This is a genomic window from Rhodococcus koreensis (assembly GCF_017068375.1).
In the GTDB taxonomy this organism is placed as follows: Bacteria; Actinomycetota; Actinomycetes; order Mycobacteriales; family Mycobacteriaceae; genus Rhodococcus_F; species Rhodococcus_F koreensis.
In genome coordinates this window covers 4,619,278-4,675,249 of sequence record NZ_CP070609.1, presented here as the reverse complement: position 1 = coordinate 4,675,249, position 55,972 = coordinate 4,619,278, and the positions used below count along the sequence as shown (strand labels likewise).

Sequence of the window (55,972 nt, the reverse complement as noted above, 5' to 3'; positions counted from 1 at the left end):
TTGCGTCCCGCCGCCAGCAGGCCCGGTTGACCCGCGAATGGAACGAACTCGACAGACCTCCGGGGTGGCACGTCAGCTGACGGGCCGGCACTACCGGCTGGGCGCCCCTGCCGGCGGTTGTCCGCCGCCCCCACCCGGACCGGCCGGCGCGGACTGCGTGTTCGCCGACTTCTCGGCGACGCCGATCGTGATCGAGATGGTCATGCCGGTGGCGGGCTCGCCGGTCACGGTGGCCAGTTCGGCGTCCCAGCCGTCGCCGAACACGTTGTCCGAGTCGAGGGAGACCTTCGACAGGTTGGAGACGCTGTTCGCGTAGCCGGTGTCGTACGCGAAGACCGTGGCGCACGCGTCCTCCGGCACCGCGATCTGCGACGTCAGACGGGTGTCCTCCCCGGCCACCGCCGATTCGAGCGTGTCGAACACCTCGAAGTGGATGTGCGGCCAGCGCCCGGAATAGCAGGCCGGGAAGATCGACGTGAACGACACCTTGCCCGCCGAATCCGCCACCTGGACGCCGCGCAGGTAGTTCTGCTCGGTGATGCCCTTGCCGTAGAGCGAGTACTCGCCGTCCCGGTCGCAGTGCCACAGGTAGACGGCCATTCCGGCGCCCGCCGCACAGTCCTTCGTCAGGTCCTGCAGGTCGAGTTCGATGGTCGTCGCGACACCCTCCGCCGTCCCGGAGTACGCACCGAAGCTGCTGCGGATGTCCTGGCGCACGATCCCCGACTCGACCAGGACGTTCGGGCCGTTGGATCCGTCACCGGGATACGGTCCGGCCGTTTCCTGCGGCGCCGCCGCCACGCACGTGCCGTCGCTCGCCGTGTCCGCCGTGGTCGCTGCAGCGTCGGTCGTCGAGGACGAGCTCGCCGCCTGCTCGCCGCCTGCCGTCGAGCAGGCGGCGAGCGCGGTCGCTCCCGCGGCGCCGAACACGAACAGGGCGCTGCGACGCGACAACATCGACTTCAGGTCATGGCTGAGACCGCGATCGTGCTCGTGCACTTCTTCGGCGTGGTGGTGACGCGGGCTGTTGGTCATGGGGACCTCCAAGGGCTGTTTCGGGGTTGGGTCCCATACAAACGGCCCCGGTGCGGGCACCCTGGAGATTCGCTGTGAAGTCACTGTGAGCAGGTCACAACGGAGTCACTGTGAGCAGTCACAACGATGTCACTGTGAGCAGGTCACAGTGCTTCGGCGCCGGCCGTGCCGGAGAGCGTCTGTTTGTCGGTCTCGCGGACGAGGGGGATGCCGAGCGCAGCGAGCAGCATCCGGCAATCGTCGGCGTCGATCGAGTGGTGGGCAACGGTTCGCTGAGCGTTCCGGACGGAATCCTCGTCGAGCTCCCGCTCGCTCTCGAATATGGAAGCATCCCTGTCGGACATGGCTCCACCTTTCCTCGGCATCACCTGAATAGCCCGGAGCGAGCGCACCGAAACCGTCGTGGGGACGGCGCAATCAGGAGGTGACCGTCGAGGGAAGGATCAGCGACTGTAGGTGGCGAACAGCCTGCGGATGCTCTCGTCCCAGTACTGCTGGCGGCGGCGTTCGACGGCGCGGGCGCACATCGCCCACACCATGCCGAGGAGCAGCGCACTGGCCGCGAGGGTGAGGAGCACGGCCGCGACAGCGCTGCTGACGACGTCGGAGGTGGTGACCCTCGGGCCTGCCCAGTTGCCGTCCGCGTCGACGGCGATGGTCTTCTCGGTGCCCGCAGGCGTCCCCGAGGGGACCTCGATGCTCTGAGTGCGCGACTCGGCGGTCCAGGACCACGTCGCCTCGACCATCGGAGTGGTCCGGACCGAGCCGCGGGGCGACATGGTGATGGGGGCGTCGGTGCTGGTGACGGCCTTGACGAGGGTGGTGGTGGCCCGCTGCTGCGCGGCCCGCGCACTCTCCTGGTTCCATTGCCAGGTGCCCATCACGGCGGCGAGCACGATCGCGATACCGGCGAGTGCAGCGATGACGGATCTCAGGGTGGCCGCGTAGCGATCGACCGGTCGTGCGAACGGGTTGGACGGTCGACCCGACACCGAGTACACCACGGTTGCCTTCGAGCGCCCCAACACGATTCACCTCATTGTTTCGTTCACGTAAATTGCCTGCTTCACCAGTGTCGCCACTGATAAGGCAACAAGGAAACCGAAATGGGCAAACTTGACGAGTCTCACACTCCGAGGTCAGAGGCGTGCAGTCCGGAGTGGGCCCCGCTCAGCGCTGTGCGGGGCCGAGCGGCACTCAGGGTTCGAGGTGCGGATCGGACTGTTCGCTGGAGACCGTCCGGCTGCTCAGATGCCCGCCGCCCCACTTCGAGTCGGTCCCGGCGTGGAGTGCGAGCAGGTCGTGGCCGAAGTCGTTGTCGAAGTCCCGCAGCACGGTGTGCAGGTGATTTCCACCGCCGACGGCGTTGACCGCTTCGATGAGGTACCGGTCTGTGTGGACGCGGAAGTAGTGCGGTGCGCCGCGCTTCTGCGCACCGGCCCACGCGAAGAACACCCGGTCGATACCCCCATCTCGCAGGGCCTGCCGGTGGCGTTCGCCGGCCTCCTCCGGCAGTCGCTCGAGGTAGCAGTCCACGAGCCCCAGCAGCGCTTGCTGTTGGTCACCGGACAATTTCGCGCCGCTGATGCCCGACGGCCGGTCGCGGACGAACTTCAGGGCGACCCGGTCCGCGTCGGTGATGGTGTAGCCGGGCATGCCGAGGTCGTAATGGTCCGGGTACTCGTAGGCCCCGATCCGCGGCACCTGCCGGGTCACGAAGTCGGCCGGCGCGACGTCGTGGATGACGGCGTGGCCGCGCTGCTCGTCGTCCAGCGAAGCCAGCAGGTCGAAGGCCAGGCCCTCGTCGTCGGCCAGCGGTTTCAGCACACCGTCGTACTCGGTGGGCTGCGCGCCCAGCGCGACCGGGGTGGCGGAGATCCACCGCTCGTCGACGATCGTCAGGTTGAGGCACACGTGGTGACCGAGGAAGCGCATCGTCCAGGTGTCCTCGAAACCCGGCCGGCCGAAGAACGTCAGGAAGTACGAATCCGACGTGCGCCATGTCTGCAGTGCCGGTCCGAGGAAATCCTGCTCGTAGTCCCGGAGCACGTGCTCGAGTTGCGGAATCGACAGCACCTTCGTGAAGGTGCGCAGCGGCACGGCCAACCGGATCAGATCCCACACCAGCACCTTCTGGTGACGGTCCAGCTGGTGGAGCGGGATGCCGGTGCGGTCCGGCTTGGGGATGATGTCCCAGTTCAGCCGTCGCGGGTCGTCGAAGTCGTCGATGATCGCGGTCGCCCGTTGCCGGGGGTCGAACGTATCGATCAAACCCATGGCGGTCACGAGCAGCTTGGTCGCCGTCTGGGGCGCCTCATGGAGAGCAGACACGTGAATCTTCCTTCTCGAGAGTGGAGGTGGAGCAGCGTTCGGCGAGGGGAGGTTTCGTCACCATCCCGCGGCGATGTCGATCGCCTTCTCGGCGTTCGCGAGGTCGCCGCCCCGCCACGCCACGTGCTGGTCGGGTCGGACGAGGACGAAGGGGCCGCCGAGGACGGCGCCCAGAGTTCCCCCGGTGTCGGACAGCCGTAGCACCGCCAGCGGGACGCCCAGTTCCGCGGCCTTCGCCGTCAGCGCGTCGAGTTCTGCGGTGTGCCGCGAGGATCCCGCGGCGTCCAGCACGACGAGGGTGTACTCCGGGCCGAGAACGTCGTAGAGCGAACGACCGTCGCCCAACCACGCGTGCGGCAGTAGCGCTCCGGGGCACGCGGTGGGCACGTACTCCACGGGATCTTCCGCCGGCGGCGTCGACCCGTCGGGAATGATGACCGGTGAGTCGGTGTAGGCGTAGCCGAGAACGAGTCCGAGCGAGTGGAATTCGCTCTTCTTCACGGCCAGCGCCTCTGCGGTGCGACGGCGTGCCTCCTCCGCTACGGGGCCTTCCTGACCGATCTCGACGGTGGAGAAGTGGTGTGCCAAAGCCTTTTCCTGCGCTCCGGCTTCGGCGATGGTGCGGGCGGCGACGGGCCGGCGTTCGGCTTCGTAACTGTCGAGCAGCTGCGGCCCGGCCCAGCCGCGCAGCGTCGCCGCGATCTTCCAGGCGATGTTGACGGCGTCACCGATGCACGTGTTATACCCGTGCCCGCCCCACGGCGGATTGAGATGCGCGGCGTCGCCGACGAGAAACACCCTGCCCTTGCGGTAACTGTCAGACAGCAACATTCGTGCCACCCACGGGTCGGTGGCGATGATCTCGACCGGGACCGGCTCACCGATCAGGCTGTGCACGAGCGCGGTGGCGTCGACCTCCTCGTCCCGGACGTCGACGCCCTGCACGATCGCCCACCAGGTGTCCGACAGGTCGAGCCGGCCCACGATGCCCGCCGCCCCGGGCGCCATCACCCAGTGGTGGACGGCACCGTCGAACGGCACCCATTCCGCCAGGCCCGGCGCACGGAACAGGATGCTGAGATTGGGGCGCTCACCGGACGTGCCCTCGAACCGGGCGCCGATGGACTCGCGCACGACGCTCGCGCCGCCGTCGCACCCGAGGACGTAGTCCGCCACGACCGTTCGGGTCGGTCCCGGCCCTTCGACCGTCGCACGGACGGTGCCGTCGGCAAGTTCCTCGAGCGACGTGACGCGGGCGCCGAGTTGCAGGGTGGCGAGTTCGCTGCGCTGCACCGCTGCCCGCAGCACAGTTTCCACGACGGGTTGCGGTGCCTGCTGGCCGCGCTCGGGCGCCAGCGTCGGAGTGGCAACATCGAGCTGGAAACCGTTCTCGAACCGGGTGATCTCGTGGCCCAGGAGCGTCGAGCAGAACACGATGTCCTGCGCCCACTCGACGGGGAGCGGCGACGCGGCACGCACCTCGTCGGCCAGTCCCCACCGCCGCAGGTGCGTCATGGTGCGAGCGTTGGTGGTCTTGGCGCGCGGGCGTTCGGCGTCGACGTCGACCCTCGGTTCGACGACCAGGCTTGCCACCCCGTGGTGGGCCAGTTCGAGCGCGGCCGCGAGTCCGGACGGTCCGCCGCCGGCGATCAGTACCGGGGTCCGCGCTACCTCGGACGCGTTGTCGGTCATGCGCCCTTCCTTCCGCTGGCATCGACGATCGGGGTCCGCAGGACGCCGATCTTGTCGATCTCCACCTCGACGATATCGCCGGGCCCGAGCAGCCACGGTGGGTTCCGCACGTAACCGACGCCCTCCGGGGTGCCGGTGGCGATGATGTCGCCGGGGTGCAGGGTGAACGTCTCGCTGATGAGGGCGATGATCTCGCCGACCGAAAAGATCAGGTCCCGGGTGTTGCCGTCCTGCACGACTGTTCCGTTGACGCGGGTCTGCACCCGCAGACCGTCGGACAGATCCCCGACCTCACCGACGGGAACCAGCGGGCCCAGGGGGCCGGACCGGTCCCCGTTCTTGCCAAGCGTCCATTGCGCCGTCAGCTTCTGCGCCGTGCGGGCGGTGAGGTCGTTGAAGCAGGCGTAGCCGAGCACCCCGGCCTGGCCGGTGGCCGCGTCGACGCTTTCGAGCCGGGTGCCGATGAACGCGGCCACCTCACCTTCCCAGTCGAGGCCCGCCTCGTTGGCCGGCACCGGCGTCGGGGCGCCATCGACGCTGAGCGACGGGGTCCACCGCCCGAACAGCGTCGGGTGGGTCGGCGGGGTGAAGCCGCCCTCGGCGGCGTGGGCCTTGTAGTTGAGGCCGACACAGATGACGCGGGCGGAGTCGGGCACCGGCGGCACCATGCTGACGAGCGTGACGTCGATCTCCGGCGCCTCGAGATGCTCCGCCCGTGCCACCCAGCCGGCCGCGTCGCTCCAGAATTCCTCGAGTGCGGCGAGCGGTCGAACGAAGCCGTCTCGGAGGACACCCACGGTTACGGCGTCCTGATCCTTCTTGCGGTAACCGACAATCTTCATCTATTTCATCCTTTTCGTCCGCCACCCTTCGGTGGCGAGTTCTAGCGGGAAATTTCGGTGCTGCGCGGGGTGGCCGCTTCGACGCGGTTGTCCGCATCGGCGGAGGTCGCGCGGGGGCGTCTCGGGAGGGTGGCCATCACAACACCGCCGATCAGCGCGGGCACGGCGAATGCCAGTGAGCTGACGATGACGGCACCGCCACCGGCGACGAAGAACGCGCCGTACGTGGGGCCCGCGATCGCGCCTGCCCGTCCGATCCCGAGCGCCCACCCGAGCCCGGTTGCCCTGAACCGGGCCGGGTAGAACGTCGCGATGTGATCGTTGAGCATGTTCTGGGTGCCGAGGCCGCCGAATCCGGCCAGCGCCACCAGCAGCATCAGGACGGCGGTCGGCGGGTGCGTGCCCAGCAGCGCGAGAGAGACTGCGGCCGTGGAAAACCCGGTCAGGACCAGCGGCTTGGGACCGAACCGTTCGGCCAGCACGGAGGCGAGCAGCGTTCCGACGATGGCGCCGGCGCTGTAGACGAGCAGGAACGTCACCGCCGAACCGATCGGGTAACCGGCATTACGCATGATCTGCGGCAGCCAGGTGGTCACCCCGAACATGGTGAGCATGCTGCAGATCGCGACGAACCAGATGCCGACCGTGGCCCGCCCCATCCCGTCACCGAAGAGTTTGGCGACCGGCGACTTCGACGCCCGGCCCTCGGAGGATCGTTCGACGGCGAACGCCCGCGACTCCGGCAGAAACGCGAACGCCAACGGCAGCAACGTGATCAGCGGAACCGCACCGAGTGCGTAGACCGGGCGGAAGCCGAACTCTTCGAGCAGCAGCAGGGACGCGGTCGATGCGAGGACGCCGCCGAATGCCGGCCCGGTGAGCACCATGCCGAGGATCCGGGACCGGTAGGCCGGGGACGCGAACTCCGCCGCCATCGCGATGGCGGTGGGCATCAACCCGCCGATCCCCAGGCCGGCCACCAACCGGGTTGCGGCGAAGATCTCGAAGGTCGGGGCGATCGCGGTGACCAGGGTTGCCGTCGAGAAGAGCGTCAGGCACGCGAGGAACAGGCGGCGACGGCCGAGGATGTCGGTGAGCGTCCCGGCCGTCAGCGAACCGATGAGGACTCCGACCAGGGCGGCGCTGCCCACGGTGCCTGCCGCGCCGGCGGTGATGAACCACGGGGCGTGCCCGATCAGGGCGGGCAGGGTGGCGCCGTAGACGAACAGGTCGTATCCGTCGCTGAGGAGGGCAGCCCAGCAGAGGACGGGCACGAGCACTCTGCCGCGGCCGCCGGGAGAGGACGTGGAGAAATTCATGCGGAACACTCCTGGTCAGTGGGGGAGGATCAACTCGTCCATAAACGGTTATAACCGTTATGTGTGATGGTAGCCACAGACCACTGCCCCCTGTCAAGCACTGCATTCGGGAAAGGGCGGCGAAAAGTGATCGCTCAGTGAGCGTGCGCCTGCGCGGCCGCGCGGGCACTCGCCGCGTCGCCGGACTCGATGGCATCGACCAGTGCGCGGTGCACGTCGATCCGTCGCGCGAAGTACTCGCTGTTGGTGGCGCTTCGTTCGCGGCTCGCGCGCGTCGCGTGCTGCTCCACGTAGGTTTCGAGGCTCAGATAGGTTTCGCGCAACACCCGGTTGGGGCCGATCGCCACGATCCGGCGGTGCAGATCCCACACGGTGCGGATGAACGCCTCGGGGTCGCCGGCCGAGTCCTCGAGGACGGTCATCAGTCTCCGCAGGTCGGCGACGTCGGCCGCGGTCCGGTGCCGGGCGGCCAGTTCCGTCACGAGGGGTTCCAACTCTTCTCGGACGGCGATGGCGTCGGCGACTCCCGCCGCGTCGCCCTCGACGGTCAGCAGGGTGCGGCCGAGCCGGACCACCGACGACGGTTCGGCGACGAACAGGCCACCGCCGGGCCCGGGCCGGACGGTGATGACTCCCCGATCCTGCAGGAGCCGGACGGCCTCTATGACCGTTCCGCGGGCCATCCCCGACTCCTCCTGGAGTTCCTTGCGGGTGCCCACCCGATCACCGGGCGCGAGTTCGCCCGCGGCGATCCGATCCTGGATATGGGCGACCAGGGACTCTGCCCGGGTGACGGTGCTCTGGATCGCCATGGCTCGAGTGTAGAGCTCAGCCGCTCCGGCGGCGTGCGCGCCGGGCGGGACTCACCGCCCGGCGCCTCGGGCGGGCGGCGGGCCGACGACCTCGAGGTCCAGCTCCGCACGCGCCCGTGCGAACCCGTCGGCCGGGAACTGCATGTCGCCGCCCTCGGTGTGCACGTGCGCGTCCGTCGGGACGTTCATGTACTCGAAGAACTTCTCGAACACGCCGGTGGTCAGCAGGCCGAGCATCTGCGTGTCGTGGCTGTCGAACGCGAAACTGTGGATCGTTCCGGCAGGCGCATGGAGGAAGTCGCCCTTGGTCAGCGTGATCTCCCGACCGTTGGCGTGCAGGAGAATTCGACCCTCGATGCAGAAGAAGTTCTCGGTGTGCTCGCGGTGGAAGTGACGGGGAATGTACGCACTCTTGCCGCCCATGGTGTGCATCGCGAAATACGTTCCGCCGGTGTTCCGGGGCCGTGCGAGATACGTGTTCAACTGGTCGAGGCTCGCCCAGCGGTCGCCTTCGCCTGCCTGCAGCACGTAGGGCGACTCCCCTGCCGGGAGCACCGCGCCCGTCACCGCGGGCAGGTCCTTCTTCTCGAGATCGTGGAACCGGATGCCGAACCGATCCGCGAATTCGGATTGCCGCGCGTCCGACATCGGCGCCGCGGCGGAGTCGAAGACGTGCGACTGGGTTGCGTGGCCGGTCGCCTGCGACCACCGGTGCCCGTCGCCGACGGTGAGCCAGCTCAGGAACCGGGTCCGGTGCGCGAGCATGCGGTACGCGTACGGCGTCCCGGCCGGGACGGTGACCGAGTCGCCCGGCACGAGCAGGTGCGATTCGCCCGGCAACCACACCTGCAGCCGTCCGTCGGTGACGTACAGGAAGCGATGCTCGCGGTCGTGGGAGAGGAACGGGGTCTCGGTTCCCTTGCCGCCATACACATATGCGGCGCCGAATTGTCCGCCGGTGTCCTCAGGGCGGGCGATGACGGTGATCAGTTGCCCGCCGAGTTCGTGGCGCTCACCTTCACCGGCGGCCATGGCGTAGGGCACGCAGCGGCCGGGAAGGGTGTCGAGTTGCGGGGCGACAGCGTGGACCTCGTCGAGGACGGGAATGTCGAAAGTAGTCATGGTGTGCGTGTTCCTGGTTTCAGTGTGTGCGAGAAGAAGGCTTCGATCGCGGCGAATGAGGCGGAGGAGTACCTCTCGGTCAGTGCGCGACCGAAGTCGCTCACCGCGCGGGTCGAGGCCGGCGCCTGCGGATCTCGTTCGAGACGGCCTTGGTCGAGGGTCTGGTCGGGGCCGAGTTCGAGGACGTGCCCCGGGTTGAAGAACCCATGCCCGAATCCCTCGATCAGGTAGAGAATGGCGTCGTTGCCGTGAGCGACGAGCGCGTCGTACAACGCGACGCTCTGCGTGAACGGCACCAGGTTGTCGGCGACACCGTGCATGACCAGAAACGGCGGCGCTCCGGGCGCCACGTGCAGCGCGGGGCTCGCGGATCGCGCCGCGTCCAGTCGGTCCCGGATCGCGCCACCGAGCAACGACGCCTCCGGGGAATGGCCCTCCCCCGGTGTCCGTTTCGCGGAGAGGTCGACGAGGCCGGGCAGGTCGGCGGGCCCGTAACCGTCGACGACGGCCTGCACCGAGCTGTCGACGGTCGTGGGTTCTTCCCCGGGCAATCGTGTTGTGGCCGAGTGCACTCCGGTCAGCGCGGCGAGGTGCCCACCGGCCGACGATCCCCACACACCGATCCGGTCGGGGTCGATGCCGTGGTCCGCGGCGTTGGCGCGCAGCCAGCGCACCGCCCGCCGGACATCGAAGAGCTGGCCGGGGTGGCAGGTCCCGGGCGCGAGGCGGTAGTCGATGCTGACCATGACGTAGCCGTGTCCTGCGAAGTGTTGCACCAGATCTGGGCATGCAGTGCGGTCTTGAAGCCGCCAACCACCTCCGTGCACCCACACGATCGCAGGCAATGGATGCGCTGCCTCGGCGGGGCGTACGAGATCGAGTAGCAGATCGGGGGCGTACTCGACGGTGGATCGGCGGACGACGGTCGAAGCCGTGTCCAAGGGATTGAACTCCTTCGGATGCAGGACCCGGGCCTGGGTCGCCGCTCGCGCGGTTGTAAGGCCCTTCCATAGGTCACTGTCTGTCGGGCACAGTAGCAGCTTCGACAACCTGAACGGAAGACCCGGATTCTTCCTCCGTCGCGCCGGTCAGCGCGGCGGTCAGCCGCGCGGCATGTCCGCGGACACCCTCGACGATGTCGACGACGCCGTCGCTGAGCACCCACTGCAACTGCAGGCCGTCGCTCACCGCAATGCATTCACGCGCGAGCGCCGGGAAGTCCAGCGATGCCGGCAGCCCGTCTCGGTGCACCCCCTGACGCAGGCGCGCCGCGAGGGCATCGACGGCGCCGTCGTAGCGCTGCGCGAGGACGGCGTGGGCGGGACTGCTCGGATCCGCCGCCTCCGCGCTCACCAGCACGAACAGTTCGATGAGACCCGGCTGTCCGACGAGTCGCCGCGCCGCGTCGACCATCGCATCCAGGGTCGCCAGACCCGACACCTCGGCGGGGAGGGTGTCCCACCACTCGGCCGAGGTGTCGAGGCGGTACTGCGCCACGGCCAGAAGGAGGTGCTTCTTCGACGGAAAGTGGTGCAGCAGACCACTGTCGCTGATTCCCGCGTCGGTGGCGATGCTGGCCATGGTGGTCGCGTGGTACCCCTCCGCCGAGAATCGCCCCGCGGCCGCCTCCACGATTCGCGTGCGCCGCTCGATTCCCACCGAGTAGCTGCCACGCGCCCGTTTTCCCATGTCGCCACGATACGACAGCACGATTCTCGGATTGAAAACCGGATACACCCGGTTTTCGTGTACGGTGCTGTGCATCACACTGCGACGTCCGCTGCGCCCCACCTCGCCGCGCGGATCTTCACTTCACGGAAGGCGGAACGCCGATGGCTACCGTTCGCTCCACACACCCGTCCCCCGCACAGCTCGGCCACCCCTCCGCGGTCACCGCGCCGCGCCCCCGCTACGTCGTCCCCGCCCTGGTCGTCGGCGCATTCGGGGTCTACTTCGGCAGTCTGACCCCGACCATCATCACGCTGTCGATCCGCATCTTCGGCGTGGACGCCGAAGGCAAGACACTCGGACTGTCGACGGTGGTGCTGATCGGCGCCCTCGTCGCGCTCGCCTCGATACCGCTGTTCGGCTCCCTGTCCGATCGCACGACCAGCCGGCTCGGCAGGCGCACCCCGTGGCTGATCGGCGGCGCTCTCGTCGCGTTGGCCGGCCTCACCGTGATCGCGCTGGCGACGAACGTCGCGGCGATCGCCGCGGGCTGGGCACTCGCGCAGCTGGGCTACTCCGCGGCGCTGGCCGGGTTCGTCGCGCTCATCCCCGACTTCGTCCCCGACCATCTGCGCGCCCGGTTGTCGGGGATGATCGGCTTCGTCACGGCGTTCGCCGTTCTCGCAGGCGTCACCCTCGGGAGCCGCCTCGCCGACCACCCGGTGCCGATGATGATCATCCCCGGCATTACCGCCGTCGTGTGCCTGACCGTCGTCGCCGTGGTCATTCGAGGCGCCGACTCGGGTGTGGACCCGGCCACGTTGCAGCCCTACAGCTTTCGCGAGTTCGCGGCAAGCTACTGGATCAACCCGATCCGGCACGCGGACTTCGCGCTCAACTGGATCAGCCGGTTTCTGTTCGGGCTCGCGATGGTCGGGCTCACCACCTACGCGACCTACTTCCTGGTCGACGCGGCCGGACTGAGTATCACGGACGCGGCCGCCGAATATGCCCACGCCACCGCCGTCACCACCCCCATCTCGATCGGGTCGTTCCTGCTCGCCGGATTCCTCTCCGACAAACTGGGCCGGCGCAAGGCCTTCGTCGCGGTCGCATCGTTCCTCACCGGCGGCGCGCTGGTGTACCTGGCCGTGAACCCGCACATCAGCGGGTTCCTGCTGGCGTTCGTCGCCTTCACGATCGGTCAGGCGTGCTACCTCACGGTCGACATCGCGATCGCCGCCGCGGTCATCCCCGACGTCCGGCAGACGGCCAAGGCGATGAGCGTGTACCAGGTGGCGGCCACACTCCCCTATGCCGTCGTCCCGCTCATCGGCGCCGTGCTCCTTCCACTCACCGGCGACAACTATGCGCTTCTGTTCTGCGTCCTGGCGGCCTGCGCCGCCGTCGCCGGCGCAGCCGTTCTCTTCGTGCGGTCGATCCGATGACGACACCGACACACCTGCGCCTCGAACATCTCCGGCCCGGCGAACCCTGCGGCACCACCCACCCGCGACTGTCCTGGTGGCTGCCCACCGGAAGCGCCGGTCAGCAGGCATACCAGGTCCGGGTCGCGGGCGTCTCCGACCGCACGTCGAGCACCCTGTTCACCACCGAGATCATCGAGGGACGCGACCACGTCCTCGTGCGACCCTGGACGGCAACGCATCCGGCGCCGACCGCGGGCGAGGCACGCACCTGGCAGGTGCGGTGCTGGACGGATCTCGGACCGAGCGATTGGTCCGAGCCCGCTCCGTGGGTCACCGGCCTTCTGCACGGCGGCGACCTCACGGCCGACTGGATCGAACCGTACGAGCCCGACGTTCCGCCGCTCGGTCACCGTCCCGCATACCGGCTGCGCGCCTCCTGGCGACCGCAGGCGGAGATCACACACGCCTCGTTGTTCGCGACCGCTCACGGCACCTACGAGTTCTTCGTCAACGATGTCCGGGTCGGTGATCACGAGCTGACCCCGGGCTTCACCTCCTACCGAGCGCACCTGCAGGTGCAGCATTTCGACATCACCGACCTGCTGCGCCAAGGACACAACGACCTGGGAATCCTGCTGAGCGACGGGTGGTTCCGTGGCCGGCACGGGTTCGAGCGCCACGGTGACGGTTTCGGGGATCGGCTTGCCGCGCTCGCGGAACTGCACGTCCGTTATGCCGACGGAACGTCGGAACGCTTCGGCACCGGCGACGGCTGGACCAGCGCACCGAGTGAGATCGACGCCGCCGACCTGATGGACGGCCAGCGGGTGGATCTGCGCCGGGTGCCCGCCGACGAGGTACACCACCCGGCGGTGGTCGCTCGCGGTGGACTCTACGACGATCGTGCCCGGTTGACGACCGGCGTGGCACCCCCGGTGCGCCGGATCGAAACACTGGCGGCGGTGGCCGTCACCGAGCCCCGACCCGGAACGTACGTCGTGGATTTCGGGCAGAACATCAACGGATGGGTGGCTGCGGCCGACCTCGGCCCGGCAGGCACGCACGTGACCCTCACCCACGGTGAGTCCCTCGCTGCCGACGGGAGGGTCGACACGGATCACCTGCGCGCTTTCGAGTTCGCGACCGGCAAGAGTTTGCCTGCCGGTCAGGTCGACCACGTCGTGTCATCGGGGCGCCGCGGCGAGGCATTCGAGCCGCGCCACACCACTCACGGGTTCCGGTACGTCCAGATCGACGGGACCGAGACGAAACCGGGGCCCGACTCGATCACCGCCGCCGTCGTGCACACCGACCTGGAACAGGTGGGGCGTTTCGGGTGCGACAACGCTCGTCTCGAGAAACTCCACGCCGCCGCGGTGTGGAGTTTCCGCGGCAACGCCTGCGACGTCCCGACCGATTGTCCCCAGCGCGAGCGGTCGGGCTTCACCGGCGACTGGCAGGTCTACGTCGAAACAGCGGCCTTCACAAATGATGTCGCGGGATTCAGCGACAAATGGCTGCGTGATCTCGCCGCCGACCAGTGGCCGGACGGCACGGTACCCAACATCGTGCCCAACCCGGCAGGCAACCAGCCGTCGGGTAACCATTTCGCCGACATCGCCAACGGCTCGGCCGGTTGGGGCGACGCCGCCGTCATCGTCCCGTGGCAGCTGTGGCGCCTGTACGGCGACGTCGAAGTCCTGGAACGCCAATACGATTCCATGACGCGGTGGGTCGAGCTGGCCGCCGGCACGGCGCGCGACCGCCGCCATCCCGACCGCGCGCGTGCGCGTCCCACACCGGACGACCACGAAAAATATTTGTGGGACACAGGTTTTCACTGGGGAGAGTGGCTCGAACCTGACGAGATTCCCGCGCCCGATCCCGCTCGCGATCACAGTGTGGTCGCCACCGCGTACCTCGCACGGTCGGCGGGACTGCTCGCGCAGATCGCCGGCGTGCTGGGTCGCAACCGGGACGAGTGCCGCTATGCCGCGATCGCCGCGGGGGCCGTCCACGCCTGGCAGCGCGAATTCATCGCGCCGGACGGCACTCTGACCCACCCGACCCAGGCGAACTATGTCCGCGCCCTGGAGTTCGACCTCGTTCCGGCCGAGGCCCGCCACCGGTTCGCCGACGAACTCGCACAGTTGCTCGCCGACAACGACGATCACCTCGGCACCGGTTTCCTGGCCACCGGGATGTTGCTGCCCGCGCTCGCACGCAACGGGCACCTCGACACCGCCTACCGGGTACTGCTGTCCACCGGCAATCCGTCCTGGATGGAGATGATCGACCGCGGCGCCACCACTATCTGGGAGCGATGGGACGGAGTCGACGAGAACGGCCGCGCCACCGCCTCACTGAATCACTACGCCAAGGGCGCGGTCATCTCGTTTCTCGTCGCCGGCCTGCGCCCGGCCGAGACCACCGGCCCCGACACCGTCGGTTATCGCCGATTCGTCGTCGATCCGCGCCCCGGCGGGGACATCAATGCCGCCCACGCCGAGCACTGCAGCCCGTACGGCAACATCGCGGTGCGCTGGACGATCACCGACGACCTGTTCACCGTGAACCTGACCGTGCCGGCAGGCAGCGAATGCGAACTTCGACTAGGAAATACCACGGAACTCCTCCGGTCCGGGACCTACACCCGCACCTGCCCCGCCGCTCGCGTCATCCGGCGATCTTCGCGTGCATTTCCCACACGATGATCTCGGCGCCGGTGTCGGTGGTCATCTGCTGCCCACCGCCACCGCCGATCCGGACGGCGTCGCCCTCGGCGAGGAGGCCGACACCCTCCAACGAGGCTTCGCCGCGCGCGACGAAGACGTGGAGGAACGGGGAGTCGGGCAGGGTGATGGGCGCCTGGCCGGGCTGCAGTCGTGCGACATGCATTGCGGCGTACTTGTTCTTGATGCGGATCGCCGAGTGGTCGGCGTGGCCCGGCATGCCGGACGCGACGGGAACCAGCCCGCCGGCGAGCAACTCGTGGTCGATTTCGAGTTGCTCGTAGCCGGGGGTGATCCCGGCTTCGTCGGGGACGACCCACATCTGGATGAAGTGGACCGGATCGCGGTGCTCGTCGGCGTCTCCCTGCAGTCGCCACGAGTCGTTCTTCTCCGAGTGCAGGATTCCGGTTCCCGCGCTCATGCGCTGGGCGAGTCCGGGGTAGATGACGCCGGAGTGGCCCATCGAATCCTGGTGCACCAGTGAACCCTGGAGAACCCAGGTGACGATCTCCATGTCCTGGTGCGGGTGGGTGTCGAAACCCTGGCCGGGGACGACGATGTCGTCGTTGTTGACCATGAGCACACCGTGGTGGGTGTTGGCCGGGTCGTAGTGGTTGCTGAACGAGAAGGAATGCTTGGAATCGAGCCAGCCCACGTTCGTCTTGAAGCGGTCGTCGGCGCGGCGGACGTCGAGGCGGGGTGAGGTGATGGCGGCAGTCATGAGTGAATCCTTTCCAGCGTTCTCAGAGCAGGGTTTTCACAGAACGTGTGAGCCGTACATTTCGCCGAGCGGATCGGCGATGAGTTCGAGGCGGGCACCGTCGGGATCGCGGAAGTACAGCGACACCTCGCTGTGTTCGACGAGTTCGACGCCGGCGTCGACCAGTTTCGTGCGCAGGTGATTCCAGCGGCCGGGTTCGACGCTGATCGCGATGTGGTGGAGTCCGCCGAGCACTTCCTGATACGGGCCGACGTCGAGGCCCGGGAAGTCGAAGAAGGCGAGCAGGTTGCCGTTGCCGATGTCGAAGAAGAAGTGCGAAGACCCGGGGTAGTCGCGATTCTCGATCAGTTCGGTCAGCGGGAACTCGAGGAGATCCTGATAGAACCGGACGGTGCGCTCGACGTCGCTGCTGATCAGCGCGGTGTGGTGGAGTCCGCGGGCCGAGGATGCGGGCCGCGACGAGACGGGCTTCATATGCTCGGCGCGGATCCTGTCGCGTTGCGCGGCGAACCGCTGGGAGCGCTCCTGCTCGTCTGTGGTGCTCATTGCCCGAACCTCTCTCCGCGAAACGCCGATGATTGCGCTTTCAACTATCACCACCGTACACCAAGTAGTTGCGCTGTCAACTACTTGGGATATGCTGGTCCCGTGGAATCGACCAGATGGCTCAGCGCCGAAGAACAGAACACGTGGCGCGCCTACCTGGACGCCACCCGACTACTCCTGCAGGCGCTCGATCGGCAGCTCACCCGCGACTCCGGAATCTCGTTCACGGACTTCGAACTTCTCGTCGTGCTGTCGGAGGCGCCGCAGCGGCAACTGCGGATGCGGGAACTCGCCGACGCGGTCACCACGACGCGCAGTGGCGTGACCCGGGCGATCAGCCGGCTGGTCGAGGCAGGCTGGGTGCGGCGGCTGGAGTGCAAGGACGACAAGCGGGGAATGCTGGCCGAGCTGACCGACGCCGGCGCCGAGAAGCTCGCCGCCGCCAGCCCCGGACACGTGGCGGAGGTGCGCCGCGACATGTTCGACCTGCTCTGCCCCCGGGACGTCGCCATCCTCGGGCACGACTTCGGCGAAATGCGCGCCCACCTGCAGGAGAACCCCTGAGCCACCCACCGAAAGGCCGGTCATGAGCAGCACGTCCACGGAGAACGACTACGTCCACATCGACAAACAGAGTCCGGCCGTCTATCAGGCGCAGATCGGCGTCGCCAAGGCCATCCGTCACGCGACCACCGAGGCCGGGATGGACCGGCGGTTCGTCGAGTTGATCAACGTCCGCGTCTCCCAGATCAACCGCTGCGCGTACTGCCTGGACGTGCACGTCGCCGCGGCGATCGCGGCGGGCGAATCCCAGCAGCGTCTCGCAGTTCTGCCTGCCTGGCGGGAGACGACACTGTTCTCCGAACGCGAGGTCGCGGCCCTCACCCTGGCCGAGTCGATCACCACGCTCCCGGACGCGCACCGCCAGGACGCCGACTACGCCTTCGCGCGGCGGTTCCTGTCCGAGCAGGAGATCTCCACGGTGAGCTGGATCGCCGTCACGATGAACGCGTTCAACCGGATCTCCATCGTCAGCCGCCATCAGGTCCGGCCGAAGCAGTAACCGCAGCTCACCCACCCTCCGCAGATTTTAGTTGACATCGCAACGACTTCCCCCTACCTTAGTAGTTGCAGATTCAATTACCTCGATTCGAGTGCCGTTCACCGTCAAGGAGTTTTCATGACCACCGCCACCGCCACCCTCCCCAACCTCACCGCCGGAACCTGGACCATCGACACCGTCCACTCCACCGTCGGCTTCTCCGTCCGCCACCTCATGGTCAGCAAGGTCCGCGGCACGTTCAACGACTTCGCAGGCGCGATCACCGTCGCCGAGGACGGCACCACTGCCGTCACCGCCGAAATCCAGGTCGCGTCCATCGACACCAAGAACACCGACCGCGACGCCCACATCAAGTCCGCCGACTTCTTCGACGCCGAGCAGTACCCCACCGCCACCTTCACCTCCACCGCCGTCCGCGCCAAGGGCGACGACTACGTGGTCGAGGGTGACTTCACCCTCCACGGCATCACCCGGCAGGTCGAGCTCGGCCTCGAGTTCAACGGCGTCAACCCCGGCATGGGCAACGGGCCGGTCGCCGGCTTCGAAGCCACCACCGTCCTCAACCGCAAGGACTTCGGCATCACCATCGACATGCCCCTCGAAGGCGGCGGCGCCGTCGTCGGCGACAAGATCACCATCACCCTCGAGATCGAGGCCGGCCTTCAGGCCTGACCCACCCGCACCACCGGAACCACCCGCGCCCCGTCGTCCACCCGGACGACGGGGCGCGTCGTTGTGAACACGACGCAACACTTTCGATCGACGTGATCCAGGTCATTGTGATCTTGGGCAGGCTCGAGTGACCCTGACCCCTTCGATGTCGGAGCCCGTTCGATGTCGGCGACTGCGAAACGAAGGTGACCACATGGGTAGCGACTCCGAACTCTCGTTCGCTCTCGACCTCACGCTGGACGAAGCGCGTCGGCGCACCGCTGTCCTCGAAGCGATCGGCGAGGACTGGGATCCCGTCGCCGTGCTGGCGGAGGAAGAGCGGGCCTACGACATGCTGTATTCCGGGCTCGACCCCGAGCAGCAGCGCATCTACGACGAACTGGTGCAGGCAGGTGTGCTCCCGGATCGGACGGTGGGCCGTGTTGCCGATTGATCCCACCGCGGACTTCTCCCGTCGTGCCTGGTTGCCCTGCCCGGGCTGCGACCACGGCTCGTCCTGCGGCGACTGCGGGTCCGGCCGCAACTGCCACCGGCACTGGCAGTACCTGCTGAGCAATCAGGGAACCACCGTGCACCTGCAGTGCCCCGACTGCACGCACGTGTGGAGCATCGACACCCGCCACGGGCGGCCGGGGCGTCGCCGGAAGGCCGCGTAGGCGGGGTCCGACCGCTGGTTCAGCCGCGGCTCCGCGGCCGGTCGGCGAGTAGCTGGGTGAGCCGGTGTGCCTCGCGGAGGAGGAATTCTCCCAGTTCGCGACGTCGTTCCTCACGGAACCGGCTCTCCACCCCGGTGATGCTCAGCGCCCAGGCCGGTGATCCCTGGGTGTCGAAGACGGCGGCGCCCATCCCCCAACTGCCCTCGACGAGCAGTCCGGGGTTGACGGTGTAGCCGTTGAGGCGGGTCTCCGCGATGCGCTCGGCGATCTTCTCCCGGCTGTGCTGCGGCCCCCATTCGCCGGTGACGTCCGCGCGCGTCAGGTACTCGTCGATCTCGCGGTCCGGCAGGTGCGACAGGATGACCATCCCCGCCGTCGCCACCCCGAGCGGAAATCGGATTCCGATGTGCAGCACGTGCGAGCGCAGCGGGAAGCTGCCCTCCTCGCTCGCAATGCAGACCGTTTCGTCGCCGCGGCGAGCGGACAGGAACACGCTTTCGCCGGTCTCGCGGGCGAGATCGCGGAGGATGTCGCGGGACCGGTCCGTGATGTCGTACCTGCTGGCGGCGAGCGAGCCGAGCAGGTACAGCTCGGGTCCGAGCGACCATTTGCCCGACTTCAGGTCGCGGTCGACCAGCCCCTCCTCGGCCAGCGAGACGAGGAGGCGATGCACGGTGGGGCGGGCGAGGCCCGTCTCCCGCGCCAGGGCGGACGTCGAGGATCCCGACGATTCGAGCGCCGCGACGGCCCGCAGGATCGATCCCACCCGGTGAATGACCTGTGGTCGCTGCGCCTCGTTCATGACCGGAGTATACGTCCACTCAGTGAACGCTCTTGTCCACGACGTCCAGACCGCGAGCAACATGTTCGATCTCCTTGAAATGCATGAAGCGACCCCTTTTAGTGGAGCAAAGCCCGTTGCAGGAGTCGTCCACTGGATGGACGAAATGTCGCGGGAAGGCGGTATCGCCGGGTTCGGCGGCCAGAAGAAAGGATGCACATGGGATCGAGAGTGTTCGACACCCCGGAAGAAGCTGTCGCGGACGTGTCCGACGGCGCGACGATCGCCGTCGGCGGATTCGGCCTGTGCGGAATCCCCGACTCGCTGATCCGCGCGCTCGCCGACTCGGGTGTCGGGAACCTCGAGGTCTTCTCCAACAACTGCGGTGTGGACGACCACGGGCTCGGGATCCTGCTGGGCGCCCGCCAGATTCGCCGTGTCACCGCGTCCTACGTCGGCGAGAACAAGGAATTCGCCCGCCAGTACCTCTCCGGTGAGCTCGAGGTGGAACTCACCCCGCAGGGCACGCTGGCCGAACGCCTCCGGGCCGGCGGTGCGGGCATCCCCGCGTTCTTCACCCCCGCCGGTGTCGGCAGCCCGGTCGCCGACGGCGGCCTGCCGTGGCGCTACGCCGCCGACGGTTCCGTCGCGCTCGCGTCGCCCGCCAAGGAAACCCGGCAGTTCGGCGACAAGCGCTACGTCCTCGAACTCGGCATCACCGCCGACTTCGCCCTGGTCCACGCGCTGCGCGGCGACACCGCCGGCAACCTGGTCTTCGACAAGACGGCCCTGAACTTCAACCCCCTCGCGGCCATGGCCGGGAAGGTGACCATCGCGCAGGTCGAGGAACTCGTCCCCGCAGGCACCATCGATCCCGCCCAGGTGCACCTGCCCGGAGTCTTCGTTCAGCGCATCGTCGAGACCGGCCCCCAGAACAAGCGGATCGAGAAGCGGACAGTCAGCAGCACGGAAGGAGCCACTCGATGACCGGCACCAACGGATGGACACGTGACCAGATGGCCGCCCGCGCGGCCGCGGAGATGGTCGACGGCGAATACGTCAACCTCGGCATCGGACTGCCGACGCTCATCCCCGGATACCTCGGCACCGACGTCACCGTCACGTTGCATTCGGAGAACGGGATCCTCGGCACCGGCCCCTACCCCACCGACGAAAACGTCGACCCCGACCTGATCAACGCGGGCAAGGAGACGGTCACCGTCAACGCCGGAGCCGCGTTCTTCGATTCGGCGCTGTCGTTCGGCATGATCCGCGGCGGTCACATCGACACCGCCGTCCTCGGCGGCATGCAGGTTTCCCGCACCGGCGACCTCGCCAACTGGATGGTCCCCGGCAAGATGGTCAAGGGCATGGGAGGCGCGATGGACCTCGTGCACGGGGCGAGCCGCGTCATCGTCCTCATGGAACACACCGACCGGGACGGCAACCCCAAGATCATCGACACCTGCACCCTGCCGCTGACCGGCCAGGGCGTCGTCAACCGCATCATCACCAACCTCGCCGTCATCGACGTGGTCGGCGACGGCACTCTCGCCCTGCGTGAAGTCGCCCCCGGTGTCACCGTCGACGACGTCGTCGCCGCCACCGGAACCCCCCTCGAGATCCGCGAATCCGCGCTCGTCTGACCGACATTCGACACGACACAAGGACACTCCCATGACTTCACGTATCAGGTCCGTCATCGTCGCCGGGGCCCGGACCCCCGTCGGCCGGCTGACGGGTTCGCTCGCCACACTCTCCGGATCCGATCTCGGCGGCATCGCCATCAAGGGCGCCCTCGACAAGGCCGGCGTGGCACCGGAACTGGTGGAGTACGTGATCATGGGGCAGGTCCTCACTGCCGGCGCCGGTCAGATCCCGGCCCGGCAGGCCGCGGTCGCCGCGGGCATCCCGATGTCGGTGCCCGCCGTTACCGTCAACAAGGTGTGCCTGTCGGGTCTCGACGCCATCGCGCTCGCCGACCAGCTGATCCGCGCCGGCGAGTTCGACGTCGTCGTCGCCGGTGGGCAGGAGTCGATGTCCCAGGCGCCGCACCTGCTCCCGGGCTCACGGGGCGGGTTCAAGTACGGCGACACCACCCTCGTCGACCACCTCGCCTACGACGGCCTGTACGACATTTTCACCGACCAGGCGATGGGCGCACTCACCGAGACCCGGAACGCGACCACCGACAAGATCGGTCGCGAGGAGCAGGACGCCTTCGCCGCCGCCTCGCATCAGCGTGCCGCGGCCGCGTGGAAGAACGGCCTCTTCGACGACGAGGTCGTTCCCGTCACCATCCCGCAGCGCAGGGGTGAGCCGCTCGTCGTCACCGAGGACGAGGGCATCCGCGCCGACACCACCGCCGAGTCGCTGTCGAAGCTGCGTCCCGCGTTCAGCAAGGACGGCACCGTCACCGCCGGGTCCGCGTCGCAGATCTCCGACGGCGCCGCGGCCGTCGTGGTGATGAGCAAGGCCAAGGCCGAGGAACTGGGACTGGAATGGATCGCCGAGATCGGCGCCCACGGCGTCGTCGCCGGTCCGGATTCGACGCTCCAGCAGCAGCCCGCCAACGCCATCGACAAGGCCTGCTCCCGAGAGGGACTCGACGCGTCCGCCCTCGATCTCGTCGAGATCAATGAGGCGTTCGCCGCCGTCGGCATCGAGTCGACCCGGCAACTCGGAATCGACCCGTCGAAGATCAATGTCAACGGCGGCGCCATCGCCATCGGGCATCCGCTCGGCATGTCGGGTGCGCGGGTCGTGCTGCACCTCGCGCTCGAACTGAAGCGACGCGGCGGTGGAACCGGCGCTGCCGCGCTGTGCGGTGGCGGCGGACAGGGCGACGCCCTGATCCTCCACGTGCCGGGAGAATGACCCCTACTCTCGCCCAGTAGGTTTCGTATCAGCCGGCTATGAACGGCCCGCGGCGAGAGCGGCGACGGCCGGCGCGAACATGGTCGACTTGATCGCACCGAGCGTGCCGGCGTCCTTCCCCGCGAGCGGGGAGATCAGGTCGACAGCGGCACCCAGGACCGCGCCTTCGGGCGCGGTCCCGTCGACCAGCCCGCTGGTGTGCGCCTCGGTGCCGCCGTACCGGTGGCCGGTGGTCATTGCGGTGATCGCGGGCTGCGGCGTCAGCTTGGCCTGGATCAGCGCCGCCATGCCCGGGGTGAACGGGATGTGGATGTCGACCTCGGGGAAGCAGTAGAACCCGCGGTCCGACCGCATCACCCGGTAGTCGTGGGCGATTCCCAGCATGGCGCCCGCGCCGAACGCGTGCCCGTTGACCGCGGCCACCGTCGGCAGCGGGAGCGTCAGAATGCGGCTGAACAGGGCCTGCACGCGCCCGACGTACCAGTCCGCGCGATCGCCGTTCGCCAGCAGCCACTCCAGGTCGAGGCCGTTGGAATAGAACTTTCCGGTGGCCGTGGTGACCAGGGCCTGCGCGCCGTGCTCGTGCGCGTCGTCGAGGAGACCGTCGACGGTGTCGAGCCACTCGGGGGAGAAACGGTTCTCGTCGTCGCCGAGGTCGAGGACGGCGATCTTGTCCCGGTAGGTCAGGGTGGCGGTCATCAGGAACCTTTCGTGGTGCTGTCGTGACGTTTCCCCGGGGGCGGGGGGTCGAGGGTGAGGACGGCGCGGACCGCCACCTCCAGGCGCCGGCGCATGGCGTCGTCCGGTTTCCGCCGGGCACGGAGCAGCAGTCCGGTGGGGAGTCCGACGACGCACGCTTCGATCACCTCGACCGCGCGACCGTCCCTGCGCCCCCACAACGCCAGCGCCAACCGGACGAACAGGTCGACGAGGACGGAGTCGAGGCGCGCCAACTCGTCCGCGACGGCCTCGGGGACGTCGGATCCGAGCAGTTCGTCGCGGCGCACGGTGAGCAGGAGTCGCGACGACTGCGGGAACTTCTCGGCGAAGCCGGCCGGGGTGTCGGCGGCCGCGACGACGGCGTCCACGGGACCCCGCTCCAGCGCGTGCTCGACCGATTGCTGTTGCAGGTCGAGGAATCGGTGCGCCGCCCGCAACCATGCGCGTCCGACGAGCCCTCCGCGGGAGCCGAATGCGTGATAGATGGCGCCGTTGGACATCTCCGTGGCGGCGGCGACCGCCCGCAGCGTCACCGCGCTCGGCCCGCCCTCGACGGCCAGCCGTTCGGCGGTGTCGAGCGCGGCGTCGAGGTCGTGGACGCGTGGCCTGGGCATACGTCAAACAATAACAGATCAAGCGTTCTATTACTCGTCGGTAGATACTGGCCCTGCCGCGCAGTGGGAGCCGGTCGATGATCGGCCAGCCGTTGTGCTCCGAGTCACAATGGGTTAGCTTTGTCCGGACATAAACACATTACGTGTTCTGCACATGGAATACGTCGAGGAGATGTTCATGGCCAGCGATCTCACCCGAACTACCGCCCAGCACCTGCCCGCCGACGCGCCTGGACGGCACTCGCACAGGCTCGGCGTCATCGCCGTCGTCGCCACCTTCGGCGGCCTGCTCTTCGGATATGACACCGGAGTCATCAACGGCGCACTCGAACCGCTCAAGGAAGACCTCCAGCTCACCTCGTTCACCGAGGGCCTGGTGGTGAGCATCCTGATCTTCGGCGCCGCGATCGGCGCCCTCATCGGCGGCCGGATGTCCGACCGGTACGGACGCCGGCACAACATCCTGGTACTCGCGATCATCTTCATGATCGGCACGCTCGGCTGCGTGCTGTCCCCCACGTGGGAGATACTCGCACTGTTCCGCTTCATCCTCGGCCTCGCCGTCGGCGGCGCATCCGCGACCGTGCCCGTCTACCTCGCCGAGATCTCCCCCGCCGAACGGCGCGGCAGCGTGGTCTCCCGCAACGAAGTCATGATCGTGTGCGGGCAGTTCGCCGCATTCGTGATCAACGCCGTCATCTTCAACATCTGGGGTGAGCACGAGAGCGTCTGGCGCTTCATGCTCCTGATCGCCGTCGCTCCGGCCATCGTCCTGTTCGCCGGAATGCTGAGGATGCCGGAGAGCCCGCGCTGGCTGATGTCGCAGGATCGGCACGACGAAGCGCTCGCCGTGCTCCTCCAGGTCCGGTCCCCGGAGCGGGCGCGTGCCGAACTGGAGGAGGTCCAGGCGCTCGCGGAGGAAGAGAAGCTCGCGCAGACCGGCGGTCCCGCGGACCTGTCGGTGAAGTGGATCCGCCGCCTCATCTTCATCGGCGTCGGCCTCGGCGTGTTCCAGCAGGCCACCGGCATCAACTCGGTGATGTACTACGGCACCCAGCTGCTCGGCGACGCCGGATTCTCCTCCAACGCAGCCATTGTCGCGAACACCCTCAACGGACTGTTCAGCGTGCTCGGCGTCCTCACCGGCATCGCCCTGATCAACCGGATCGACCGTCGCAAGATGCTCATCGGCGGGTTCGTGCTCACCACCACGTTCCACCTCCTCGTCGGCCTGTCGGCCTTCCTGCTGCCCGACGGCACCGCGAAGGCCTATTTCATCCTCGTGTTCGTGGTTCTGTTCGTCTTCTCGATGCAGGGCACGATCGGTCCCCTGGTGTGGCTGATGCTGTCGGAGATCTTCCCACTGAAGATCCGCAGCTTCGCCATCGGCATCTGCATCTTCATGCTGTGGATCGCGAACGCGATTGTCGCGCTCGTCTTCCCGCCCCTCGTGGCAGCACTGGGAATCGCGGCCACCTTCTTCATCTTCGCGGGCCTCGGCGTGCTGGCTCTCGTGTTCATCACCACCCAGGTCCCGGAAACCCGCGGCCGCTCCCTCGAGGAACTCGAAGAGCAGTTCCGGCGCGAGTATTCGTGACCGTCTCCGCACCGAGTCCCGTGAAAGGTTGACCTCATGACAGTGCTCGTAGCAGTGACCGATACCTCCGAAGGATCGCACGCCCTCCTCGCCGGCAAGAAGGAAGCCGCGATGCTGGACACCGATCTGCTGGTGGTGAACCTCTCCCTCACCGAACCCGAAGAGGTGCACACCCTCGCGGACGACGGGGTGACCGTCCTCGACCGGATCGGCCGCGGCGACCGCGATCCCGCAACCGCGGTGCTGGATCTGATCGACGACCGGCCCGACATCGAACGCCTCGTGATCGGGGTCAAGCGCCGCAGCGCGGTCGGCAAGGCCCTCCTCGGCAGCGTGAGCCAGCGCCTCATCCTGCAATCACCGATCCCGGTTCTCGCGGTCAAAAGCCCTCAGTAGAAGCCGGTTTCACGTTCCAGCGCGGCGCCCGGCAGTAGGGAGGTCACCCCTTCCCGCCGCCGGGCGCCGCTGTCGAACGGCGAACACTGAGCGTCGGCGTGTGCAGGTGGATGCGCCGCGACTGCGTCGGTCGCTCCAGCCGCTGCAGCAGGAATTTCGCGGCCTGCGCACCGACCGCGAAATTGCCGTTGTTGACCGACGTCAGCGACAGGTGCCGGATCCGCGCGAGATACGTGTCGTCGTACCCGACGAGCGAGAGGTCGTCGGGGACTCTCAGGCCGCGGTCGTCGGCCGCTGACAGCGCCCCGACGCACGTGACGTCGTTGAACGCGAGGATCGCCGTCGGCCGGGGTTCGGCATCGAGTACACGACCGGCCGCGACGTATCCGCTCTCCTCGGTCATGCCTGCGAACTGCACGGACGCGAGGTCGCCGCACCCGGCCTCGGTCATCGCCTCGGTGAATCCGTCGCGGCGCAGAGTGCCCACCACTCCGGGACCCTGCAGGTAGGCGATCCGCCGATGGCCGAGGTCCAGCAGATGCCGGGTGGCCAGCCGGGCACCGGCGATGTCGTCGTCCGCCGCGATGTCGACGTTCGGCAGACTCGGTTCGTGGGTTCCGGCGAGGACGACGGGGACGAGGGCCGCGGCCCGTTCGATCGCGGGGCCGGCGTCGGTGGTGCCCACCACCACCAACCCGTCGATCCGCTGCGACAGCAGGGTCTCGACGGTGTCCCGCCCGACGCGCTGATCCAGATGACTGTCGGCCAGCACCGGCGCGATCCCGACGGCGTCGAGCGTCGTCGTCATCCCTTCGAGCAGTTCGACGAACCAGGGGTTGCGGAGGTCGTTCAACATCACCCCGACTGTGCCGCTGCGCGATTCGGACAGTCCGCGGGCGATGGTGTTCGTCCGGTAGTCGAGTTCCTTCATGGCCTGCGTGACCATCTCGCGGCGGGCGGCGCTGACGTTCGCCTCGCCGCGGAGCACCCGGGACACCAGCGATTTCGACACCCCCGCCCGCGCGGCCACGTCGCGGATCGTCGGTGGGCGAAACGACGACGCTCCCGGCGCCACGTCCGCCGCCTCACCCTCGGCCGTGCCGCGATCTGATTCGTTCACGAGGGACAGCATATGGAGCCGGGGCCGTGTTACGCTCATCACAACTGGGACCGGTCCACGTTTGTCCCTTTCCGGAAGGAGCCGAGTTGAGCAAGCACGGAAGTTTGCGACTGTCCGCGGGCATGGTCGGCGGCGGACAGGGCGCCGACATCGGCAAGACCCACCGCTACGCGATGCGCCTGGACGACCGATACGACCTGCAAGCGGGAGTCTTCGGACGCGACAGCGCGTCGTCGGCGCAGATCGCGGAGAGCCTCGGCGTGACGGCCGAGCGCACCTACCGCGACCACCGGGAGATGGCCGAACGGGAATCCACCCGCGAGGACGGCGTCGACGTGGTGGCCGTGACCACCCCGAACGACAGCCACTTCGACATCGCGCGCACGTTCCTGGAGGCCGGCATCTCGGTGGTGTGCGAGAAGCCCCTCACCCGCGACTCGGAGTCGGCAGCGGAACTCGTCGCGATTGCCGAGTCGTCCGGCGCCATTCTGGCTGTCCCACACTGCTATTCGGCCTACGCCATGGTCCGGCACGCGGCCCGGATGGTGCGCGACGGCGACCTCGGACGCATCCGGTTCGTGGCGGTGGAACACGCGTCCGGCTGGGCGGCGACGCCCCTCGAACTCGGCGAGCACCGGCAGGCGCGGTGGCGTACCGACCCAGACATCGCGGGATTCCCCAGCGTCGTCGGCGATCTCGGTACCCACGCCTACCAGCTGTTGCGCTTCGTCACCGGTCTCGAAGCGACCCGGGTATCGGCCGAACTGGACACCCTCGTCCCCGGGCGGCGGGTGTTCGACAACGCCACCGTGCGCCTCACCCTCTCCAACGGGGCACCCGCGACGCTCTGGGCGAGCATGGCCGCCACCGGCAACGAGCACGGCCTGCGCATCCGGGTCTTCGGCGACACCGCGAGCATCGAATGGCGGCACGAGGATCCGCACCACCTGACGGTCCGCGACCTCGACGGCGCCACCACGATCCTCGCGCAGGGAATGCGCACGCTGTCCGAGGACGCCGCCCGGCTCACCCGTCCCGGGCTGGGACACCCCGAGGGCTTCCTCGAGGCGTTCGCGAACTTCTACCGCGACCTCGCGGACGAACTCTGCGCCCGCCGCGACGGCGAGCCCTCCACCCTCCGCGATCTGTCCTTCCCCACCGGACGCGACGGGCTGATCGGTGTCCAGTTCGTCGAGGCGACGGCCGCCTCCGACGCCGCCGACTCGGCCTGGGTCGTTCCCGCTTTCGCATACGAAAAGGTCGGTATCTGACATGCAGCGTTTCGCCCTCATCGGAGCCGGATTCATCGGCGGCGTTCACGGCGCCAATCTCGCCGCGCACCCCGACGTCGACCTGGCACTCGTCTTCGACATCGACCTCGCGCGCGCGACGGACCTCGCCAAGCGGCACGGCAGCCGCGCGACCACCGATCTCGCGGAAGTCTTCGATTCCACGGCGATCGACGCCGTCTTCATCGCGTCGTCCACCGGCACCCACGCCGAGCATCTCCGCACCGCGGCGACGGCGGGAATCCCGGCCCTGTGCGAGAAGCCCATCGACCTCGACCTCGCACGCGCCGTCGACATCGTGCGCTTCGCCGACTCCCGGTCGCTGCGGGCGATGGTCGATTTCAACCGCCGCTTCGATCGCGACTACGCCGAACTGCAGCGGGTGGTCGCGTCCGGCGAGATCGGCTCGGTGGAGCTGATCCAGATGACCAGCCGTGGCCCGGCGATGCCGCCGCTCGAGTACATCGCCGTCTCGGGCGGGCAGATGCGCGACCAGACCGTCCACTTCTTCGACCTGGCCCGGTGGATCTCCGGGCTCGACCCCGAGTCGGTGTTCGCGACCGGCTCCACGCTCGCCGAACCCCGCCTCGCCGAGTACGGCGACGTCGACACGTCGGCGGTCACGCTGCGTCTGCCCGGCGGCGCACTCGTCCAGATCGACTCCACCCGGCGGATCGGCTACGGCTACGACGAACGCATCGAGGTGCTCGGTTCCACCGGCATGGTCGAGGCGCGACGTCAGCGCGCCGGGTCCGTGTCCCGGTACAGCGCGGGCCGAGTGGTCGACGACGGGATGCACGCGGGATGGTTCGAGAGGATCCGGGCCAGCTACCGCATCGCACTCGACCACTTCGTCGACGCGCTGGAGACCGGTGCCGCAATCGGACCCACCCTGTCGGAGGCGTTGAAGGCGCAGGCGATCGCCGAGGCCGCGACCCGCTCGCTCACCAGCGGTCGCATGGAGCCGATCGAGTACCCGGCCTGAAGGGTCACACCGGGTCGCCGCGGACGACGACGTCGGCCCGGGCGCGGCCGGGTGCAACCAACGCGGCGTTGCGTTCGTCGCTGCGCCGCACCCACTCTCGCGCCTCGTCGGGTGACTTGCCGAACCGGACGTGCCGCTCGACGAGGCGCGCGACGCGCTCGTCCCCGTCCGGAGCGAGGAACCACGCTTCGTCGAGCAGGGCACGCACCGCCGACCACGGTTCCTCGTCGAGGAGGAGGTAGTTGCCCTCGGTGATCACCAGCGGAACGTCCGGCGGGACGGCGATCGACCCGGCGTACGACTCCTCGACGTCCCGGTGGAACTGCGGGGCGTACACCGTCTCGCCGTTCCGTTCCCGCAGCCGGCGCAGCAGCGCCACGTACCCGGCGGCGTCGAACGTGTCCGGCGCCCCCTTGCGTCCGGCCCGGCCGAGGCGGGCCAGTTCCGCACTCGCCAGGTGGAACCCGTCCATCGGCACGACCACCGCGGACGATCCCAACCCCGCCAGCACCGCCGCGGCGACGGTGCTCTTGCCCGAGCCCGGCGGTCCCGCGATGCCGAGAACGCGGCGCGTGCCCGGCGCGGCGAGCGCCCGGGCACGCGCAACGAGTTCCTCGAGTCGACCGTCGTCCATAGGCAGACCGTAGTCCTCCCTCAGCCGACTACTCGTGGTGCACGGGTGGGTGCGTCCTCCGTCGGGGCGGAACGCCAGGTCGTCCCGAGCACCGCGCTGATCACCCGGTCCTGGACCGCCACGAGGATCAGCGTCATGAGGCAGCCGTAACCGAAGACGACGAGCAGCCAGAGCAGGTTCAGTCCCGGTGCGCCGTCGACGAGCATCGGGGTCACCATCGTCACGAGCAGCGACTCGATCAGCCCCAGCAGCACCGCGGGGACGACTCCGAAGGGTGTGCGCCCCAGCAGGATCGGGTGCACCGACAGGACCAGGAAGATGACGACGGCCACACCGAACCCCATCATCAGTTCGAACGGCACCCCGGGCAGGGCGTCCTTGACGAGCAGGAACAACCCGGCCCAGCCGACGCCGCACGCGAAACTCAGAAACATCCCCAGCAGGGCCTTCGGCGGCGCCTGGAGCGTGAAGAACAGCTTGACGTTCTCTCGGCCGTGAACGACCGAGATTCCCCTCGAGACTCGCGTCCCGAGGTTCCTGTTTCACCGACAGTCGCCTCCCCGCACTTTATGTGCGAGGCGGTCTCACACCATCTCCGCAGGCTGCCACCGCCAGTCCGACGGCCAAAATATTCCTTGCCGCATTCACATCCCGATCGTGGACGACGCCGCACCGGCACGTCCACTCCCGCACGTCCAGCGGCATCGTCGACGCGACCTCCCCGCACACCGAGCAGGTCTTCGACGACGGACAGAACCGGTCGACCGCCACCACCCGCCGCCCGTACCAGTCGGCCTTGTACTCGAGCATCGACCGGAACTCGGACCACCCCGCATCCGAGATCACCCGAGACAACGACCGATTCTTGACCATGTTCCGCACACTCAGATCCTCGATGGCGATCACTTGATTTTCGCGCACCAGCCGAGTGGAGAGTGTGTGCAGATAATCGCGCCGCCGATCGGCGATCCGACCATGAATCTTCGCGACCTTCAGTCGGGCCTTGGCCCGGTTCCGCGATCCCTTCTGCTTCCCGGCCAGCACATGCCTTCGCCAGCCGCTCACGATCCGTACGCTCGTGGCGCGGGTTGGTGATCTTCTCCCCCGTCGAGAGCGTGTACAGGCTGGTGATCCCGGCGTCGAGCCCGACCACCCGATCGGTCGACGAGAGCTCGGAAATCGTGTCCTCGACGAGGATCGAGATGTGATACTGACCGCGAGCATTACGCGACACCGTCACCTGCGACGGCGTCGCCCCCTCGGGCAACGGCCTCGACCACCGAATATCCAGCGGTTCGGACTGCTTGGCCAACCGAATCTGCCCGCCGCGGTAGGTGAAGCAGTTCGAGAAGTAGGTCGCCGAATCCTTCGACTGGCCCTTCCTCTTGAATTGCGGGTAGCCGGCCTGCGTGCGCCAGAACCTCTCGAACGCGCCCTGCAACTGCCGCAGCGACTCCTGCAACGGCCCCTTCGACGGCTCCGCCAACCACTCCGTCTCAGCGTCCCGCTTCCATCCGGTGAGCATCTTCGACGTGTCGCTGTAGGTCACCCGACGCCCCTCCTGCGACCACGCCCGCGTCCGCTCGGCCAACGCCCGGTTGTAGACATACCGGGTGCACCCGAACGTCCGAGCAAGCTGTTCCGCCTGCACCACAGTCGGATAGAAACGAAACTTGAACGCCCGCTTCACCACCCTCCCCGCCATGACCCAGACACTAGCCCCACAGTCCGACAGATCCAGATCGGCCATCCCGGCCCTGAAGGACCGGGTTTGCGCCGAAAGACTCACGGATCAACCGTGTGCGGGAGGAGGAAGTCTGTGCTCCTCGCCGTGATCTCGCGTCTACGGCGCCACGTAGAACGTGCCGACGCTCGGTGTGCCGTACACGTCGTACAGGCCCGGGAGGTGCGCGGTCACGGTGACGACCACCTGACCGGGGCCGGTCGTGACCGCATCGCGATCAGGATGCTGATCGGTGATGATCCCGGACGCTCCGGTCGACAGATTGATCCACTGGAACTCGTATCCGTAGCCATCCGGGGTCGGATAGATCTGCCCGTGTCCGTGGTGGACGACGGGGTTGTAGAATGCGCCGCCGCGGGTCAGCGGCCAGCCGACCACCGTTCCGGGGATTTGGAGGGTGGTCACGCCGTCGAACTGTGGCGGTTCGGCATTCGCCGGCACCGAACACCCGATCCATGCGCTCACCGCGAGCACCCCGATCGTCAACTTTCGCACTACTCGACTCACGTCGATCCCTCCCCTGGTTCGGATTCCCGGGATATGTCCGAATCCGACGAGGATTCGTTACGGAACGGGTAGGGCTCTGACGAGGCGCAGCGGGTCGACGTTTCGTATCGGTCGGGCCCCTGTCCTGGGCCGACTCGGCGCGAGGTCCACCTGAACCAGAGGGTCCGGGGAGCGGACACGTCTAGGTCACCGTGCCCGGCGGGATCGGATTGCTTACTTCTTCGGGCGCGACCGAGGGCTCGGCATCCACGTCTGTGGTGCCCAGCCGGGCGTAGAGGTCGGGGTTGCGTCGCGCGAGCCGCGTGCCGAGCGCCAACCCGACCACCAGGCTGACCGGCGTGACGGCGACGAGGATCGTGTTCACGGCGGGTCCGGCGGCGGTGAGCAGGTCCATCTTGGCCACGATCAGCCACGTCGCGTACATCAACATGGCGAGGGCGGCCGCGGGGGCAATCCGGACCCTCCAGACCGAATGCCCGCGGCGATCACTCCAGAAGAATGCGAGAACGGCTGCGGCGGCCATGGCCTGGAGGACGACGATGCCCACGACGCCGGGCGAATTCACCCAGAGCAGGAGCTGGAGGTAGGGGTCGGCGCCTGCGAGCGCGAACCCGGCGATCACGATCGCCGCGAGCAGACTCTGCACGGCGCTCGCCACATACGGCGACTTGTAGACCGGGTGCAGCTTGCCGAGCACCCGGGGAAGTACGTGCTCGCGCGACAAGGCGAATGCATAGCGGGTGATCGCATTGTGGAACGCCAGCAGGCTGGCGAGGATGCTCGTGATGATCAGCAGTTCCATGAGCGTGCTCGCCCAGCCACCGACGTAGTTCTCGATGGCGTCGAAGTACATTGCGGCGGGATCGGAGGCGGCGAGCGCGAGCGCCTGATCGGGGCCGTATGCCTGGATGATGATCCACACCATGAAGGCGTAGAAGAGGCCGAGGAACGCGACCGCCAGGTACGTCGCCCGGGGGATCGTGCGGGACGGGTCCTTCGCCTCCTCCCGGTACAGGGCGGTCGCTTCGAACCCGATGAACGCGGCGAACGCCAGCGTCAGTACCCCGCCCAGGCCGGGGCTGAACACGTGGGCGGGAGCGAACGACTCGACACCGAGGCCCTCGGCACCGCCGCGAAGGAGGACTGCGACGGCGAGCAGGACCAGAATCCCGGTCTCGGCGCTCAGCAGCAGGATCAGGAACCGCGCGCCGACATGGACCGACCGCGACCCGAGGAACCAGATGAGCCCGACGCCGATCAGCGACCACAGCCCCCACGGAAGGTCCAGGCCGACCAGATCCGCCATGGTGGACTGGGTGAAATACCCCAGGGCGCCGAAGATCCCGATCTCGAGGGCGTTGTAGGACACGAGGGCGAGGACCGCGGCGGCCAGACCCCACCGGGGGCCGAGCCCGATCGAGATGTACGAGTAGAACGCTCCCGCGTTGTGGATGTACTTGCTCATCGCGGTGAAGCCGATCGCGAACACGCCCAGCGCGAGCCCGGCCAGGATGTACCCGCCGGGCGCCCCGATGCCCCCGACGTTCAGCGCCAGGGGCGCGACGCCCGCCATCACCAGCAACGGCGCGGCGGCCGCGACGACGAAGAACACGATGCCGGCGGTGCCGAGGGCGCCGCCCTCGAGTTGCGCGCCGGAGGCGGGTCCGGGTGCGGTTTTCTTCATGAGGAACTTCTCCAGTCCGGGCAAGGGCGCGACGGCGGGGAAACCAGGGCGCGGATACGCGACGAGAAACAATCGAATGTGTTTCGATTAGACTAGAACGAAGTGACCGGCGCCACAAGGGCATAATCGAATGAATTTCGATTGGAAAGGTGGGTGCAGCGATGGGCAGACCCCGCGTCGCACGCCTGGACCGCGAACGAATCGCGGAAGCGGCACTCGAACTGGTCGATCGCGACGGCGACTTCCGGATGCCGGATCTGGCCCGGCACCTGAACGTGCAGGTGTCGTCGATCTATCACCACGCCAAGGGCCGCGCCGCCGTCGTCGAACTGGTGCGCCACCGTGTCGTCCGGGAGATCGACGGATCGTCGTTCGAGCGCCTGCCGTGGGACGAGGCCCTGTCCGAGTGGGCGCGGTCGTACCGGGCAGCGTTCAGCCGGCACCCCACGGCCATCCGCCTCCTCGCCACCGAGACGGTGCGCGATCCCGGTTCGCTCTCGGTGTATCACTCGGCGGCCGCCGGTCTGCGCGACGCCGGCTTCCCGGACGACCACATCATGGCCGTCATCACCGCCGCGGAGAATTTTCTCCTCGGGGCCGCCCTGGACGCGGCCGCACCGGAGGTCATGATCGAAGCGGACGCGACGACGGCCGACGATGCGCTGACCCGGGCGCTCGCCGCCGCACCCCGCGGCCCGGAGCGGGCCGAGCAGGCGTTCGAACTCGGCCTGGCGGCACTGCTGGCGGGCTTTCGTGCCCTCCTGCAGGACCGCGGCGCGGTGCGGCGGTAGCCCGGGCGTCAGTGAACCCGCTTGCCGCCCAGCCAAGTCCGAGTCACGGCGAGTTCGCCGAGCGCCTGCGTGGACGACAGCCGGTACGGATCGACCGGCAGCTGAATCATGTCGGCGCGCATTCCCGGCAGCAGCCGGCCCCACAGGTCCTCCTCGAATCCCTGATAGGCGACGCCGGCCGAATACGCGGCGAGGGCCCGTTCGAGGCCGACGCGTTCCCGCGGCAGCCATCCCTCCGACGGGATGCCGGACGGTGTCTGCCGGTGGATCGCGGTGGCGATGCCCCTGATCGGCTCGTACGCGGTGATGGGCCAGTCGCTGCCGAAGGCCACCCGCGCGCCGCGCTCGGACAGCGTTCCGATCCGATACTGCTGCGCGCTCCGCTCGGCGCCGATTCGCGGGATCGTCAATTCCGTCATCAGGGCGTCAAGTTGGGCCCACAACGGCTGGAAGTTGGCGACCACCCCGAGCGACGTGAACCGGTCGAGGTCGTCGCCGTCGACCAACTGCAGATGCGCGATGGTGGCGCGACGATCACGAGGACCGTTGCACCGGTCGGCGCATTCGATCGCGTCGAGCGCCATGCGCACCCCCGCATCGCCGATGGCGTGGATGTGGATCTGGAATCCGAGCCGGTCCACCTCGGCCGCGGCCCGGCACAGCTCGTCCGTCGTCCAGTTGCTGATGCCGTGGGAGTGCGGACAATCCGTGTAGGGCGCCAGCAGGGCTGCGGTGCCTGCCTCGATCACGCCATCCGCGAAGAACTTGACCGTTCCCGCCTTGACCGTGTCGCCGCCCCGTTCCCCGACCCGCTTGCGTGCCACGGCGAACGCGTCCCGGTCGGCCTCCCAGCCCTCCGGGGTGGCGCGGAACGCGAGATTGGCACGGGTGGCGAGCAGTCCGCGGTCCGCGGCCGTCAGCCACACGTCGACGTCGTCCAGTTCGGTCCACGCGTCCTGCACCCACGTGATGCCCGCGGCGGCAAGCATCCTCGACACCGACGCGAGCGCGTCGACCCGGACGTCGAGAGTCGCCTCCGGCACCAGCGCGAGCACCGGATCGATCGCACCCCATTCGCGCAGAGTGCCGAGCAACTCGCCGTCGGCGGTCCGCACGATCTCGCCGCCCGCCGGGTCCGGGGTGTCCCGCGTCAGTCCGGCCCGCCGCAGCGCCGCACTGTTGACCCAGGCGGTGTGATGGTCCATCGTGCGCAGGACCACCGGCCGGTCCGGGACCACGCTGTCGAGCCAGCGCGCCTCGAAGCGCCCGCCGGGCGCGAGCGTCGGCGACACTCCGTCCCCGAAGACGCACTCGGCCCCGGGGTTCTCGTCCGCCCAGCGGCGCACCTCGTGCAGGACCTCCTCGACGCTGCCGCAGTCGCGGATCGCGGCGCCGCGCAATCCGAGGCCGCCGAGCAACGGGTGGACGTGCCCGTCCCCGAACGACGGCAACAACGCGCCGCCGCCCAGGTCGATCACCTCGGTACCGCTCGCCCGCAGGGCACGGGCCCGCTCACCCAGCGCGACCACGCGACCGCCGGACACGGCGAGCGCGTCGGTGACGGGTAGGTCGGGATCGCCGGTGTGCACCGTGCCTCCGACGACCAGCAGTTCGGCGTCCACGGTCCCTCCTTCAACTAATCGAATATGATTCGATTAAGTTAGGTCGTGCGCGGGCCGACGTCAAGAGATGCCGGGTCACGGGGATGAAACGGAGAGTCCGGACCCCTCTTGCGGATCGTAGACTGGTCGTATACAACTGGTGTACGGCCTTTGGTGATCGGCTTCACAGCCGGACGGAGGCAAGAAAAAAAGCGGGCTCGGCGGCTGTTGGAGCAACCACCGAGCCCAGGCAGCACCATCTGCGCGACCGTTCGAGTCGCCTACTTGGAGGTAGGCGCAAGGACGTGCAGCTCGTCACGTAGCGACGATTCGACCTAGGAGTCGACTATGGCAACCGCCAACGACAAATCTATCAATCGCAGACCACACACCAGCCTGCCCGTCATCGCAGGTTCGAGCCTCGCCGGAACCGCAGTCGAGTGGTACGACTTCTTCCTGTACGGAACAGCGGCGGCACTGGTGTTCAACAAGCTGTTCTTCCCCACCGAAGATCCCCTGGTGGGCACCATGCTCGCGTTCGCCACCTACGCGGTCGGGTTCGTGGCGCGCCCGCTCGGCGCCGCGGTGCTCGGGCACTTCGGGGACGTCACAGGCCGGCGCGCCACCCTGATCGCCAGCCTGATGCTCATGGGAGTGTCGACCTTCCTCATCGCGTTCCTGCCCACCTACGCGTCCATCGGCGTCGCCGCACCGCTGATGCTGGTGCTTCTGCGGCTGGTGCAGGGCTTCGCGCTCGGCGGCGAGTGGGGTGGCGCCGTCCTGCTGGTGTCCGAACACGGCGATTCGACGAGACGGGCGTTCTGGTCCGCGTGGCCCAATCTCGGTCCGCCACTGGGCAACCTGCTGGCTGCCGGGGTACTCGCGGTCCTCGGTTCCACGCTGTCGGAGGACGCGTTCCTGTCGTGGGGGTGGCGGATCGCCTTCGGACTGTCGGCGCTCCTGGTGATCATCGGTCTGGTGTTGCGACTGTACGTCGCGGAGACCCCGCTGTTCGAGCAGTCGCGGGACACCGCGCCTGCCGAGAAGAAGGGCATGCCGCTCGCCGCAGCCGTCCGGGGACACTGGCGCCAGATCCTCCTCGCAGCCTTCACCCGCTTCGGCGAGAACGCCGGCTTCTACATCTTCTCGCTGTTCGTCATCACCTACATCACCCAGATCCTCGAACTCGACCGCAGCACCGGATTGAACGCCGTCATGATCGGTATGGTCGTTGCGCTGGTGACGATCCCGATGTTCGCCGTGCTCGCCGACCGGATCGGCCGGCGACCGATCTACATCGGCGCGTCCGCCGCCACCATCGTGTGGGCGTTCGTGTTCTTCGCCCTGCTGGACACGAAGAATCCGGCGACGATCACCCTCGCGGTGGCGGTGGGGCTGCTGATCTTCGCGGCCTACAGCGCCGTGATCGGCGCGTTCTTCTCCGAACTGTTTCCCACCGAGGTCCGGTACTCCGGAGTCTCGCTGGCCTACAACCTCGCGTCGGTCCTCGCCGGTTCGCTGGCCCCGATCATCGCGATCGCGCTCTACACCCGGTTCGGCACCGGATACGCCATCGGTGCCTACCTCGCCGCCATGGGAGTCATCTCCCTGATCGCCTCACTCCTCGCGCGGGAAACGCAGTCCGTGGATCTCGCGGCCGTGGGTGACGAGGCGACGTCCCGGACGCCGGAAACGCCGGCGTCCGTCATCAACTGACTCTCCTCGAAGGGGCAAGCCATGACGACATCGAAGACCACCGGAGCAACCGCACCGGAGCTGGCCTACGAGTGGCTGAAGAACACCATCATCACCTTGCCCCGCGACGAAGAGATGTTCCTGTCCGAAGCGCAGGTCGCCGCGTCCTCCGGCATCTCCCGAACCCCCGTGCGAGAAGCGTTGCTGCGCCTCGAGGCCGAAGGCTTCATCCGGCGAGTGCCCCACAAGGGCGCGTTCATCCCGGCGTTGTCCGACAGCGACGTCGAAGCCATCATGCAGGCCCGCCGAGTGGTCGAGGAATGGTCCGTCACCGAAGTCGCGCCCCAACCGGGCCTGGTGCCGGACCGGCTCCGCATCCTCCTGGAACTGCAGGAGAACGACACCGACCCGGTCGACTTCATCGCACACGACCTCGAATTCCACACGGCCATCATCCGCGCGGCCGGCAACCCACTGATGAACAACTTCTACAGCTCGCTGCGGGACCGTCAGATGCGGATGGGAATCCGCATCGTCATGGCCGACGAAACCCGCAAGAAGCAGGTCCTCGTCGAGCACCGCGCCATCGCCGACGCGATCGCGGCCGGAGATCCCGCCGCTGCGGTCCAGGCGGTGCGTGAGCACCTCGACACCACGCTGCAATCCATGAAACGGCCGAACATCTAACGGCACGAAGGAAACCCATGAAGATAGCCCTGGCCCAGCTGGCCAGCCCCGATTCCGAAACCCCCGCGCACCGGCTCGAACGCGTGCGCCACCTCCTGACCGGACTCGACGACAGCGTCGACCTCATCGTTCTGCCCGAACTGTGGCGCGTGGGATACAACCACTTCGACGACTACGCCTCGGCCGCCGAAACTCTCGGCGGCGGCACCGTCCAGGTTCTGGCCTCCGTCGCCGTCGAACGGCGCTGCTACATCCACGCCGGCAGCATCGTCGAACAGGGTGAAGAGGGCAGACTGCGCAACACGGCGGTCCTGATCGGCCCGGACGGCCAGATCCACCACCACTACAGCAAAGTTCACGTGTTCGGATACGCCTCCCTCGAAGCGCAGCTCCTGCAGCCGGGAACGCAGATCCACACCACCGACACCCCGTTCGGCCCGATCGCGGCCACCACCTGCTACGATCTGCGATTCCCCGGACTGTGGACCGAATTGGTCGCCGCCGGAGCGAAACTCGTCATCGTGCCCGCGGCCTGGCCCAAGGCCCGCAGGGAGCACTGGCGACTGCTGACGTCGGCCCGCGCCGTCGACAACCAGGTCTTCGTGATCGCTTGCAACGCCACCGGGACGCACAATTCCGTCGAACTCGGCGGCCACAGCCGGATCGTCGACCCGTGGGGAACGGTGATCGCCGAGGCCGATTCGTCCGAGGGCATCACCATCGCCGAGATCGACCCCACCGCGGTCGACCGCACCCGCGCCGAGTTCCCGGTCCTGAACGACCGGCTCGACGACTACAGCTTCCTCAACCGCAGAAAGGTCCTGTCATGACCGGCGCCACCACGCAGGTGCTCACCTTCGACACCCTCGACTCTTCCGAGACCCTGCGATTCGACGACGTCCGGACCCTGGTCGCCGGATACACCGGCCGCGACGAAGCGGCGGTGCAACATCACATCGACGAACTCGCCGCCATCGGTGTCGCACCGCCGGCGCAGGTCCCGATGTTCTACCCCGTCGAGATCGCGACGATCACCACCGCGACGCAGGCCCCGGTCACCGGCGCGCACACGTCGGGCGAGGTGGAGCCGGTGATCCTGCGGCACCGGGGGCGGTACTACCTCGGTGTCGGCTCCGATCACACCGACCGGCAACTCGAGACCGTCGACATCGGCGACTCCAAGCGGGCGTGCCCGAAGCCGGTGGGCCCGGCCGTCGTGGAGATCGAGGACTGGGCGTCGTTCGACTGGGACGCGTGCCGGGCCCGGTCGTGGGTCGACGGAGTGCTGTACCAGGACGGCACGCTGGCCAATCTCCGTACCCCGCACAACCTTCTGCAGATCTTCGCCGACCGGATCGGCGACACCGGCGAGGACCTGCTCTGCTTCGCGGGCACCCTGCCGCTGCTCGACGGGAAGTTCACCGCCGGACACCGGTGGGACCTCGAACTCACCCTGCCCGACGGCCGGACCCTCACCCACACCTACACCACCGAAGGACACTGACATGCGCACCGGAGCCGACTACCTGGCCTCCCTGAACGACGGGCGAGTCGTGCTCGTCGACGGGGAGAAGATCGACGACGTCACCACCCATCCGGCCTTCGCGCCCGTGACCCGGACCATGGCGGAGATGTTCGACCTCGCCGCGGACGAGGCCAACGGCATGCAGTACGTCGCCCCCGAAACCGGGAACCCGGCCAATCGGGTGTTCTCGATTCCGCGGTCGCGGGAGGAACTCGCGCAGCGACGGGAGGCGATCGAGCGGTGGGCGCGGCACACGCACGGCTGGATCGGCCGCAGCCCCGACCACGTGGGGACGTTCCTGGCCGCGTTCGCGGCGCATCCCGAGGTGTTCGCCGCCGAGGGTGACCACGATTTCGGGGCGAACGTCTCCGCGTTGTACCGGCGCCTGCTCGACGAGAACCTCTACGTCTCGTACGCGATCATCCCGCCACAGGTCTCGCGGGCGACGACGGCGTCGGGCTGGGAGGGCGAATACCTGCAGGCCGGCGTGGTCGAGGAGACCACGGAGGGCCTGGTCATCCGCGGTTCGCAGATGCTTGCCACCGGCGGCGCGATCGCCGACGAAATCTTCGTCTCGTGCATCAAACCGCTCGGCCCGGACGACAAGGACTTCGCCGTCGGCTTCGTCGTCCCGGCCAACGCCCCCGGCCTCAAGCAGTACGTCCGGCGCCCGTACATCCCGGCCGCGACGAGCTCGTTCGACTACCCCCTGACCTGCCGCTACGACGAGCCCGACTCGCTCCTCGTCTTCGACGACGTCCTCGTGCCGTGGGATCGGGTGTTCGTCGACCGCGACACCACCGGTGTCCGCCGGCAGTTCTTCGAGACGGGCGCACACGTTCTCGGCAACTGGCAGGCGCAGATCCGGTTCGCGACGAAGCTGGAATTCATCGCCGGCGTCGCGCGTCGCGTCACCCAGGTCAACGGCGTCGACAAGATCCCCAGCGTGCAGGAAAAGCTCGGCGAACTCGCCGCGCTCGTCAGCGGGGTCCGGTCCGCGGTGCTGGCCGCCGAATACACCGCCGAGCCGGATTCGGCGGGGATGTGGCTGCCGGGCAGGCAGGCCCTGTACGGGTCGATGGGCCTGCAGTCGGAGATCTACCCGCGGGTGATCGCGATCCTGCGTGACCTCGTCGGCGGCGGCGTGCTGCAACTCCCGTCGAGCGTCAAGGACCTCACCAGCCCGCTGACGTCCCGCGACATCGAACACTACGTCCAGTCCCCCGGTGTGCCGTCCGAGGAACGCATCAAACTCTTCAAACTGGCCTGGGACATCATCGGCTCCGAATTCGCCGGACGACACCAGCAGTACGAAATGTTCTACGCCGGCGCCCCCTTCGTGGTGAAGGGCGCGTACACGTACCGCAACTACGACTACGACAGCGCCGTCGCGGCAGTGCAGCAGTTCACCGACGGATACAAAGCGGAAAGCGAGTAACCCCTCATGGCCAAGCCCGAATTCGAATTCTTCCCGGTCACCGACGTCGAGTGGACCGTGTGTCCGGGTGACGATCCGAAGATCACCGAACGTATCCTCGCCAAGGACCCCGAAGGCAACGTCGCCACCCGGATCCTGCGCTACGAACCCGGCGCCGACTCCACCCCCATGGGCGTGCAGAAGCACGATTTCTGGGAGGAGGTCTACATCCTCGAGGGATCGTTCACGGACCTCACCCTCGGCGAGACGTTCACCGCCGGAATGTACGCGTGCCGGCCGCCGGGCATGCCCCACGGTCCCTGGAGCACGGACGAAGGTGTCGTCACCTTCGAAGTCCGGTACCACAGTAAGTAGGCCCGCGATGACCCTTCCGGCATTCCACGCCCCCACCCCCACGGACATGCGGCGCAGCATGGGCCGGTTCACCACCGGGGTCGCCGTCGTCAGCGCCGACGACGGGGACGGCGACCCCAGCGCCATGACGATCAGCTCCCTGACCTCGATCAGCCTGGACCCGGCGATCCTGCTCGTCTCGCTCACCCACGGCTCCCGCACCACCGAGGCCGTGGAGGCCGCGGGCTCGTTCGCCGTCTCGATCCTCGGGTCCCGCCAGGAAGCACTCGCCCGGCGGTTCGCCACCCGCGGCGGCGCCCGATTCGACGATCTGCCCTGCGATCGCAGCCGCTCGGGCCTGCCGCTGATCAAAGACGCTCTGGCCCAACTCGAATGCAGGATCCACAGCGCCCACGACATCGGCGACCACCGCGTCTTCTACGGTGAAGTCACCGACATGCGCTGCCGCGAAGGAACCGGCCTGGTGTTCTATTCGGGGCGGTTCGGCGACTTCCACGACTTCGGCCACGACGAGGTCCCCTGGTTGTTCTGATCGGCCCGCCGCGGACCTGCTCGCCGGCGCATCACTTGTGGTGCGCCGGCGATCGGCGTTGCACCGAAATTGTGCAACAATAGTGCACGTCAGCACGGACCTGATCGACTCAGGAAGGGAAGATCTTCATGCCCCCGAACTGCGTTCGCATCGAGCGCTCGACACGGTACGTTCGATGTTGTTGTACAACATGACGGGTGAGGCTCCGATGACGACGCTGCCCACTCGTCCCGGCGAGTCAGGTGACACACGATGGTGCTAGCTGCGGGCGCAGACCCGGACAACGAGGGCAGCCCCGATTCGGGCGCCAACCGGACGCTGCAGGCGTATCACGATCTGCGCGCCCTGATCCTCTCCGGTCATTACGAACCGGACTCCCGCCTCACCGAGTCGGGACTCACCACCCAACTCCAGGTCTCACGGGGGACGATCCGTTCGGTGCTGGCACGCCTCGCCCAAGAGGGCTATGTCACCACCGAGGCGAACCGGAGCGCTCGCACCCGCTCGTTCTCGGTGGACGAGGCGATCGAAATTCTCGAGACCCGCGCGGTCCTGGAGTCGGCGCTGGCAGCGAAGGCCGCCGAACGCGCCACCGAGGCGGACATCGCCGCGATGACCGAGACCTGTAAGCGCATGTGGGACTTGCAGGTACCGGGCGGGCGCGAGGAATACTGGAATCTCAACCGCAAGTTTCACGAACAGGTCAAGCGGGCGGCACGGCAGGCCACACTCACCAGGTTCGTCGACAGCCTGCTCTATCCGCTCGTCATGCAGCAGTACCGCGACGCGGACCGTCGCGCGAACCCACGCACCGACTCCGTCAGGGAGCACGAGGCCATCCTCGCGGCGATCGTCACGCACAACCCGGAATCCGCCGCCGCGGCGATGCGGCATCACCTGTCTTCGGCCCGGCGAGCGCTTCAGCTGAACTTCCCGACGTCGGACGACCAGCGGGATCTGCGGAAAGGATGAACGGGGCTTCATGACTGATGTGATCATCGCCGGCGGCGGACCGACCGGCATGATGCTGGCCGCCGAATTGCGACTGCACGGTGTGGACGTGCTGGTGCTGGAGAAGGAGGTCGAGCCGAACGAACAGGTCCGTTCGCTCGGCCTGCACGTGCGCAGCATCGAGATCCTGGATCAGCGCGGGCTGCTCGAACGGTTCCTCGAGCAGGGCACGCAGTACCCGGGTGGCGGTCGCTTCGCCGGCATCGACAAACCGTGGCCCGAACATCTGGACACCGCGCACGCCTACATCCTCGGCATCCCCCAGCCGGTCACCGACCGGCTGCTGGCCGAGCACGCCGCCGAACTCGGTGCCGATATCCGGCGCGGCTGCGAACTGGTCGGCCTGAGCCAGGACGCCGACGGGGTGACCGTCGAACTCGCCGAGGCGGGGTCGCTCGGCAAGCAGGTGCGTGCGCGTTACCTCGTCGGCTGCGACGGCGGCCGCAGCACGGTCCGCAAGCTGCTCGGCGTCGGATTCCCCGGCGAACCCGCCAAGGTCGAGTGGCTACGGGGTGAGATGGAGGTGACCACTCCGCCGGAGGAACTGTCCGCCATCGTTGCCGAGGTCCGCAAGACCCACAAGGGGTTCGGCGTCGGTCCCGCCGGGAACGGCCGGTACGGGGTCGTCGTCCCCGCCGAGAGCGTCACCGAGGACAGCACCGTCCCCCCGACGCTCGAGGAGGTCGAGCGGCAGCTGCGAGCGTTCGCCGGCACCGACTTCGGTGTCCACTCACCACGCTGGCTCTCCCGCTTCGGCGACGCCACCCGTCAGGCCGAGCGCTACCGGGCCGGACGGGTGTTCCTGGCGGGCGACGCCGCGCACGTGCACCCACCGCTGGGAGGACAGGGCCTCAACCTCGGGATCCAGGACGCCTTCAACCTGGGCTGGAAACTGGCCGCCGAGATCAACGGCTGGGCACCGGTCGATCTGCTGGACAGCTACCACTCCGAACGGCACCCGGTGGGCGCCGACGTACTGAACAACACCCGCGCGCAGAGCGAACTCATGTCCACCGAACCGGGCCCCCAAGCTGTGCGCCGGCTGGTGACGGAGCTGATGGACTTCGAGGTCGTCAGCCGGTACCTGATGGAAAAGGTCACCGCCATCGGGATCCGCTACGACTTCGGCGACGGGCACGAACTGCTCGGCAAACGGCTCCGGGACATCGGTCTCGGGAGCGGGCGCCTGTACGAACAGATGCACCATGGCCGCGGACTTCTGCTCGACCGGACCGGCCGGCTCTCGGTCGACGGCTGGGCGGATCGGGTCGACTCCGTCGCGGATGCCGACGCCGAGTTGGGCGTGCCGGCCGTGTTACTCCGTCCGGACGGCCACGTCGCCTGGGCCGGCGACGACCAGGCGGGACTCGACAAGCAACTGTCGCGGTGGTTCGGCGCTCCCGTCAGCTGAGCACTGGCGGTGAGGACCTCCTCCATTCGTGAGGAGGTCCTCACCGACTCAGAACGACACGCCGGCCGCCCGCTCCCACGCGGCGGTTACGACCACAGCGCGACCGTCCATGCCGGGTCCAGGACGACGGTCACGTCGTCGCCCGGGCGAGCACGGAGGTGCGCGTCGGCGTGCGCGCGGAGCGACACGTCCCCGACGGTCACGACCATCTCCTGGCGGTCGCCGAGATACTCGGTGGTCACGATGCGCCCCGGGAATCGGTTGGGACCGTGAGTTTCCCGCTCCTCGGGGATGATGCGGATGTTTTCGGGCCGGATGCACACGAACATTTCCTGGCCGGGGGTGGGCGGGGTGGATGGGGTGGTGAAACGCTCGCACCGCACCACCCCGACGGTCGTCTTGGCGTCGACGACGCGGTCGCCGGAGCCCGCCGGCCGGTCGAGCACTCCGGGGATGAGGTTGGCGCTGCCGACGAAGTCGGCCACGAACCGTGTCGCGGGCGAATCGTAGATCTCGCTCGGTGATCCGATCTGTTCGATCCGACCACGATTCATGACGACGATCGTGTCGGACATGGCCAGGGCCTCACCCTGGTCGTGCGTTACGTAGATGGTGGTGACGCCGAACTTCTGCTGGAACGAGCGCAACTCGGCGCGCAGCTGTGAGCGCAGCTTGGCGTCCAGGTTGGACAGCGGTTCGTCCAGCAGCAGGACCTCCGGCTCGCACAGCAGGGCGCGGGCCAGCGCCAGCCGCTGCTGCTGGCCGCCGCTGAGCTGGGTGGACCATCGGTCCGCGTACTCCGACAGGCCCACCTGTTCGAGCATCGTTCGGACGCGATGCTCCCGCTCGGCGCGAGGGTACGTCTTCCGGCCGTACTGCAGGGGAAACGCGGCGTTGTCGAACACCTTCATGTGCGGCCAGATCCCGTAGGACTGCGGCACCATCGCGATCGGCCGGACGTCGGGAGACACGTCGCGCCCCGCCGCGGCCGAGAAGACGGCCTGGCCGTTCATCCAGATCTCGCCGCTGTCGGCGGTCTCCAGTCCGGCGAGACAGCGGAGGGTGGTCGTCTTGCCGCACCCACTGGGCCCGAGCAGGGTGAAGAAGCTGTTCTGCGGCACGGAGAAGCTGACATCGTCGATGACGCGGGTCACCTCGCCGCTGTGCGGGCGGGTGAAGTGTTTCTGCAGGCCGGAGATCTGCACGGAATGGTCGGAACCAACGAGGGTTTTCATGTTCACGGCACCTCAGATGTGTTGTTGGAAGCCACGGCGGTTGACCCACCAGACGGAGACGGCGGACAGGGCGAGCAGGAGGACCGCGAGGGCGCTGGCCTCGGGATAGTTCGCGCTTTCACCGATCATGTCCCACAGCAGCACCACGACGGTGCGGTTGTCGGAACTGGACAGCAGCAGCGCGATCGGGAGTTCGCCCAGGGAGTTGGCGAACACCCACAGCCACGTGCTCGACACCGCGGGAGCGACGAGCGGGAAGACCACCCGGCGCAGCACGACGGCGTTGGACGCCCCGCTGACGCGGCCCACCTCTTCGAGTCCCTTGTCGAGTTGCAACAGTGCCGTCTGAATCATGCGTGATCCGCGTGGGATGTAGCGGGTGGTGAACGCGATGATGATGATCCAGATCGTGCCGTAGATCGGGATGGGCAGGTACAGGTACAGGAACAGCACAGCCATGCCGAGCACGACGCTGGGGATGGCGAAGACCAGGAAGGACAGATCGAACAGGCCCCTGCCGAGGCGCCCGGCGCGGGTCGAGGCCAGTGCCAGCCACAGGGCGAACCCGGCGGTCAGCGTCGCCGTGATCAGGCTGATCACCAGGGTGTTGACGACGGCGTGCGTCAGGTTCGGGTTGGTGAAGATCGCGCCGTAGTTGGCGAGGCTGAGCGCACCCAGGTTGTCGAAGTTGATCGGCTGCAGGTACGGGGTCAGGCTCGTCCAGACCAGGGTCAGGATGGGCACGATGATCGCGACGAGAACGTAGAACGAGACGATGCCGGCGACCGGGATGCGCCACCGCCCCAGCCGCACCGGTGTGGACCGGTACCCCTTGCCGCCCACCACCTGGAATCGGTGGGACTCGCGGGTCTGACGCCGGTAGACGGCGATCATCACGAGGGACAGCAGGACGAGCATGATGCCGTAGGCACTGGCCTGGCCGTAGTTGGCAAGACCCGACGGCGGCTGCAGGGACGCCTGGATGAGGCTGCTGAACACGAAGATCTGGTCCGGCATTCCGAGGATGGCAGGGATCGCGAACTCCTCGAGCGCAATGACGACGAGCAGCATGCTGGCCGCGGAGATCCCCGGCATCGTCAGCGGCAGAACCACTTTGCGGGTTCGCGTCCACCAGCCTGCACCCGACGTGGCCGCGGCCTCCTCGAATTCGAGGTTGAGCCGGGCGAACGTCGGCGCGAGCATGATGTACATGCCCGGGACACCGAAGATGCCGGCCACCAGGATCATGCCCGGCAGCGAGTAGATGTCGATCGAGAGCCCGAAGACCCGCTCGATGACGATGGCGATGGGGCCGTTGGTGGGGTTGGCCGCCAGGACCCACGCCACCGCCATGACCGTGGCGGGCACGGCCATGGGGGCCAGCGTGCTCGGCGCGAGGAAACGGCGTCCCGGAATGTCGGTCCGCTCGAACAGGTAGGCCAGGCTGACGCTGACAACCAATGCCAGCGACACGGTGCCGACCACGAAGACGAACGAGTTGAGCGCGACGTCGACCAGGCGTTTCGAGGAGAAGATCGCGGTGAAGTTGTCGAGCGTGAACCCGGGGACCTGGAAGGGCAGCTTCGTCTCGCTGTCCTTGAGGCTGCTGAACAACAGCATTCCCAGGGGGAAGAGCATGAGATAGGCGACGATCGCGCCGATGGCGATGTTGACGCCGACCAGGACGCGGTCCCGGCGCTTGGGGTGGTGTACGTCGGCGGGCTGAGGGCGTGCGTCGTCGGGTCGAGGGCGTACGCCGGTGGAGAGCTGGGTGCCGGACTGCATCGCTGAAGTCTCCAAGGGTGAGGGGATAGAGTTTGCCGCCCGTCACGGGCAGCGGTGCGGCGGTGGGAGCCGTCAGTTGACGTTGGTGCCCAAGGCCTCTTCGACCTCGGGGAAGAAATCTGAGAACTGCTCGTACTGCGCGATGTCGGTCTCGCTGAACCATTCGACGCCGGCGTCACACAGGGCGCCGATGACACGGTTCGTGGCGGCGTCGGTGCAGTCCGTGTTGGTGGGAATGACAGAGTTGTACGTGCCGACCAATGCGGACTGGCCCTCTTCGGAGGCGAGGAAGGCGGTGAGCAGGCGACCCGCCGCCGGGTGCGGCGCACCGTCGGCCACGAACAGATACGACTTGTTGGCGTTCGTGGGGCCCACCGGTGCGACGGCGACCGGCGCGCCCTTCGACTCGTCCGCGAGCACGAGGTTGATGAGGTCGGTGCCGACCGGCGTCTGGCCGGACACGACGAGTGTGTGAGCCTGCGTCGTGTTTTCGGTGTAGTGGGGATTCAGCTCGGCCAGCCGGGACGCGTAGTCGAGACCGGCGTCGGCGCCGAGGGTGGGGTCCTGGGCCCACACGGTCATGAAGGACCCGCGCGACTCGACACTGAGTTTTCCGCCGTTCCATCGCGGATCGAGCAGGTCGTCCCAGCTCGCGGGCACATCGTTCGGGGCCAGGGCGTCGGTGTTGTAGGCCCAGACCTTCGGTACCGCCCACACGTAGACGAAGTCGTCGGCGAAGATCTGGTCGCTGGGCACATCGTAGGATGCCCAGTCGACCTTCGCCGCCATGGACTGCGACGGCAAGACCGTGAGCCCACCTGCGTTGGACACATCGAACGTCACCCGGTCGGCGGCCTGCTCCACATTGAGCTGGGTGACCAGATCCGGAGCCTTCTTGTTCGTGTACCTGACCTCGATCCCTGGGAATTTCTTCTCGAACGCGTCGATCGCCGGCTTCATCTGAGCCTCCGGCTTCGGCGCGAACCAGACGACCTCCCCTTCGGCCTTGGCCGCCTGGTACAGCTCGTCGAGGTTCTTCGTGTCCGGAACAGGCGGCGGACCGCCGCAGGCGGTCAGGACGACGGCGACTGCCATGACCGAGGCCATGCAGAGCCTGCGCCGAAAGCGCTTCATAGCGATCAACATTCCTTCGCGGCGGTGGAAACGGAGCTGCCCTGGGCGAGCCCGTACAGCCGGCCGGCGGTGCCGCCCGCGATCAGCTCCAGGTCGGTGGCGTCGAGTGACGGCAGTTGCTCCCTGATGAGGTCGGCCAAGTCCGACAACGATCCGGCCGAGGCGGGGAAGTTCGAACCCCACATGACGTGGGCCGCCCCGAACTCTTCGATCAGCGTGCGGACCAGCGGTGCCGCGGATCCGCTCTCGCGCTGCGCGCGGAGTACGGCCGGCGGCGTGATCTTGATGAACACGCGGCCCGTCTCGCTGAGCTGGGGAGCTCCGTCCGAGTTCGGGTACGGCGCGGAGTCCAATTGCGGTCGGCCCGCGTGGTCGAGGATCGCGGTGAGTCCCGGGTACTGCTGGAGGAGCCCGGCGAGGATCGGAGCGTGCTGGGCGTGCATCTGGATGCAGACCGGCACGCGGCGGTCGGACAGGAACTGCCAGACCGGCGCCATGCGCTCGTCGTCGAGTCCGCGGCCGGGTGTCGGGACGGCGGTCGTTCCGTCCGCGGCACGGATGCGGACCCCCGAGAAGCCCCGCTCGTCGATCCAGTGGTGGAGGTCGTCGACCACCTTCGGGGAGAGGAAGTCCACCGAGCACACCCCGCTGAGGCGGTCGGGGTGCCTTGTGAGCTGGTCGGCTACGTAGCTGTTGTCGAATCCGTACACCGTGGAGGCCTGGACGACGACCAGGTGGTCGACGTCGGCGGCGTCGGCGGCCCGCAGCAGGCCGTCGATGTCGGTGGGCCGTTCCTGGGACCAGGTGGACCGGTGTCCGCCGAGCGGATCTGCGGGGTAGGCATCGGTGTCGGGCGAAATGATGTGGGTGTGTGTGTCGACTGTGAACATCAGTACCTCACGACTGGTGGGTGGGGTGGCGGGCGGAAAGTGGCGGGCGGGCGCGCTCAGGCGAGCTCGCCGAGATGCCGGGTGAAGTCGTCGAGGAGTTCGGCCACCGTCACGGGTGTGCGGATGACGTTCTGCTGCAACGCGTAGTCGATCGCGATCTGCAGACCGGCGACGAGCTCGTCGGTCACTCCGAAACGGAGGGCGCGCACGCGGGGACCGGGCTCGGTTTCAGCGGCCTTGCGCGCCTCGATCCGGTCTCCGAAAGCCTGGTAGAGCGCCGATACTGTGCGAGGCTCGGCCTCGAGGAGGTCACGCCGGACGGTGAGCACGTGGTTGATCGGCACCGTCTTGTGCCGGGCTCCCCATGCCTCCTCGGCCTCCCGCCAGTTCGGGATGATCGGCACCAGCGGCCCCTGCGCCCCGTCGAGCGCCGGCGGACCGAGGACGGCGGCCACGACATCGCCGCGCTCGAGCACGTCGAGCACCTTGCCGGTCGTGCGCTCGACGTTCGGCGGCTCGACATAGCTGGCGACGTGCGGCTCCTCGGTGGTCACCCAGGTGACTTCCTTGGCGTCGACGCCGAACTCTTCGTGCAGGATTCCGCGCACCCACAGACCGGTCGTCTGGCTGTAGGCCCGGACCGCGACCCGCCGGCCTGCCAGGTCCGCCGGGCTGATCTCGGCCGAACCGGGCCAGCGGGTCAGGGAGTGGTGGTGGAAGTCGCCGCTGAGTACCACCGGCAGAAGCGCGATCGGGGCTCCTGCCTCGCGGGCCTGCAGATAGGTGGCGATGGCCAATTCGCTGAAGTCGTAACGGAGCTCACGCACCATAGGAGCGAACGCCTTGTAGATCGGATCCGCTGCCGCGAGCTCGACGGGATGTCCCTCGACGCTGAAGCCGGGTTCCGCGAGGAACGCCGTGTGCGGGTAGGACTTCGCCGCGATGGACAAGGTTGTGGACATGAATACAACTCCTCTGTTGCGTCCGAACCCGGGGAGTGCATGTGGTGTGCCTCCGAACCCGGGGAGTGCACTGGTGTCAGTGCGCCGATGCCGTCATTCGACCGATGGGTGAATATCGGTTTTGTCTTACGGTTTCGCTCAATTTACGCGGGAGTGACGCCCATTACAAGCCTTTGAGGCTCGGATCGTCTAACAATTTTGCGGAAGCCGGGTCGAAGCAGGCGGCGAAGACACGGGGTTCGCGTCCGCCGGCGCGATCATGCTGGGGCAATCGGCCCACCGCCTCAGATTGTTCTACAAGATGAGTGCGGTCAAGTTGCGCATCGTGGACAAACCCGCGTCTGGAAAACAAGTTCTTGCTGTTCGCCGCAATCCGCTGCTACTCTGACGACAGAAAGTTGTTAAACAATCTGAGAGCCGACCGGGGAGACTCGGATGACGCCAGTGTTATCTGGCGACCGGCCTGCTCGCTGCCGGCGAGGGCACGCCCTCCGACACCAGCTCGCTGATCGAGTCTCGCGAGTTTCCCCGAAGCGCCACAGTGGTCTGTGGTGGCTGATCACGATCGTCAAGCGAGGACACAGTTGTGATAAAGATCGACGAAGCAATCGCCGTACCCGCGCCACCGGGGCGGGTGTGGGCGGTCATTTCCGACCCCACCGAGGTGGTGTCGTGCATCAACGGTGCCGAACTCGGCCAGTTCCACGACGACGGCTCGTTCGACGGCACGCTGGTCGTGAAATTCAGCGCGATCCGGGTACGGTTCGGCGCCCGGATGTCGCTGGAGCTGGACGAGCCCGCCTGGGAGGGACGACTTTCGGCGCGCGGGCGGGACGGGCAGGGCGCGACGCGGTTCACCGCGCACGCGAACTTCCGGATCAGCGAGGACCACGCGGGCGGCGCACGGGTGCAGGTGACGGGCGAGGTGGCCCTCGCGGGCAAGCTCGCGTCGGTGATCGAGGCGGGCGCCGGCGCCGTGGTGTCCCGGATGACCAACGACTTCACGGACGAACTGGTGCGCCGGTGCGCCGGGGAGACCGCGGTCGTGCCGGCGCCGAGCCGGCCGACCGTGTGGGCCCGCGTGCGCGCCTGGTGGCGCAGGACCATTCACAAGCGACAGAGCGAGCAGAGCGGAGTGGCAAGTGGCAAGACTCAATAGTGTGATCGGTGCGCTGGAATCGGGGCAGCACGCCTTCGCGGCGTTCGCGGCTCCCGAGCCGGCGGCGGCGCTCGACTTCGCAACCAGCGACTACGACGGTCTGGTGTTCGAGGCCGAGCACAAACCCTGGGACGCAACGACGTTGCGGGACAGCCTGCAGTATCTGCTCAACCGGCGACGGATATTCGAATCGGGCACGCTCGCCCCGTCGCCCACTCCGCTGATCCGGGTTCCCGTCAACGGTGCCGAACAGGGCCAGTGGCACGCGAAGCAGGCTCTCGACCTCGGGGCGTACGGAATCGTGTGGCCGCACATCAGCCGGGTCGAGGAAGCGCGCAATGCGGTCGCGGCCTGCCGGTACCCCCGCCTGCCTGGCGAGGAGCGGTACGACCCGCCGGGCCTGCGCGGCGACGCGCCTGCGGCCGCCGCACGGTACTGGGGCCTGTCCAACGACGAGTACTACGCGAAGGCCGACGTGTGGCCGCTCGCCCCGGACGGCGAGATCCTCGTCGTGATCCAGATCGAGGATCAACTCGGCATCGAGAACCTCCCGGCCATCCTCGAACAGGTGCCCGGAATCGGTCTCATCCTCATCGGTGAAGGCGATCTCAGCCAGGAACTGGGCGTGCCCCGTCAACTCGACCACCCGCTGATGGTCGAGGCCAGGAGCCGGATCGTGAAGATCTGTCACGAACACGAAGTCGTGGTCGGCCACCCGCACGTGACGACGAGCAACGTCGAGCGGGTGCTCGACGAGGGCTACCGCTTCCTCATGTCCGCGCCGGTGCGCAGCTATCCCGGCCTGGAACTGGGCCGCAAACTCACCGGTCGCTCCTGACCCCGAACACTCACCTGGAGAACAACCTTCATGATCATCGACTGTCACGGCCACTTCACCACCGCGCCACCCGCGCTCGGACAGTGGCGCGAGCGCCAGATCAAGGCGTTCGAGGATTCGGGCGCGCGGGTCTCACCCGACGAGTTGCACATCGGCGACGACGAGATCACGGCCGCGATCGAACAGGGGCAGCTGAAGCTCCAACTCGAACGCGGCACCGACCTCACGGTCTTCTCCCCCGGCGCGGGAAAGATGGCCCACCACTACGGCGACGAGCAGACCAGCCTGGTCTGGTCGCAGGTCAGCAACGACCTCATCGCCCGGGTGTGCGGCCTGTTCCCGGATCGTTTCGCGGCGGTGTGCCAGCTTCCGCAGTCGCCTGGTGACGCGCTGGCCTCCTCCATCCGCCGGTCGGCGGCAGAACTCGAGCGCTGCGTCGAAGAACTCGGGTTCGTCGGCTGCCTCCTCAACCCGGATCCCTCCGACGGGTACTGGCAGGCGCCGCCGCTGACCGACCGGATCTATTACCCGCTCTACGAGAAGATGGTGGAACTGGACGTGCCCGCGATGGTCCACGTCGCGATGTCGCGTAACCCCGCCATCCAGGGCACCTGCGCGCACTACCTCAACGGCGACACCGCTGCCTTCATGCAGCTGTGCCAGTCGGACCTGTTCACCGACTTCCCGACGCTGCGGCTGATCCTGCCGCACGGCGGCGGCGCGGTGCCCTACCACTGGGGCCGCTACCGCGGGATGATGCAGGACCAGGGCAGGCCGCCTCTGGAGGAATCGTTGCTGCGCAACGTCTTCTTCGACACCTGCGTCTACCACAAGCGGGGCCTCGAACTTCTCACCGACATCATCCCCGCCGAGAACGTGCTCTTCGCCTCCGAGATGATCGGCGCCGTCCGCAGCGTCGACCCGGAGACCGGGCACCGCTTCGACGACACCAAGGCGCTGCTCGACTCCATCGACTCCATCAGCGACGACGACCGGCAGGCGATCTACGGCGGCAACGCGCTGAAGGTGTTCCCCCGCCTGGCAAGCCGAGTCACCAACCACGACAAGCAAGAGGAGGTTGCGCGGTGAAGGTCTACGAAGCACTCGCAGCAGCGTTCGCCGCCGAGGGCACCACGGATGTGTTCGGCATGATGGGCGACGCCAACATGCACTGGATGAATGCCCTGGCCACCCGTGGGACGCGCCTGTACGAGGTGCGTCACGAGGGTGCGGGCCTGAGCATGGCCCACGGGTACGCCCGCGCATCCGGCCGGCCCGGTGTCGTGACGACGACGAGCGGGCCCGGTACCGCGCAGCTGGCCACGTCGATGATCGTGGCGAGCCGTGCGCGCATCCCGCTGGTCGCGTTCTGCGGGGAGACGCCGCTGGGTGACGAGGGCGCCGTCCAGTACCTCGACCAGCGCCGGTTCGCCGCCGCGATCGAGTGCGAATTCCTCCAGGTGACCAAGGCCGAGTCGGCCGCAGAAGTGGTGCAGCGCGCCTTCTACCTGGCCCGCACCCAATCCCGGCCGGTGATGATCAGCGCCCCGTTCGACGTGCAGCTGCAGGAGTTCGAGGACGACATGCCGTACGTCCCGTCCACCGAGCTGCTCCGGACCCCCAAGCTGCTACCGCACCCGGACCGGATCCAGCAGGCGTGCGAAATCATCGGGGCGAGCAAACGAGTCGTGATCGTCGCCGGTCGGGGCGCCCGCAACGCGGAAGCAGGCGAGCAGATCCTCGCGCTTCAGCGTCGCACCGGCGCCCTACTCGCCACCACGTTGCAGGCCAAGAACTGGCTCAGCGCCGAAACCGAGTACCACGTGGGGATCGCGGGCCTGTTCGGGAGCAGGCTGGCGATGGAACTGCTGCAGGAGGCCGACTGCGTGGTGTCGGTGGGCGCGAGCCTCAACCACTACACCATCGAGAGCGGATACCTGTTCCCCGAAGCCCGGTTCATCCAGATCGACACGGCGCCGCACCTGGTGATGGGCAACGGTCAGGTCGCCGACTGTTACATGCAGGCCGACGCGGTCACCGCCCTCGATGCCCTGACAGGCGCGCTGGGGGTTCGCGGTATCGAGATGGAAGGCTTCCACATCCCCGAGGTGCACGGCCGGCTCACGGCCCCGCTGATCGACCCCGCCGAGTTCCGCAGTCAGCCCGGCCTGCTCGACCCGCGCGAGGCGATCTCGGTGCTCGACGCCGAACTTCCCGGCGAGATCGGGCTGGTGCTCGGCAGCGGACACCAGACGGACTTCGGCACCATGCTCTTCCAGCGGTCCCGCGAGATCACCTCGAACTACGGCATGTTCGGTGCCATCGGCCAGGCTCCGCTGCTGACCATCGGCACCGTCGTCGCCAACGGCGGCAAGCCGACGTTCGTGGTCGAAGGCGACGCGAGTTTCCTGATGCACCTGTCGGAGTTCGAGACCGCGTGCCGCTACGGCCTTCCGGTGCTCGTCGTCGTCATGAACGACGAAGGCCTCGGCGCGGAATACCACAAGGCGAAGGCCAAGGGCCTCGACCCGGAGCTCGCCGTCATCCCCACCCCCGAACTCGGCACGGTCGGGAAGGCACTCGGCGGCGGCGGCGCCACCGTCCGCACGACCGACGAACTGCGCGCCGCGCTGGCCGAGTACGTCCGCGACCCCCGGCCCACCGTGATCGACGTGCGCATCACCCGCGACGTGCTCAGCGTGCCCTACCGGCGCATGCAGTACGGCGAGGACGTATGACCGCGCGGGGACTGATCACGACCAACGAAACGAGGACTCGTCAATGAAAATCGTACTGGGCAGAGACGATCTCGCTGCCGTGGCCGTCGAGGGGGCCGTGGCCGCCGGTGCAACGCCCGAACGTCTCGACATCCGGCCCGTGCACAAGGCATCGCGCGGCTTCGTGAACGACGCGGCGGCGGACGTGTGCGAGCTGGCCGTGGTGACATTGCTGCAGGCGGCCGCATACGACAAGCCGGTGGCGCTGCTGCCGATCACCATGCTCGGCCGGTACCAGCATCAGACCCTGGTGACACTGGGCGAACTGGACGTCGAGGGTGTACGGGGCCGGAGCGTCGGCGTGCGCTCGTGGAGCCAGACCACCGGGGTGTGGCTGCGCGGGTTCCTCAGCGAGCAGTACGGCCTCGATCTGTCCGAAGTGGACTGGCACACGTACGAGGGCGGGCACGTCGACGGGGCCACCGACCCGGCGTGGGTCACGCGCGCCCCCGAGGGCGCAAAACTGCAGGCCGACTTCCTCGAAGGCCGGCTCGACTACGGGATCATGGGCAACGAACTGCCCTCCGACGACCGGATCCGCACCGCCATTCCCAACGC

At 67.9% G+C, this 55,972-nt stretch carries 57 protein-coding genes and 1 pseudogene (2 of these 58 running past the window's edge); 30 read left to right on the top strand and 28 right to left on the bottom strand.

What is annotated here, in order from left to right:
• Positions 1–80 carry the final stretch of an Rv1733c family protein gene (locus tag JWS14_RS21405; protein ID WP_179377888.1) on the top strand. 526 nt of this gene lie to the left of the window's left edge, so the window shows 80 of its 606 coding nt (coding positions 527–606); the start codon falls outside the window, past its left edge; it ends in the stop codon at positions 78–80.
• 10 nt (positions 81–90) lie between these two features.
• Here the strand turns inward: JWS14_RS21405 and JWS14_RS21400 are convergent, their stop codons facing one another.
• The 11 genes from JWS14_RS21400 to JWS14_RS21350 form a co-directional block, all read right to left on the bottom strand.
• Entirely contained in the window at positions 91–1,035 is a 945-nt protein-coding gene (locus tag JWS14_RS21400; protein WP_206014304.1) for a dioxygenase family protein, read from the bottom strand.
• Positions 1,036–1,178: 143 nt separating this feature from the next.
• Complete coding sequence (locus tag JWS14_RS21395) at positions 1,179–1,379, bottom strand: hypothetical protein (protein ID WP_072949538.1); 201 nt, start codon at positions 1,377–1,379, stop codon at positions 1,179–1,181.
• 99 nt (positions 1,380–1,478) lie between these two features.
• Positions 1,479–2,063 carry an Rv1733c family protein gene (locus JWS14_RS21390; protein WP_072949540.1) on the bottom strand — a complete coding sequence of 195 codons (585 nt, stop codon included), beginning with the start codon at positions 2,061–2,063 and terminating at the stop codon, positions 1,479–1,481.
• Positions 2,064–2,232: 169 nt separating this feature from the next.
• Positions 2,233–3,366: a DUF3500 domain-containing protein gene (locus JWS14_RS21385; protein ID WP_072949542.1), complete on the bottom strand. Its 1,134-nt coding sequence runs from the start codon at positions 3,364–3,366 to the stop codon at positions 2,233–2,235.
• A gap of 57 nt (positions 3,367–3,423) precedes the next feature.
• Positions 3,424–5,058 carry an FAD-dependent oxidoreductase gene (locus tag JWS14_RS21380; protein WP_206014303.1) on the bottom strand — a complete coding sequence of 545 codons (1,635 nt, stop codon included), beginning with the start codon at positions 5,056–5,058 and terminating at the stop codon, positions 3,424–3,426.
• Positions 5,055–5,900, bottom strand: a complete 846-nt coding sequence (locus JWS14_RS21375) for a fumarylacetoacetate hydrolase family protein (protein WP_206014302.1) — start codon at positions 5,898–5,900, stop codon at positions 5,055–5,057. The genes JWS14_RS21380 and JWS14_RS21375 overlap by 4 nt, the downstream gene beginning before the upstream one ends.
• Positions 5,901–5,941: 41 nt before the next feature.
• Positions 5,942–7,219, bottom strand: coding sequence for an MFS transporter (locus tag JWS14_RS21370; protein ID WP_206014301.1), 1,278 nt, complete (start codon positions 7,217–7,219; stop codon positions 5,942–5,944).
• A 134-nt stretch (positions 7,220–7,353) separates the two neighbouring features.
• Entirely contained in the window at positions 7,354–8,031 is a 678-nt protein-coding gene (locus JWS14_RS21365) for a FadR/GntR family transcriptional regulator (protein WP_072949549.1), read from the bottom strand.
• Between the two features lie 51 nt (positions 8,032–8,082).
• On the bottom strand, positions 8,083–9,153 hold the full coding sequence (locus tag JWS14_RS21360) for a quercetin 2,3-dioxygenase (protein ID WP_206014300.1): 1,071 nt from the start codon (positions 9,151–9,153) through the stop codon (positions 8,083–8,085).
• Positions 9,150–10,094, bottom strand: coding sequence for an alpha/beta hydrolase (locus JWS14_RS21355; protein WP_095865642.1), 945 nt, complete (start codon positions 10,092–10,094; stop codon positions 9,150–9,152). The genes JWS14_RS21360 and JWS14_RS21355 overlap by 4 nt, the downstream gene beginning before the upstream one ends.
• 73 nt (positions 10,095–10,167) lie before the next feature.
• Entirely contained in the window at positions 10,168–10,842 is a 675-nt protein-coding gene (locus JWS14_RS21350; RefSeq protein WP_241031429.1) for a TetR/AcrR family transcriptional regulator, read from the bottom strand.
• A gap of 143 nt (positions 10,843–10,985) precedes the next feature.
• On the opposite strand from JWS14_RS21350, the gene JWS14_RS21345 reads away from it, so the two are divergent.
• Positions 10,986–12,269: an MFS transporter gene (locus tag JWS14_RS21345; protein ID WP_206014299.1), complete on the top strand. Its 1,284-nt coding sequence runs from the start codon at positions 10,986–10,988 to the stop codon at positions 12,267–12,269.
• Positions 12,266–14,965 (top strand): alpha-L-rhamnosidase, encoded by a 2,700-nt coding sequence (locus JWS14_RS21340; RefSeq protein ID WP_206014298.1) that lies wholly within the window; start codon positions 12,266–12,268, stop codon positions 14,963–14,965. The genes JWS14_RS21345 and JWS14_RS21340 overlap by 4 nt, the downstream gene beginning before the upstream one ends.
• Here JWS14_RS21340 and JWS14_RS21335 read toward each other — a convergent pair.
• On the bottom strand, positions 14,928–15,704 hold the full coding sequence (locus JWS14_RS21335; RefSeq protein ID WP_206014297.1) for a pirin family protein: 777 nt from the start codon (positions 15,702–15,704) through the stop codon (positions 14,928–14,930). The two genes, JWS14_RS21340 and JWS14_RS21335, sit on opposite strands and share 38 nt — an antisense overlap.
• 36 nt (positions 15,705–15,740) lie before the next feature.
• Complete coding sequence (locus JWS14_RS21330; RefSeq protein WP_206014296.1) at positions 15,741–16,250, bottom strand: VOC family protein; 510 nt, start codon at positions 16,248–16,250, stop codon at positions 15,741–15,743.
• 102 nt (positions 16,251–16,352) lie between these two features.
• Between JWS14_RS21330 and JWS14_RS21325 the strand changes: the two genes are divergently transcribed.
• The 5 genes from JWS14_RS21325 (at position 16,353) to JWS14_RS21305 (ending at position 18,641) form a co-directional block, all read left to right on the top strand.
• Positions 16,353–16,814 carry a MarR family winged helix-turn-helix transcriptional regulator gene (locus tag JWS14_RS21325; protein ID WP_072949569.1) on the top strand — a complete coding sequence of 154 codons (462 nt, stop codon included), beginning with the start codon at positions 16,353–16,355 and terminating at the stop codon, positions 16,812–16,814.
• Between the two features lie 22 nt (positions 16,815–16,836).
• Positions 16,837–17,313, top strand: coding sequence for a carboxymuconolactone decarboxylase family protein (locus JWS14_RS21320; RefSeq protein ID WP_072949571.1), 477 nt, complete (start codon positions 16,837–16,839; stop codon positions 17,311–17,313).
• A 117-nt stretch (positions 17,314–17,430) separates the two neighbouring features.
• Positions 17,431–17,985, top strand: a complete 555-nt coding sequence (locus tag JWS14_RS21315) for a YceI family protein (RefSeq protein WP_206014295.1) — start codon at positions 17,431–17,433, stop codon at positions 17,983–17,985.
• 193 nt (positions 17,986–18,178) lie between these two features.
• Positions 18,179–18,418, top strand: a complete 240-nt coding sequence (locus tag JWS14_RS21310) for a DUF6400 family protein (RefSeq protein WP_072949576.1) — start codon at positions 18,179–18,181, stop codon at positions 18,416–18,418.
• Entirely contained in the window at positions 18,405–18,641 is a 237-nt protein-coding gene (locus JWS14_RS21305; RefSeq protein WP_072949578.1) for a hypothetical protein, read from the top strand. Before JWS14_RS21310 ends, JWS14_RS21305 begins: the two co-directional genes overlap by 14 nt.
• 19 nt (positions 18,642–18,660) lie before the next feature.
• On the opposite strand, the gene JWS14_RS21300 is transcribed toward JWS14_RS21305, so the two are convergent.
• On the bottom strand, positions 18,661–19,443 hold the full coding sequence (locus JWS14_RS21300; protein ID WP_206014294.1) for an IclR family transcriptional regulator: 783 nt from the start codon (positions 19,441–19,443) through the stop codon (positions 18,661–18,663).
• A gap of 198 nt (positions 19,444–19,641) precedes the next feature.
• Here JWS14_RS21300 and JWS14_RS21295 point away from each other — a divergent pair, with 198 nt between their 5' ends.
• The 3 genes from JWS14_RS21295 to JWS14_RS21285 are packed head-to-tail and all read left to right on the top strand — an operon-like array spanning position 19,642 to position 22,299.
• Positions 19,642–20,409, top strand: a complete 768-nt coding sequence (locus tag JWS14_RS21295) for a CoA transferase subunit A (RefSeq protein ID WP_087555275.1) — start codon at positions 19,642–19,644, stop codon at positions 20,407–20,409.
• Positions 20,406–21,068: a 3-oxoacid CoA-transferase subunit B gene (locus JWS14_RS21290; RefSeq protein ID WP_072949585.1), complete on the top strand. Its 663-nt coding sequence runs from the start codon at positions 20,406–20,408 to the stop codon at positions 21,066–21,068. Before JWS14_RS21295 ends, JWS14_RS21290 begins: the two co-directional genes overlap by 4 nt.
• Before the next feature lie 31 nt (positions 21,069–21,099).
• Complete coding sequence (locus JWS14_RS21285) at positions 21,100–22,299, top strand: acetyl-CoA C-acetyltransferase (protein ID WP_206014293.1); 1,200 nt, start codon at positions 21,100–21,102, stop codon at positions 22,297–22,299.
• A gap of 36 nt (positions 22,300–22,335) precedes the next feature.
• Here JWS14_RS21285 and JWS14_RS21280 read toward each other — a convergent pair whose 3' ends face one another.
• Together JWS14_RS21280 and JWS14_RS21275 are read right to left on the bottom strand one after the other, a co-directional pair.
• Positions 22,336–22,998, bottom strand: coding sequence for an enoyl-CoA hydratase-related protein (locus tag JWS14_RS21280; RefSeq protein ID WP_206014292.1), 663 nt, complete (start codon positions 22,996–22,998; stop codon positions 22,336–22,338).
• Positions 22,998–23,633, bottom strand: coding sequence for a TetR/AcrR family transcriptional regulator (locus JWS14_RS21275; RefSeq protein ID WP_206014291.1), 636 nt, complete (start codon positions 23,631–23,633; stop codon positions 22,998–23,000). The genes JWS14_RS21280 and JWS14_RS21275 overlap by 1 nt, the downstream gene beginning before the upstream one ends.
• 154 nt (positions 23,634–23,787) lie before the next feature.
• Here JWS14_RS21275 and JWS14_RS21270 point away from each other — a divergent pair, with 154 nt between their 5' ends.
• Entirely contained in the window at positions 23,788–25,230 is a 1,443-nt protein-coding gene (locus JWS14_RS21270) for a sugar porter family MFS transporter (protein ID WP_072943532.1), read from the top strand.
• 36 nt (positions 25,231–25,266) lie between these two features.
• Positions 25,267–25,626 carry a universal stress protein gene (locus tag JWS14_RS21265; protein WP_072943534.1) on the top strand — a complete coding sequence of 120 codons (360 nt, stop codon included), beginning with the start codon at positions 25,267–25,269 and terminating at the stop codon, positions 25,624–25,626.
• Between the two features lie 43 nt (positions 25,627–25,669).
• On the opposite strand, the gene JWS14_RS21260 is transcribed toward JWS14_RS21265, so the two are convergent.
• Positions 25,670–26,746: a LacI family DNA-binding transcriptional regulator gene (locus JWS14_RS21260; RefSeq protein WP_241031428.1), complete on the bottom strand. Its 1,077-nt coding sequence runs from the start codon at positions 26,744–26,746 to the stop codon at positions 25,670–25,672.
• 86 nt (positions 26,747–26,832) lie between these two features.
• Between JWS14_RS21260 and JWS14_RS21255 the strand changes: the two genes are divergently transcribed.
• Positions 26,833–28,017: a Gfo/Idh/MocA family protein gene (locus tag JWS14_RS21255; protein ID WP_206014290.1), complete on the top strand. Its 1,185-nt coding sequence runs from the start codon at positions 26,833–26,835 to the stop codon at positions 28,015–28,017.
• Position 28,018: 1 nt separating this feature from the next.
• Positions 28,019–29,020 (top strand): Gfo/Idh/MocA family protein, encoded by a 1,002-nt coding sequence (locus tag JWS14_RS21250; protein WP_206014289.1) that lies wholly within the window; start codon positions 28,019–28,021, stop codon positions 29,018–29,020.
• A 4-nt stretch (positions 29,021–29,024) separates the two neighbouring features.
• Here JWS14_RS21250 and JWS14_RS21245 read toward each other — a convergent pair whose 3' ends face one another.
• The 5 genes and pseudogenes from JWS14_RS21245 to JWS14_RS21225 all read right to left on the bottom strand — a co-directional run bounded on the left by JWS14_RS21245 (position 29,025) and on the right by JWS14_RS21225 (position 33,589).
• Positions 29,025–29,654 (bottom strand): nucleoside/nucleotide kinase family protein, encoded by a 630-nt coding sequence (locus JWS14_RS21245; RefSeq protein ID WP_206014288.1) that lies wholly within the window; start codon positions 29,652–29,654, stop codon positions 29,025–29,027.
• A 20-nt stretch (positions 29,655–29,674) separates the two neighbouring features.
• Positions 29,675–30,088 carry a hypothetical protein gene (locus JWS14_RS21240; protein ID WP_206014287.1) on the bottom strand — a complete coding sequence of 138 codons (414 nt, stop codon included), beginning with the start codon at positions 30,086–30,088 and terminating at the stop codon, positions 29,675–29,677.
• A gap of 133 nt (positions 30,089–30,221) precedes the next feature.
• Positions 30,222–31,359: pseudogene (locus tag JWS14_RS21235) on the bottom strand (RNA-guided endonuclease TnpB family protein).
• A 138-nt stretch (positions 31,360–31,497) separates the two neighbouring features.
• Positions 31,498–31,905 carry a hypothetical protein gene (locus tag JWS14_RS21230; RefSeq protein WP_206014286.1) on the bottom strand — a complete coding sequence of 136 codons (408 nt, stop codon included), beginning with the start codon at positions 31,903–31,905 and terminating at the stop codon, positions 31,498–31,500.
• A gap of 181 nt (positions 31,906–32,086) precedes the next feature.
• A complete protein-coding gene (locus JWS14_RS21225) occupies positions 32,087–33,589 on the bottom strand; it encodes an APC family permease (protein WP_206014285.1) in 1,503 nt (500 codons plus the stop codon).
• 161 nt (positions 33,590–33,750) lie between these two features.
• On the opposite strand from JWS14_RS21225, the gene JWS14_RS21220 reads away from it, so the two are divergent.
• Positions 33,751–34,380: a TetR/AcrR family transcriptional regulator gene (locus tag JWS14_RS21220; protein ID WP_206014284.1), complete on the top strand. Its 630-nt coding sequence runs from the start codon at positions 33,751–33,753 to the stop codon at positions 34,378–34,380.
• An 8-nt stretch (positions 34,381–34,388) separates the two neighbouring features.
• On the opposite strand, the gene JWS14_RS21215 is transcribed toward JWS14_RS21220, so the two are convergent.
• Positions 34,389–36,002: an amidohydrolase gene (locus tag JWS14_RS21215; RefSeq protein WP_206014283.1), complete on the bottom strand. Its 1,614-nt coding sequence runs from the start codon at positions 36,000–36,002 to the stop codon at positions 34,389–34,391.
• A gap of 327 nt (positions 36,003–36,329) precedes the next feature.
• On the opposite strand from JWS14_RS21215, the gene JWS14_RS21210 reads away from it, so the two are divergent.
• From JWS14_RS21210 to rox, 9 genes are all read left to right on the top strand, one after another.
• The gene (locus tag JWS14_RS21210) at positions 36,330–37,697 is read left to right on the top strand and encodes an MFS transporter (RefSeq protein WP_206014282.1); all 1,368 of its coding nucleotides are present in this window, start codon (positions 36,330–36,332) and stop codon (positions 37,695–37,697) included.
• A 21-nt stretch (positions 37,698–37,718) separates the two neighbouring features.
• Complete coding sequence (locus JWS14_RS21205; protein WP_072943549.1) at positions 37,719–38,363, top strand: GntR family transcriptional regulator; 645 nt, start codon at positions 37,719–37,721, stop codon at positions 38,361–38,363.
• A gap of 17 nt (positions 38,364–38,380) precedes the next feature.
• Positions 38,381–39,193: a carbon-nitrogen family hydrolase gene (locus JWS14_RS21200; RefSeq protein WP_206014281.1), complete on the top strand. Its 813-nt coding sequence runs from the start codon at positions 38,381–38,383 to the stop codon at positions 39,191–39,193.
• A complete protein-coding gene (locus tag JWS14_RS21195) occupies positions 39,190–39,867 on the top strand; it encodes a DUF2848 domain-containing protein (RefSeq protein ID WP_072943552.1) in 678 nt (225 codons plus the stop codon). Before JWS14_RS21200 ends, JWS14_RS21195 begins: the two co-directional genes overlap by 4 nt.
• 1 nt (position 39,868) lies before the next feature.
• Positions 39,869–41,326: a 4-hydroxyphenylacetate 3-hydroxylase family protein gene (locus JWS14_RS21190; RefSeq protein ID WP_206014280.1), complete on the top strand. Its 1,458-nt coding sequence runs from the start codon at positions 39,869–39,871 to the stop codon at positions 41,324–41,326.
• 6 nt (positions 41,327–41,332) lie between these two features.
• On the top strand, positions 41,333–41,680 hold the full coding sequence (locus JWS14_RS21185) for a cupin domain-containing protein (RefSeq protein WP_016884597.1): 348 nt from the start codon (positions 41,333–41,335) through the stop codon (positions 41,678–41,680).
• Positions 41,681–41,687: 7 nt separating this feature from the next.
• Positions 41,688–42,212 (top strand): flavin reductase family protein, encoded by a 525-nt coding sequence (locus JWS14_RS21180; RefSeq protein WP_072943556.1) that lies wholly within the window; start codon positions 41,688–41,690, stop codon positions 42,210–42,212.
• A 252-nt stretch (positions 42,213–42,464) separates the two neighbouring features.
• Positions 42,465–43,184, top strand: a complete 720-nt coding sequence (locus JWS14_RS21175) for a GntR family transcriptional regulator (protein ID WP_241031427.1) — start codon at positions 42,465–42,467, stop codon at positions 43,182–43,184.
• Positions 43,185–43,194: 10 nt separating this feature from the next.
• Positions 43,195–44,634, top strand: coding sequence for a rifampin monooxygenase (rox, locus tag JWS14_RS21170; protein ID WP_206014279.1), 1,440 nt, complete (start codon positions 43,195–43,197; stop codon positions 44,632–44,634).
• An 86-nt stretch (positions 44,635–44,720) separates the two neighbouring features.
• Here the strand turns inward: rox and JWS14_RS21165 are convergent, their stop codons facing one another.
• The 5 genes from JWS14_RS21165 to JWS14_RS21145 form a co-directional block, all read right to left on the bottom strand.
• Positions 44,721–45,869, bottom strand: a complete 1,149-nt coding sequence (locus JWS14_RS21165; RefSeq protein ID WP_241031426.1) for an ABC transporter ATP-binding protein — start codon at positions 45,867–45,869, stop codon at positions 44,721–44,723.
• A gap of 12 nt (positions 45,870–45,881) precedes the next feature.
• Positions 45,882–47,654: an ABC transporter permease gene (locus JWS14_RS21160; RefSeq protein WP_206014277.1), complete on the bottom strand. Its 1,773-nt coding sequence runs from the start codon at positions 47,652–47,654 to the stop codon at positions 45,882–45,884.
• Between the two features lie 72 nt (positions 47,655–47,726).
• A complete protein-coding gene (locus JWS14_RS21155; protein WP_241031425.1) occupies positions 47,727–48,788 on the bottom strand; it encodes an ABC transporter substrate-binding protein in 1,062 nt (353 codons plus the stop codon).
• A 5-nt stretch (positions 48,789–48,793) separates the two neighbouring features.
• Complete coding sequence (locus JWS14_RS21150; RefSeq protein WP_072943566.1) at positions 48,794–49,678, bottom strand: amidohydrolase family protein; 885 nt, start codon at positions 49,676–49,678, stop codon at positions 48,794–48,796.
• Between the two features lie 56 nt (positions 49,679–49,734).
• Positions 49,735–50,640, bottom strand: a complete 906-nt coding sequence (locus JWS14_RS21145) for a substrate-binding domain-containing protein (RefSeq protein ID WP_072943567.1) — start codon at positions 50,638–50,640, stop codon at positions 49,735–49,737.
• A gap of 586 nt (positions 50,641–51,226) precedes the next feature.
• Here JWS14_RS21145 and JWS14_RS21140 point away from each other — a divergent pair.
• The 5 genes in view from JWS14_RS21140 to JWS14_RS21120 are tightly spaced (at most 43 nt apart) and all read left to right on the top strand, a layout consistent with a single transcriptional unit that may run on beyond the window.
• Complete coding sequence (locus JWS14_RS21140) at positions 51,227–51,799, top strand: SRPBCC family protein (protein WP_206014275.1); 573 nt, start codon at positions 51,227–51,229, stop codon at positions 51,797–51,799.
• Entirely contained in the window at positions 51,783–52,637 is an 855-nt protein-coding gene (locus tag JWS14_RS21135; RefSeq protein WP_206014274.1) for an HpcH/HpaI aldolase family protein, read from the top strand. The genes JWS14_RS21140 and JWS14_RS21135 overlap by 17 nt, the downstream gene beginning before the upstream one ends.
• 30 nt (positions 52,638–52,667) lie before the next feature.
• Positions 52,668–53,726 (top strand): amidohydrolase family protein, encoded by a 1,059-nt coding sequence (locus tag JWS14_RS21130; protein ID WP_095865616.1) that lies wholly within the window; start codon positions 52,668–52,670, stop codon positions 53,724–53,726.
• Complete coding sequence (locus JWS14_RS21125) at positions 53,723–55,375, top strand: thiamine pyrophosphate-binding protein (RefSeq protein WP_206014273.1); 1,653 nt, start codon at positions 53,723–53,725, stop codon at positions 55,373–55,375. The genes JWS14_RS21130 and JWS14_RS21125 overlap by 4 nt, the downstream gene beginning before the upstream one ends.
• 43 nt (positions 55,376–55,418) lie before the next feature.
• Positions 55,419–55,972 carry the 5' portion of a hypothetical protein gene (locus JWS14_RS21120; RefSeq protein WP_206014272.1) on the top strand. Its footprint extends 328 nt past the window's final position, so only the first 554 of its 882 coding nucleotides appear in the window; the start codon lies at positions 55,419–55,421; its stop codon lies off the right edge, out of view.

Excerpts from the sequence above, each read along its gene's own strand:
- JWS14_RS21400 (WP_206014304.1), bottom strand. The coding sequence starts at position 1,035 with ATGACCAACAGCCCGCGTCACCACCACGCCGAAGAAGTGCACGAGCAC.
- JWS14_RS21395 (WP_072949538.1), bottom strand. The coding sequence starts at position 1,379 with ATGTCCGACAGGGATGCTTCCATATTCGAGAGCGAGCGGGAGCTCGAC.
- JWS14_RS21380 (WP_206014303.1), bottom strand. The coding sequence starts at position 5,058 with ATGACCGACAACGCGTCCGAGGTAGCGCGGACCCCGGTACTGATCGCC.
- JWS14_RS21375 (WP_206014302.1), bottom strand. The coding sequence starts at position 5,900 with ATGAAGATTGTCGGTTACCGCAAGAAGGATCAGGACGCCGTAACCGTG.
- JWS14_RS21370 (WP_206014301.1), bottom strand. The coding sequence starts at position 7,219 with ATGAATTTCTCCACGTCCTCTCCCGGCGGCCGCGGCAGAGTGCTCGTG.
- JWS14_RS21365 (WP_072949549.1), bottom strand. The coding sequence starts at position 8,031 with ATGGCGATCCAGAGCACCGTCACCCGGGCAGAGTCCCTGGTCGCCCAT.
- JWS14_RS21360 (WP_206014300.1), bottom strand. The coding sequence starts at position 9,153 with ATGACTACTTTCGACATTCCCGTCCTCGACGAGGTCCACGCTGTCGCC.
- JWS14_RS21350 (WP_241031429.1), bottom strand. The coding sequence starts at position 10,842 with ATGGGAAAACGGGCGCGTGGCAGCTACTCGGTGGGAATCGAGCGGCGC.
- JWS14_RS21345 (WP_206014299.1), top strand. The coding sequence starts at position 10,986 with ATGGCTACCGTTCGCTCCACACACCCGTCCCCCGCACAGCTCGGCCAC.
- JWS14_RS21340 (WP_206014298.1), top strand. The coding sequence starts at position 12,266 with ATGACGACACCGACACACCTGCGCCTCGAACATCTCCGGCCCGGCGAA.
- JWS14_RS21335 (WP_206014297.1), bottom strand. The coding sequence starts at position 15,704 with ATGACTGCCGCCATCACCTCACCCCGCCTCGACGTCCGCCGCGCCGAC.
- JWS14_RS21330 (WP_206014296.1), bottom strand. The coding sequence starts at position 16,250 with ATGAGCACCACAGACGAGCAGGAGCGCTCCCAGCGGTTCGCCGCGCAA.
- JWS14_RS21320 (WP_072949571.1), top strand. The coding sequence starts at position 16,837 with ATGAGCAGCACGTCCACGGAGAACGACTACGTCCACATCGACAAACAG.
- JWS14_RS21315 (WP_206014295.1), top strand. The coding sequence starts at position 17,431 with ATGACCACCGCCACCGCCACCCTCCCCAACCTCACCGCCGGAACCTGG.
- JWS14_RS21310 (WP_072949576.1), top strand. The coding sequence starts at position 18,179 with ATGGGTAGCGACTCCGAACTCTCGTTCGCTCTCGACCTCACGCTGGAC.
- JWS14_RS21300 (WP_206014294.1), bottom strand. The coding sequence starts at position 19,443 with ATGAACGAGGCGCAGCGACCACAGGTCATTCACCGGGTGGGATCGATC.
- JWS14_RS21295 (WP_087555275.1), top strand. The coding sequence starts at position 19,642 with ATGGGATCGAGAGTGTTCGACACCCCGGAAGAAGCTGTCGCGGACGTG.
- JWS14_RS21290 (WP_072949585.1), top strand. The coding sequence starts at position 20,406 with ATGACCGGCACCAACGGATGGACACGTGACCAGATGGCCGCCCGCGCG.
- JWS14_RS21285 (WP_206014293.1), top strand. The coding sequence starts at position 21,100 with ATGACTTCACGTATCAGGTCCGTCATCGTCGCCGGGGCCCGGACCCCC.
- JWS14_RS21280 (WP_206014292.1), bottom strand. The coding sequence starts at position 22,998 with ATGACCGCCACCCTGACCTACCGGGACAAGATCGCCGTCCTCGACCTC.
- JWS14_RS21275 (WP_206014291.1), bottom strand. The coding sequence starts at position 23,633 with ATGCCCAGGCCACGCGTCCACGACCTCGACGCCGCGCTCGACACCGCC.
- JWS14_RS21270 (WP_072943532.1), top strand. The coding sequence starts at position 23,788 with ATGGAATACGTCGAGGAGATGTTCATGGCCAGCGATCTCACCCGAACT.
- JWS14_RS21265 (WP_072943534.1), top strand. The coding sequence starts at position 25,267 with ATGACAGTGCTCGTAGCAGTGACCGATACCTCCGAAGGATCGCACGCC.
- JWS14_RS21250 (WP_206014289.1), top strand. The coding sequence starts at position 28,019 with ATGCAGCGTTTCGCCCTCATCGGAGCCGGATTCATCGGCGGCGTTCAC.
- JWS14_RS21245 (WP_206014288.1), bottom strand. The coding sequence starts at position 29,654 with ATGGACGACGGTCGACTCGAGGAACTCGTTGCGCGTGCCCGGGCGCTC.
- JWS14_RS21240 (WP_206014287.1), bottom strand. The coding sequence starts at position 30,088 with ATGTTTCTGAGTTTCGCGTGCGGCGTCGGCTGGGCCGGGTTGTTCCTG.
- JWS14_RS21225 (WP_206014285.1), bottom strand. The coding sequence starts at position 33,589 with ATGAAGAAAACCGCACCCGGACCCGCCTCCGGCGCGCAACTCGAGGGC.
- JWS14_RS21220 (WP_206014284.1), top strand. The coding sequence starts at position 33,751 with ATGGGCAGACCCCGCGTCGCACGCCTGGACCGCGAACGAATCGCGGAA.
- JWS14_RS21210 (WP_206014282.1), top strand. The coding sequence starts at position 36,330 with ATGGCAACCGCCAACGACAAATCTATCAATCGCAGACCACACACCAGC.
- JWS14_RS21205 (WP_072943549.1), top strand. The coding sequence starts at position 37,719 with ATGACGACATCGAAGACCACCGGAGCAACCGCACCGGAGCTGGCCTAC.
- JWS14_RS21200 (WP_206014281.1), top strand. The coding sequence starts at position 38,381 with ATGAAGATAGCCCTGGCCCAGCTGGCCAGCCCCGATTCCGAAACCCCC.
- JWS14_RS21195 (WP_072943552.1), top strand. The coding sequence starts at position 39,190 with ATGACCGGCGCCACCACGCAGGTGCTCACCTTCGACACCCTCGACTCT.
- JWS14_RS21190 (WP_206014280.1), top strand. The coding sequence starts at position 39,869 with ATGCGCACCGGAGCCGACTACCTGGCCTCCCTGAACGACGGGCGAGTC.
- JWS14_RS21185 (WP_016884597.1), top strand. The coding sequence starts at position 41,333 with ATGGCCAAGCCCGAATTCGAATTCTTCCCGGTCACCGACGTCGAGTGG.
- JWS14_RS21180 (WP_072943556.1), top strand. The coding sequence starts at position 41,688 with ATGACCCTTCCGGCATTCCACGCCCCCACCCCCACGGACATGCGGCGC.
- JWS14_RS21175 (WP_241031427.1), top strand. The coding sequence starts at position 42,465 with ATGGTGCTAGCTGCGGGCGCAGACCCGGACAACGAGGGCAGCCCCGAT.
- rox (WP_206014279.1), top strand. The coding sequence starts at position 43,195 with ATGACTGATGTGATCATCGCCGGCGGCGGACCGACCGGCATGATGCTG.
- JWS14_RS21165 (WP_241031426.1), bottom strand. The coding sequence starts at position 45,869 with ATGAAAACCCTCGTTGGTTCCGACCATTCCGTGCAGATCTCCGGCCTG.
- JWS14_RS21160 (WP_206014277.1), bottom strand. The coding sequence starts at position 47,654 with ATGCAGTCCGGCACCCAGCTCTCCACCGGCGTACGCCCTCGACCCGAC.
- JWS14_RS21155 (WP_241031425.1), bottom strand. The coding sequence starts at position 48,788 with ATGAAGCGCTTTCGGCGCAGGCTCTGCATGGCCTCGGTCATGGCAGTC.
- JWS14_RS21150 (WP_072943566.1), bottom strand. The coding sequence starts at position 49,678 with ATGTTCACAGTCGACACACACACCCACATCATTTCGCCCGACACCGAT.
- JWS14_RS21145 (WP_072943567.1), bottom strand. The coding sequence starts at position 50,640 with ATGTCCACAACCTTGTCCATCGCGGCGAAGTCCTACCCGCACACGGCG.
- JWS14_RS21130 (WP_095865616.1), top strand. The coding sequence starts at position 52,668 with ATGATCATCGACTGTCACGGCCACTTCACCACCGCGCCACCCGCGCTC.